Here is a 56,541-nt window from a genome sequence, read left to right as displayed (position 1 = left end):
CGCAGACGCGCGACAGGCCTTGTCTGAGCTGGACATCCCCCTGCTGGCGCTCTGGGGCGCGGAGGATTTGAATGTCGACCCCACCCGAAACCCCGAGATTTTCCATGAAACTCTCGACAACCGCCCCGACCACAGCCGCATCCCCGCCCGCATCATTGTTTTTCCCAATGCAACGCACGGGCTTTTGAAGGCCCCGGAGTATAACTGGCAATTGACCGAGGAGTGGTCACGCGTTGCGGTCGTCAGGTTTTTGCTCGAAGGCCGAAACGCCTACGCATCCGATGCGCTGAACACGATGTTCACATGGATTGAGGGGATGGTGTATCTGGGGGAAAGGTAACGAGGCGAAGTTTGGAGATGGTTTCACGCGCGTTGGGGGAGACTGGTATGCGGACGGAGCTGCCGTTTGTATAGTTCCAGACGGTGTCCGCTTTTCAAGAGACATCTGATGTAGTATTGTATTACATATGGCAAACCGCGATGATTTTAGAGCTCCCGTAATAAGAACAATTGCGCAACGTGCAGGATATCGTTGTTCAAATCAAACCTGTTTGCGTCCGACGATTGGACCGGACGGAGCCGACGAAAGCGCTAGCATTGGTGTTGCCGCACACATTACTGCCGCTGCCGAAGGCGGGCCAAGGTATGATCCCACTTTGACGCCCGAAGAACGAGCCGCCGCCGAAAATGGTATTTGGCTCTGTCAGACCTGTAGCAGGTTGGTTGACGTAGATATCACCAGTCATTCCATTGATCAGCTTAGAGAGTGGAAAACTCTCGCTGAGATGCGCGCGTATTTAGGTATTCGCGGATTTGCAATTGTAATATCTCGAAGCTTTCAGAAGCTTGAAGACAAGATGCCAAGTCTTTTAGCAGAGATGCGAGAAGATTTAACTGGCGCACCTTTTGTGCGTGAATTCATTATTGGCTCCAAGAATGGGTCATACAATAGGGACCCGCAGAACCGCATTTTCGCATACCTTTTTGAAGACCACGACAACTTGAAGCCTATGCTGAAGGTGATGCAAAATTATGATGCGATCATTGAAACTACATACAACGATGTCGACCGATTTGAGTTTACAGAAGACTTCGTAGAATATCTCCTATTACCCGTTTAACTCTGCTACTCATGGCACAGATTTGAGCCGGTTTATGTGAGCGTGATATCGTGCTTCTCAAAAGCAGACTTTAATTGCATTGCAGAAATTGAACACCTTGGCCTCGAATCAGACCTTCGCCGCAAATGACAAGAGCCTCCCCTTGCGAGCCTCCGCACAATATCCCAAACACATGCGCGACACAGGGAGACGCGCGCATGACCGACACACCACGGATCACAAGACAGAGCACAGGACGGAGCACAAGCTGGAAAGCCCCCGCGGCCTTTGCGCTGGCGACGCTGTTTTTCCTCTTCGAATTCATCTCCCGCATCGCGCCCTCCACCGCGACCACGGCGATCACGCAGGATCTTGATCTGACCAAGGCCGGTCTCGGCGTGTTTTCCTCTCTGTTTTTCTGGGTTTATGCGCCCATGCAGATCGTGGTCGGACTGTTGCTCGACCGTTGGGGGGCGCGGCGGTTTGTGGTGCCGGCCATCGCGCTTTGCGCCGGAGGGATTGCCCTCATCGGTCTCGCGCCCAATGTGGTGATCGCCTCCGTCGGGCGGTTGATGACCGGGTTTGGCGCGTCTTTCGCCTTTGTCGGCGCGCTCTATGTGGTGAACCACTGGTTCGCGCCCGCGCGCTTTGCGCTTCTGTCAGGCCTCGTCAATGCGGTCGGCATGTTGGGCACAGCGATTGGTGTCATCTGGCTCACATCCCTGACCGAGACCGCAGGCTGGCGCCCGTCTTTCATCGGCATCGGGATCACCGGCGGCGCGCTTTTCGTTCTGGCGCTGTTTTTCTACCGCGAAGCGCCGTCTGCGGGCGACACGGACACGCACACAAATCCGATCGGCCCCTTGGGTCAGGTGATCAAAAGCCCGCAGGTCTGGCTTTTGTCCCTCGTGGGCGCGCTGATCTACATGCCGATCAACGTCTATGGCGGGCTTTGGGGCAACGAAGAGCTGATCGCCGATCACGCTCTCTCTGCCGTCTCCGCCGAGACCGCCGTCTCTATGATGTTTTGGGGCATGGCGGCAGGATCGGTGCTGTGGGGCGCCGTCTCTGACGCCTTGGGCCATCGCAAATGGATCGTCTTCACGGGCGCCGTGGCGGCCACACTGTTCTGGGGCTGGGTCATTTTGGGGGGCAGCAGCAACATGGTGCTGATCTCCGCCGCGCTCTTCTTCGGCGGGCTGTTTTGCGGCGCACAGATGCTGACCTTCGCCATGGCGAAAGAGGGCCAGGACCAAAGCGCGGTCGGCACCGTCACCGCCTTCGTGAACATGATCGGGATCGGCGCGGCTTTGGTGTTTCAGCCACTGGTTGGCTGGCTTTTGGACCTCACGGGCGGCAATCACGCGCTGGCGCTCTCTGCCGTGCCGATTTGCTTGGGGTTGGCCGCGCTCTTGATCCTCGCGCTCAAGGAACCGGAACAACCGCACCTCAAAGGCGGCGGGTCCTAGGGTCAGCCGCGTGCCATGCAGCCCTCTTGCGGCATCATCATATCCGGCTGCGGCAGGTTCAACAGCGCCTCAAGCCCCGCATTGTCCGCCACCAAATCGGCCAGCGTCATATCGTCAAGCACGCCGTAAAACGCCTCCAGAGCCGCCGTCAGCGCCAAACGCAAACGACACACGGCCTGCAGCGGACAGGTGTTGTCCTGCGCCGCGAAACATTCGGCAAAGGGCACATGCGCCTCGAAATGCCGAAACACCTCGCCGATGGTGATTTCGTCAGGATTGCGCGCCAAAACGATCCCGCCCGCACGGCCGCGCGTGGTCTCGATATAGCCCTCATTCGCCAAAAGATGCACCACCTGCGCCAGATGGTTTTCCGAGGCATTGGCCGCCTTGGCAATGCCCGCACGGCGCACCATATGGCCTTCGTTCACAGCACAGGCCATGAGCACACGCATGGCGAGGTTGGTTCGGATCGTCAAACGCATGGTTGGCGGTCTCCATCTCTGGCTTGGGTTTGGACAAGGGGCGCACGCAGGTTTCAGCCACATTACTTGGCGTCAAAATACTGTGACTTTGATCTGGATCAGAAAGGTATATTTCAGATAGAGAAATGAGAGGCCTCGAAGGGCACGCGCAGAGTTTTGCCGTTTTGCCCCGCGACGATCATGGCGTGATCTTCGAAACGGATACCCGCAACACCCGTCCAACCCTCCGGCTGATCGAGCACCACCGTGGCATGGCAGAGCACATGTTTGCGCCCCTCGTCCAGCGCGAGCACGGTGCGCACGCCCTCCCGCGCCACGGCATTGTCGCCAAGCGCCGCCCTGTGCCCCTCAGCTCCCGCCGCACAGCCATCCTCGACACCCAAAACGCCGTCATGCCGCCCGTCCCAAGGCGCATAATCGCGCCCGCCGTTCGACATCCAGAGCATGGTGACGGGCATGACACGGCTGTCTTTGACGAACACCACGATGTCGCGCTCCCGGGCCCGCGACACGGCGGTCCAACCGAGCCCCTCCACGTCCTTTTCAACCAGCGTCACGAAATCCTCGTGCCCCGTCTGATGCGGATAGTGGCTCAAATCCACCCTGCCCCCATCCCGCGCGGGGAATTGCGTCAGATCGGTACTGCGCCCCGGATAGGCCAGAATATGCGCCTCCTCCAAAGGCACCCCCGAGGTCAGCGCCACGCGTTTCGGAGAGGTCGCGATGTGATCTCCGGGAGAGACGCGGATCATCGGATGATGCGCAAAGGTCAAACCGCCCTCACCGCCCGCGATCTCATGCCGCTGATAGAGCGCCGGCTGATCGGCACGGAGCGTAATCTCCTTGGTGATCTGCGCCCCCATCACCGGACGCTCCAGCGCGAGCTTCATATGGGCATGAGCGTCAGTCTCAGAGCGAGACATCAAATGCCACGCCGAATTGGCCGTCCAGCCATGGGGCGGATCTTGTACGACATCAGAACCGCCAAAGGGCGCGGCCAGAAAATCCCCCGCCAGATGCGCGTCCACCACGCTCAGAGCCTCAGCCGCCAAAGGCGTACCGACCCAATGCGCCGTGTGGAACACCTCGCGATCCTGAACGGTGTAGCTTCGGATATTGCCGACAGAGGCGTCAAACCTAAGCGCAAGCGCCCCGCAACACAGCCGCAGCTCCATCAGCCCCAAACCCTAACCACGGAACCCTGTCGCGACGACGAATTTCTCGGAGCTGTCAGAGCGCGACGAGGGCGGCTTGAAATGCTGCACCTTCTCGAACTTCTGCTTGAGCAAATGCTGCAACTCTCCCTCGGCGCCGCCGGCCAGAACCTTGGCCACAAAGGTGCCGCCCGGAGAAAGCACATCAAAGGCCAGATAGGCCGCCGCCTCGCAGAGCGCGATGATCCGCAGGTGGTCCGTCTGCTTGTGCCCCGAGGACGCCGCCGCCATGTCCGACATCACCACATCCGCCTCGCCGCCCAGCCAATCCTTCACCTTCTGGTCGGCATCGTCGGACATGAAATCGAGCTGGTGAATCTCTGTGCCGGGGATCGGTTCGACCTCCTGCAAATCGACGCCCAGAATGGTGCCGATCTTCTTGCCGGACTTCTCGCCCAAAGCGTTCACACGCTTGACCGCCACCTGACACCAGCCGCCGGGCGCACAGCCCAGATCGACCACCCGCGCGCCGGGCACGAGAAAGCGGAACTTGTCGTCGATCTCCATGATCTTGAAGGCCGCACGCCCCCGGTAGCCCTCGTCACGCGCACGTTTGACATAGGGATCGTTGAGCTGACGCTCCAACCATAGCGTCGAAGACAGCTTGCGCCCGCGCGCAGACTTCACCTTGACGCGCAAATCCCGCGCGCCGCGTCCTGAGGTTGCCCCGGTTTTCTTTTTGTCGGCCATGAGTTTCCGCGTCCTTTTGATCGAAAGGCCTTATAACAGAGCCGACGCGCTCAGGGAAAGAGCCGCATGAGTATTTAGACAGCAAAGGAAACCTCACCCCGCTCTTTTCGGGCGCTGTTTCCTTTGCTGCCGAAAATACTCACTCACAGCTCAGCCAAAAGCCTTGAGCCGCGCCATGAGGCTCGAGGTGTCCCAACGCCCGCCGCCCATGGTTTGCACATCCTTGTAAAACTGATCGACCAGCGCCGTGACCGGCAAGGGCGTGCCGGTGTCCTCGCCCGCCTCGAGACAGATCGCCAAGTCCTTGCGCATCCAGTCGACGGCAAAGCCATGCTCGTACTGTCCTGCAAGCATCGTCTTGTGGCGGTTGACCATTTGCCAGCTTCCCGCAGCGCCACCGGAGATCACATCGACCAGCGCCTCACCATCGAGGCCGGATTTTTCGGCGAGCAACAGCGCCTCGGAGAGCCCCTGCACCAGCCCCGCGATGCAGATTTGGTTGCACATCTTGGCGGTCTGGCCCATGCCGACCTCGCCCAGTCGTTTGACGATCTTGCCGTAAGCGGCCATCACCGGCTCGGCCTTGGCGTAATCCCCCTCCGCGCCGCCGCACATGACGGAGAGTACACCATTCTCGGCGCCCGCCTGCCCGCCGGACACCGGCGCGTCGACATAGCCGATCCCGGCCTCTGCGGCGTGTGCGGCCAGCTCACGGGTCACTTTAGCCGACACTGTGGTGTGATCGACAAAGATCGCGCCGGGTTTCATGCCCGCAAACGCCCCGTCGGGGCCGAGGCAGACGGAGCGAAGGTCGTCGTCATTGCCGACACAGGCCATCACAAAATCCGCGCCCTCTGCCGCCTCGCGCGGGGTTTTAGCAAAGCCGCCATCGTGCTCTTTGGCCCAGCTTTCGGCTTTCGCACTGGTGCGGTTGTAGACCGTCACCGCATGGCCTATCGCGGCGAGATGCCCCGCCATCGGGTATCCCATGACCCCAAGACCCAAAAATGCAGCGTTCACGCCCGTTTTCACCATGGCTTTTCCCTCGCGCGTCGATGTGGTTTAACGGCCGAAACCGTAGCCGCTCGCGGCGCGGCGTCAACATGCATTCGCGCACATATGACAGGACCGTCCACCTCATGGCCCGGATTTTCTCTTTGCTGCTCAAGATCGTATCAGGTCTTGTTCTTTTGACCGTTCTGGCGATCTGGCTGACCTATTGGCTCGCCGCGCGCTCCCTGCCCGACTACAACGCGGATTTTGAGGTGGCGGACATCAGCGCGCCGGTGGAGATCGCGCGCGACAACGCCAATGTGCCGCATATTTTCGGCGCCACAGATGAGGATGTCTATTACGGGCTGGGGTTTGCGCATGCGCAGGACCGCTTGTTCCAGATGATGCTTCTGCGACGCACAGCGCAGGGCCGGTTGTCGGAGATGTTCGGCGAGCGCACTTTGAAGACCGACGAGCTGATGCGGCGTCTCGGCCTTTACGAGGCCGCGCGGCAATCCGCACAGGTGCAAAGCCCCGAAGCCACCGCCGCGCTCGAGGCCTATGCGCGCGGGGTGAACGCCTGGATCAAAGAGGTGAACGAAGGCGCACTGGGACGCGGCGCGCCGGAGTTCTTTCTCTTCCCCTCGGAGATCGCCTATTGGCAACCCGCCGATTCCATCGCGATCCTGAAACTCGTGGCCGTGCAGCTTTCGGATCAAATCCCGAACGAAGTGCTGCGCGCCCGCGCCTCTCTCTTGTTGCCGCAAGAGCGCCTGCGCGATCTGATGCCGGACGCGCCGGGCACGGGGCTTGGGCTTTTGCCCTCTTACGCCGCACTTTTCCCCGAGGCGCAGCCGGGCTTGGCCCCCTCCGGCACGCAATATGCCCTCTCGCCTTTCCCGAAATCCGGCCTTGCGGGTGCCTCCAACGTCTGGGCCGCAGGACCGGGGCGTTCGGCCACCGGTGCCACGCTTTTGGCCAATGACCCGCATCTGAATTTCTCCGCCCCCGGCGCCTGGTATCTGGCGCGGCTGCAACTCAGCACCGGCGGTGTGATCGGCGCCTCCGTGCCGGGCATCCCCGCGATTGTTTCGGGCCGACATGAGAGTTTCGGCTGGGGCATCACGGCGGCCTATTTGGACGACGCCGATCTCTATATCGAAAAGCAAAACCCCGATGCGCCGGGCGAGGTTCTGACGCCTGACGGCTATAAACCGCTGCGCAGCCGCCCCTCGATTGTCCAGATCAAGGACGCCGATCCCGTCACCTTGACGCTGGAGTGGTCCGAGAATGGCCCGATCCTGCCCAGCACCGCTTTTGACGTCGATACAATCACCCCGCCGGGGCATCTGGTCTCTGTGGCCTGGACCGCGCTTGTGCCCGATGACCGGTCCATGTCGGCGGTGATTGCGCTCAACCATGCGACGACGTTGACGCAGGCCATGGTCGCCGCGCGTGACTTTGCCGCCCCCGCGCTGAACCTCGCCATGGCAGACCCCGACCGGGTGCAGATGAAGGTCATCGGCCGCGCGCCGCTGCGCGATCCGCTGCATCAATCCAAGGGCCGCATCCCCTCGCCCGGGTGGCTTGAGGCCGACCGTTGGCAGGGTTGGCGCGATTTCGACGATCTGCCGCTCTTTACCGCCGCACGCGACGGCATCATCGGCAACACCAACAACAAGACCGTCGATGCGCCCTTTCCCGATCACCTGTCCTACCATTGGGGCGACACCCAGCGCATCCAGCGTTGGCAGCGCCTGATGCAATCGCGTGAGGTCCACACCCGTGACAGTTTCATCGAGGTGCAAAACGACGTGGTTTCCCCCGCCGCGCGCAACCTCTTGCCGCTGGTCGGTGCCGATCTGTGGTTCACCGGCGAGGCCGCACCCGAAGGCACGACCGAGCGCCAACGCCAACGCGCGCTCACGCTTTTGGCCGAGTGGAATGGCGAGATGAACGAACATCTGCCGGAGCCGCTGATTTACTACGCCTGGATGCGTGCGCTTCAGGATCGTCTGATCCGCGACGAGATCGGGCCGCTGGCCCACGAGTTCACCCATGTCGATCCGATCTTTATCGAGCGCGTCTACCGCGACATCGGCGGTGCCTCGGCTTGGTGCGATGTGATCCAATCGGCGCCGGTGGAGACCTGTACCGACATCGCGCGGCAATCTCTCGACGATGCGCTGTTGTGGATTGGTGAGCACTATTCCACGAACCTTGAGAGCCTGCGCTGGGGCGACGCTCATATGGCGCAACACGATCACCCGGTGCTGGGCGATGTGCCTTTGCTGAAATGGGTGGTGAACATCCGGCAGTCGACCTCCGGCGGCGACAACACGCTGATGCGCGGCGTGACGGCGGGCGATGGGGCGGCGCCCTTTGCCAACGTCCATGGCGCGGCGTACCGTGGCGTCTATGACTTCGCCGATCCCGACAGTTCGGTCTTCATCACCGCCACCGGCCAGTCCGGCCATCCTTTGAGCCGGCACTATGACGATCTGGGCGAGCTGTGGCGGCGCGGCGAATATGTACCGATGAGCCTCGACCCGGAACTCGCGCGCGCCGCCGGCGTCGGTATCACCCATCTGGTGCCAGAGGAATGAGCTCTGAGTGGGATAAAATGCGCGCGGGCGAGTGGTATTGCTGCATGGACCCCGACATAGATGCGCGCCGGACAAAGGTCTTTGACGCCGTGCACCGCCACAACATGGCGCTGCCCTCAGAGCGCGGTGACATCCACCCTGAGCTGCGCGCTTTGCTGGGTGCCGCGCCCGAGACCGCCCGGATTGAGGGGCAGTTTCACCTCTTGTATGGCGAGAACCTGTTTCTGGGCGACGGTGCCTTTCTGAATGTCGGCTGTGTCGTGCTGGACAGCGCGCGGGTCGAGATCGGGGAGAACACGATGATCGAGCCGCGCACGCAAATCTACTGCGCCGATCACCACCGCGATCCCGTGCTGCGCGGGCAACTCATCGAACGCGCCCTGCCCGTCACGATTGGCCGGGATGTCTGGATCGGCGGCGCTGCGATCATCTTGCCGGGGGTCACGATTGGCGATGGCGCCATCGTGGGGGCTGGCTCTGTGGTGACCAAGGATGTGGCCCCGGGCACGCGGGTCGTGGGGAATCCGGCGCGGGGGATTTAAGAAGCCCTTAATGCGACGAAAATACGCGCTCGTACTCTGAACCTCGCGCAAATTCACTTTGTGCAGCCCATGCATCAAGCCCGACCTCCGGTCCAAGCCTTCCATGGATCTGTTGTTTGAACCAGTATTCCAAAACCCGCACCGAAATGGAATTCATTGTCGGTCCAGTGGGACAGCATTGAACATTTGGCGGATCGCCAAAGCGCAATGCCTGAGCTTCAATCTTTGATGCTAAAACTGGCTTTATTTCAGACGAAGACAGCGCGACGCGGAACTCCCTACAACAGGCTTGGCATCGGATCAAAAGCAACACGACTTCCTGCGCATAAATGTTGGCAACCCGGTCAGGTGAAAAGTCAGAATAGCGCGGAACCGCATTCTCGTCGAACCAAAGCACCGGCTCAAAAATGCGGCTCAAAATGTCTTCGTAAAAGACATGCATGGAAAGGCCTCACGCCTGCCCTTTGATCTCATCCTTATAGACCAAGAACGCCGCGCCCTTTTGCATGGCTTTCCGCGCCGAGGCATCGAGTGCCTTGTCTTTGAGACGCGGGCGCCCGGTGAGGTCCAGACCCTTTTTCATCTCCATGCTGGACCAGCCAGTGGCCTCAAGCGCCTTAAAGCCCTTGGCAATCGCGAGCTTTTGTTCGCCCGCCACCATGAAGACCATGATCGCGTGACGCCCGCCCAGACGCAGGCCGGTTTTGGCGCCGGCCGTGGCCTCAAACAGCATCATGAACAGATGTCTTTGAGGCTTGCCCTCGCCGGGGGCCTTGGCGTCCGGTTTGGTCTTTGTCTTGGCTGCCTGCTCTTTGCTCATCTCACATCTCCCGAAATTGCTTTTCCTGACGCGGGGTCCAAAGCACCTTGAGCTGATAGCCATCCTCGGCCATCTCCTCGCCCAAGACCACGCCCTCTTCAAAGAGCCAGGCCCGTTTCTTGCCTTCGGAATAGGGCAGGACGAGATCGCGTTCAATCTTGTCTTCTTCGAAAAACTCCGAAATCGCCGACAAAAGCTCCGGCACGCCCTCGCCCGTGACGGCGGAGATCGCGAAAATGCCCTCTTCCTGCCCCGCACGCTCCATCCGGGCGGCATGGGCCTCCGGGTCCAGAAGGTCGATCTTGTTCCAGACCTCGAACATCGGCGCGTCTTCCTTGATGCCCAGATCGGACAGGATTTTCAGCACGTCGTCTTTCTGTTCCTCGGTCTCCTCGGCGGCGATGTCGCGCACATGCAGGATGAGATCGGCGTCCAGCACCTCTTCGAGCGTCGCGCGGAAGGAGGCCACGAGTTGCGTCGGCAGGTTGGAAATAAAGCCCACCGTGTCGGACAGGATGATCTCTCGGTCGCCCCCGTGGGCGTTTTCGATCACAAGCTGGCGCATGGTCGGGTCGAGCGTCGCAAAGAGCATGTCTTTCGCAAAGACATCGGCGCCGGTGACCGTGTTGAAGAACGTCGACTTGCCAGCGTTGGTGTAGCCCACCAGCGCCACGATCGGGAACGGCACTTTCGCGCGCGAAGCCCGGTGCAGCTCGCGGGTTTTCACCACTTTCTCCAACTGCCGGCGCAGACGCACGAGCTGTTCGTCGATGGCGCGACGGTCGGCCTCGATCTGGGTCTCGCCGGGGCCGCCGACAAAGCCCAACCCGCCGCGTTGCCGCTCAAGGTGGGTCCAGGCGCGGACCAATCGCGTGCGCTGATAGCTGAGCGCGGCCATTTCGACCTGCAACACGCCCTCGCGGGTGCGCGCGCGGTCGGAGAAGATTTCGAGGATAAGGCCGGTCCGGTCGAGAAGTTTGACCTTCCATTCCTTTTCCAAATTGCGCTGCTGCACCGGGGTCACCGGGCCGTCGATCAGCACAAGCTCGACCTCGGCGGCCTTCATGCGCTGTTTCAGCTCTTCGATCTTGCCGGAGCCGAAAAGATGGCCGGGCTGAATTTTCGGCAGGCGCACAATCTCGGAGCCGACCACTTCGAGGTCAGGGAGTGCGGCGGCCAGCGCCACGGCTTCCTCCAACCCCGCCTGCGGTTCGCGGCGATTGCGGTCGGAGGTGATGTCGGGATGAAGCACCCAGGCACGGGTCTGCTTCACCTCATGTTCGTAAAGTTCGGCCAAATGCCGCTCCTTTGATAGGGTCTAAAACGTTACGCCAGAACGCGCAAAAGCACCTGTCGCCGAAACGTCAGGTGCGCGTCCTTAGGTAATCTTCGAGATGCAAACTGCAAGAGGGCCCGAAATCAGGCCTCTTCGCCGTCGTACAGATTGATCGGCTGGGCCGGCATGATCGTCGAGATCGCGTGTTTGTACACGAGCTGCGATTGGCCGTCACGGCGCAGAAGGACGCAGAAGTTGTCGAACCAGGTGATCACACCCTGAAGTTTCACGCCGTTGATCAAAAAGATCGTGACGGGCACTTTGGTCTTGCGAACGTGGTTAAGGAAGGCGTCCTGAAGGTTCTGTTTGTCGGCGGCCATGATCTTTGCCTTTTTCTTGCGCTTTATGATGCGAACTGTCCCTCGGGCGACAGCACTTGAGCACACCTCGCCGCAGATTCACCCGAATGTCAAGATAAGCGTCTGAAATTCCCCGCTCTTGTGTCGCAGCTATGGAAAAGACGACACAAATTTACGTCACTCCGGACGCTAACATTCCGGGAGGGGCGGATCACCGCCGCCAGAATTCCGGGTTCAACAGCGCGATGATCGCCAACATCTCAAGCCGCCCGAGCACCATGGTGGCCGCCAGGATCATTTTTTCCGCATCCCCAAGGCTCGCGTAGCTCAGGGGCACATCGCCCACCACATTGGCCAAAGGCCCCGTCGTCGTGAGCGCGGAAATGGTGAACACCGCCGCTTCTTGGAAATGCAGCCCGAACAGGGACAAAAGCATCATCACGGCGGCGATGGTGAAGGCGAAAACCATGAAATAGACCCAGGCCACATAGGCGCCTTCGCGCCGGATGCGCCGGGCATTGGCGCCCGCGCCGCCGACAGAGTGTGGCGAGATCAGCTTTTCGATCTCGCGCTCGCCGTGACGCACCAGCGCATAGAGCCGGAGCAGCTTGACACCGCCCGCCGTGGTCGCCACGCCGCCGCCGAAAATCGCCAGCCCCATGAGCAAGACCCCCGGCGCCTGAAGCCCGGACCAAAGCCGCGCCTCCTCCCAGCCGAGGCTCTCAAAGCCCGCGGTCGACAGGAAGGACAGCACCATGAAGGTGCCGCCCCAGAGAGACGACAGCGCGCGGGTAAAGGTCCAGTCGCCCGAGACCTCCAGCACCGACACCCAATGGCGCAGGAACAGCAAGATCGGGATCACGACGATGAGCGCCAGGCCGATCTTCATCTCCGGGTCGCGCCACAAAGGCGGCGCGTCGGTGCGGGCCTGATCTGCGGTAAAGGTCTTGCGCGACAGGGCGAGAAACAGGAAGGCAAAGACCAGAACCTCGCCGATAAATCCGGTGCCTGCCTCGGTCAGCCCGCCAACGGGCGAAATGCCAGAGGTGGCCATCACGGACATGGCGTGACAGAGCGCCACATAGGGGTTCGAGCCGATCATCGAGAGCGCAAACCACAGCGCCAAGGTCAGGCCGAGATAGATCGGGAACAGCTTGACGGTGAAGCGCGCGAGGCGCTCGGGCGCGGCGGCAACACGGGTGATCTGAGAGGCGCGCACTTCGCTTTGCCCCGCGCCGCGCGAGGAGATGACCTCGAAGCCGCCAAGGTTCAAAGGCGCCAGCACCGCCACCGCCGTGATCCAGGCAAAAAGCCCGCCAAGCCAGCCCACCAGAGCGGTCCAGAGATGCACCGGGCGCGACAGTCGCGCCGGGTCGTCAAACAGCGTCGCGCCCGTGGTGGTGAGCGCCGAGACCATCTCGAAATAGGCGTTGAAGTAGGTGGTGTCTTTCGTCGCCTCGGCGAAAGGCACGGCAAGGATCAAAGGCACGGCGGTATAGGTGCCCAAAAGGGTCAAAAGCTGATTTCGCCCCTCCCGGTCGCGGTCCATAAGGCTCTCGCGATCCTCGGTCGCCTCGGGGCGGAACCGGGCAATGGCGATGAACCCCGCGAGCGAGGAAAACAGCACCGCCGCATAGAAAAACGCCCGCGTATCGTCCCATTCGCGCAGCACCAAAGCATAGATCGCAGGGACCAGCATCGCGCCCCCGCTCACCAGCATCAGCTGGACAAAAAATGGCATGCGCGAAAAGCGGTTCATCAGAAGTAATCAATCGACACTTGCAACAGGCGCTCGACCTCGGGCACGTCGTCCCGGAGCGAGAAGATGGTGATCACATCGCCCTCGTCGATGCGCGTGGCCCCGGTCGGTTTGACGTATTTGCCGCCTTTGGAGATCGCGCCAACCAACACGCCCTCGGGGAAGTCGATGTCGCGGATCGGCTTGCCAGAAATCGGCGAGGTCGAAAGCACCTGCGCCTCGATCACCTCCGCTTCGCCATCACCCACCGAATAGACATTGCGCACCCGCCCGTGACGGATGTGGCGCAGGATCGAGGACACCGTGGTCGCCCGCGGGTTGATATAGGCATCGATGTCGAGCGCATTGAGGATCGGCACCAGAGTCGGGTCGTTCACCAGACAAATCGCCATCTTCGCGCCGCGTTGTTTCGCGCGCACGGCGGCGAGCATGTTGACCTTATCGTCATCCGTCACGCAAAGCGCGGCGTCCGCGCGGGTGATCCCCGCTTCGGCCAAAAGCTCCTGATCCAGCGCATCGCCGTTGAGCACAATGGTGCGCTCCAGACTGTCGGCGGCCTTCTCTGCAGTCTTGCGGTTCTTCTCGATGATCTTGGCGCGCACGCGTTCGGTGCGGGTTTCCAAGGCCTGCGCCACGGCGAGACCGACGTTGCCGCCGCCCAGAATGACCACACGGTCCTGTTTGGCATGGGTCTTGCCGAAAATCTCCAGCGTTCGGGTCAGGTCGTCGGAATGGGCAAAGACATAGATTTCGTCTTTGGCAAACAATTGATCGCCCGGTTCCGGCGCGAACAACCGCCCCTCGCGGCGCACGCCAACAACGATGGCCCGGAGCGTCGAGAACAGATCCGACAGCTCGCGCAGAGAGGTGTTGAGCACCGGGCAGTCCTCATCGAGCAGGATGCCCATGAGCTGTACGCCGCCCGCCAGAAACGCCTGCGTGTCAAAGGCCGCAGGCGCCGCCAAACGCCGCAACGCGGCCTCGGCCACTTCTTTTTCGGGCGAGATCACCACATCAATCGGCAGGTGATCGCGGCGGTAAAGATCGGAATAGATCGCGGTCAGGTAGCTCTGTGCCCTCAGACGCGCGATTTTGCGCGGCACGCCAAAGACCGAATGCGCCACCTGACAGGTGACCATGTTCACCTCATCGGAATAGGTCGCGGCGATCACCATATCGGCGTCCCGTGCCCCTGCCCGCTCCAACACGTCCGGGTAGGAGGCAAAGCCCTCGATGCCCTGCACGTCCAATGTGTCGGTCGCGCGGCGCACCAGCGCGGGGTTGTTGTCCACGACCGTGACGTCGTTTTTCTCGGAAGAGAGTTGTTTGGCGATCTGCCAGCCGACCTGGCCCGCGCCGCAAATGATGACTTTCATCGCATCACCTTTATTGCTTCGCCCCAGCCTTCGCACTTAACGGCGAAGGCGTCAACGTGGCTGTCACGTCATTTCGGGCCGTCAACAGCCGTCACTCCGCCTCTTCCGAGACATAGGCCACGCGACCGCCCTGTTTGTTGCCGGTCACAACGCCCAGAGATTTCAACTTGCGGTGCAGCGCCGAGCGCTCCATGCCGACGAAGGTCGCGGTGCGGGAAATATTGCCGCCAAAGCGGTTGATCTGCGTCAGAAGATACTCGCGTTCGAACAACTCACGCGCCTCGCGCAGAGGCAGCGTCGCAATCGCAGGCGACAGAACCGCCCGCCCGTCGTCTTCGCGCGCACCATCCTCGGACGGCAGCTCAGAGACCTCGATGTCGCCCGTGCTGTCACCGAGGATCAAGACGCGTTCGATGACGTTCTTGAGCTGGCGCACATTGCCCGGCCAGGTCATGGTCTGAAGCATCGCTGCGGCGTCTTCGGTCAGCGCGCGCTGCGGCAGGCCCTGTTCGCGGTTCAGTTTCTCGATGAAATACCCGGCCAGTTCCGGGATGTCCTCGCGACGTTTTTCCAGCGCAGGCACCTCAATCGGCACCACGTTCAGCCGGTGATACAATTCCTCGCGGAAGGTCCCCGCCGCGATCTCCGCCGTCAGATCGCGCGAAGTCGAGGAAATCACCCGCAGATCGACGGAGACCTGCGCCGTGCCGCCCACCCGTGTGAACCGTTGATCGACCAACACGCGCAGGATTTTCGACTGGGTGCCAAGCGGCATATCCGCCACCTCGTCGAAATAGATCACACCGCCGTTGGCCTCCTCCAACAAGCCTTTCTCAATGCCGCGCTCCGGGCTCTCACGGCCAAAGAGCACCTCTTCCATCCGGTCGGGCTCGATATTGGCGGAGGACACAGAGACGAAAGGCGCGTCGTTGCGGTCAGAACCCGCATGGATGAACCGCGCCGCCACTTCCTTGCCCACGCCCGCGCCGCCCGTCAGCATAACACGGCCGTTGGATTTGGTGACTTTTTCCAGATTGAGTTTGAGCTGTTTGAAGGCGGTGGAAACGCCGATCATCTCGACATCGCCCGACCCCGACCGTTTCAGCGTGGCGTTTTCACGACGTAGACGCGAGGTCTCCATCGCGCGGGTGATCACCACCATGAGCTGGTCGATGTTAAACGGTTTCTCGATGAAATCGTAAGCGCCCTGTTTGATCGCAGCCACCGCGATCTCGATGTTGCCGTGGCCGGAAATGATGATGATCGGCACCTCTGGGTGCTCGCGTTTGACATGTTTGAGAATGTCAATCCCGTCCATCTCGCTGTCCTTCAGCCAGATGTCGAGGATCATCAGCGCCGGCACCGCGTCACCGATCTGTTTCATGCAGTCGTCGGAATTGGCCGCCAGCCGCGTCTCAAAGCCTTCGTCCTGCAAAATATCCCCGATCAACTCGCGAATATCGCGTTCATCGTCGACGATCAGAATATCAGACATGGTTCACTCCAGACTTCATCATTACACTGCAAGCTCTTGTTTTTCATCTTTATTCACCCCCTCAACCAAGGCAAGGCGAATGGTGGCACAGGCCCCGATCCGCCCCGAGGGATCAATCGGCTCACCATCCGTGAGCGTCAGCGTTCCGCCATGTTCCTCGATGATTTTCTTGACGATCGGCAGGCCCAAACCGGTGCCTTTCTCGCGCGTCGTCACATAGGGTTCAAACAGGCGCGAACGATCTTCGGGCAGGCCGATGCCGTTGTCCGTGATCGTCACCACCGCCTCATTGTCTTCGCGCCGCATCGCCACGCGGACGGTTGGCTCATAGCCCATCTGAAACCCATTTTCCAACACGGTTTCAATGGCTTCTCCGGCGTTCTTTATCAAGTTTGTAAAGGCCTGACCGATCATCGTCGCATCCACTTCGGCCCAGGCGTGATCCGGCTCGATCTCCGCCCGCACCTTTACGTCCGGCAGCGCGTTTTGCTGCAACAGCACAGCGCCTTTCACCAGATCGACAAGATCATTCTCGCGCCGTTCCGGGCTTGGCATGCGGGCGAATTTCGAGAACTCGTCCACGATGCGCCGCAAATCGCCGGTCTGGCGCACGATGACGGAGGTGTATTGCTCAAGATCCGCCCGCGCCTCTTCGTCGAGGCCCCGCCCAAATTTGCGCAGGATGCGTTCGGCGGACAATTGAATGGGCGTCAGCGGGTTCTTGATCTCATGCGCAATGCGCCGCGCCACATCACCCCAAGCGGCCAGACGCTGCGCGCTCACCAGATCGGTCACATCGTCAAAGGCCACCACATAGCCCTCAAGCCGCCCCTCGACGTCGCGCCGCGTGGCGATGCGCACCAAAAGGCTTTCCTGCGCGCCGGAGCGAATGAGCCGCAACTCTTCTTGCGCCACCTCGCGATTGCCTGCCCGCAGCACATCGAACAAAGGCCCGAATTCCGGCACCACAACGGCCAGTGCCTCGCCCGTCACATCGCGCTCGCCAAGGCTCAAAAGCGCCTGCGCCGAGCGGTTCAAAAGCGTCACGCGCCCTTCCGCGTCCAAGCCCACGACGCCCGCCGTCACCGAAGACAACACGCTATCGAACAGGCGGCGGCGCTGGTCGATCTGTTCGTTGCGCTCCAAAAGCTCGTCGCGTTGCAGCTTCACCTGCCCGGTCATCTGGTTGAACACACGGCCCAAGGTGGCGATTTCGTCCTGGCCCTCTTCCTCAGGCACACGCACAGACAGATCGCCCTCGCCCACCTTCTGCGCCGCCCCGGCCAGCCGCCCGATGGGCCGCGCGAGGCGTTCGGCGAACCACAAGCCCAGCCAAGTCGCTGCCAGAATGAGGATGATGGCAAAGCCGATGTACAAAAGCCCGAATTCAAACAACAGCCGCCCGCGGTCGCTTTCCAACTGGTTATAAAGCGCGATGCTGTCCTGCGTTTCGTCCAAGAGATTGAGGATTTTGCCGTCCACATCGCGGGTCACATAGAGATAGCGATCCGAAAACCCGGCAAGCCGCTGAAGCGCACGGGATTCGTTTTGATCCCAGTCGTCGATCAGCACCAGTTCGCCGGTCTCGGCACGGGCCAGATCGGCCTCGGAGGGATGTTCGTAATCAAAGAGATAGGAGCGATCACCGCGCGCTTTGATGTCGCCCGCCCGGTCGATCACATAGGCTTCGCGCAGGCCGCGCTGAATGAGGCCCTGCCCCTGATTGAGCACCTGTCTGAGCGCCCCATCGGGCAGGATCGTCACCTGACGGCGGCGGTCGATGATGAAATTCGCAAGCGCGCGGGTGTCCTCGGTGAGGCCATCGTGGTGCTCGTCCTCATAGGCCTTCGCGGCCTCCAAAGAGGAGCCCACCACATTGCGCACCCGATCAGAAAACCAACCTTCGAGGCCGAAATTCACCGTCACCACGGCGAAGATCGCCACCATGACGGTCGGGATGAGCGCCAAAAGCACGAAGGCGCCGGAGAGCCGAAGGTGGAGCCGCGAGCCTTCGGAATGCGCGCGCCGGGCGGCGATAACCCGTGCGATGCGTTGCGCCACCAGCCCCGCAACCAGAATGACATAGACCACATCGGCCAAAAGCACCGAGCGCAGCACGGTCGAGGCCGGGCCATGATCCAAAGGCCCCAAGACGAGGAAGGTCATGATCGCCAGAACCGGGCCGAGAATGAACACCGCGAGGGTCGCGACATTTTGCAAACGGCGCTGACGCCTGAGCCGCGTCAACCGCTGCCAGCTTTGCCGTCCGATCCGTTGTGCCAGGGCCTTATCTGCCCGTGTTTTGGCCACGCTGCGCCTCGTCTTTATCCTGCTCCTGGTCCTGCCCTCTTGCGCGGGTTGGACCAAAATCATGACCAAGACGCAAAGCACGGACATCCGTTGCAATCTGGTCGCAGCTGCGCGCTTTCCGCATCACTGCGCCCAAATCACCACGGATGTGGCCTTTTTACATCAACTTGCGGCGGCGTGTCACCTGAATATCGAGATCATTGATCTTTTTACGCAAGGTATTGCGGTTGATGCCAAGCAGATCGGCACATTTGGCCTGATTTCCGCCCACCGCATCGAGCGCGATTTCGATCAAAGGCCCTTCGACTTCCTTCAAAATCCGCTGATACAGCCCCGGCGGCGGCAGCACACCGCCATGCAGGTCGAAATAGCGGCGCAGGTGTTTTGCCACGGAAGAGGACAGTTTTTCCCCCTCGGAGCCGCCTTGTAGCGGCTCCATCGCGGGCTGATTGCCCAACACCGTCTCGACCTCGATCCGGGTGATTTCCTCTTCGGGAGAGGTGACGATCAACCGGCGAATGGTGTTTTCCAACTGACGCACGTTGCCCGGCCAACTGTAGGCCCGGACAAGCTCCATCGCCTCATGCGAGAAGCGGCGCGCGGACAGGCCATCGCGCTCGGCTTTCGACAGGAAGAACTCCGCCAGAAGCGGGATGTCATCGACGCGTTCCCGCAGCGATGGCACGGAAATCGTCACGCCGCCCAGACGGTAGAACAGATCCTGACGGAAAGCGCCGCTTTCCATTTTCGCGGCCAGATTGGCCTGAGAACTGGCCATGATGCGCGGGCCGTTGTCGGTGAAACTGTCGAGCATGCGCACGATGCGAGCCTGCGCCTCCTCATCGAGATCGCCCACTTCGTCAAACAGGATCGAACCATTCTTGGCCTTGGAAATCACCGCAGCCGGGCCTTCCATCGTCGCCAGATCGGCGGCCGAAACCACCACGAAGGGCAATGTGCGCCGGTCCGAGAAATCATGAATCGCACGAGCGATCAGCGACTTACCCGTGCCGCTCTCGCCGGTGATCAGCACCGGCAGATCGGTGTTCATCACGCGGGCGACAAGGCGGTAAAGCGTCTGCATCGCGGGCGTGCGTCCCACCAGCGGCAGGTCTTCTTTCGGCCCCTCGGAGGGCGCTTTGGCATTGGACGGCGCCGGATTGGCGCGGCGTTTGACCTCTAACGCCTTCGCGGCACGCTTCATCAAATCGGGCAGATCGAAAGGTTTCGGTAGGTAGTCGAAGGCCTCGGCCTCTGCCGCCTGAATCGCCGTCATGATGGTGTTCTGCGCCGAGATCACGATGACCGGCAGACCGGGGCGCAGCTCGGCGATTTTCGGCAGCGCTTCCAAGCCATTGCCATCGGGCATCATCACATCGGAGATGACCAGATCGCCCTTCCCCTCCTCGACCCATCGCATCAGGGTGACCAAAGATGAGGTCGCATGGACCTTACATCCGGCGCGGGTCAGCGCCTGGGTCAGAACGGTGCGGATCGTGCGGTCGTCATCAGCGACGAGGATCGTGCCATCCATGTTTTTCTCTCCTTGTCAGTTTCGCGCCAGAGCTGAAAACGGAACCAAAGCCGTCCCCTGCCCGCCGCGCATCCCCTTTTTAACGGGGTTCTTCACAGTTTTATTACACATCATGCCCAGATCATCGCCTTCACGTCGAGGATGTTGCATCGCGTGGAGCAACCGGCAGAGAAATTCGGAACACGGTTTTGCCCGGCGTCGAGTCGACCGAAATCCAACCCTCGTGATCCGAGATGATCTTGGACACCAAAGCAAGGCCAAGCCCGGTGCCGTTCTCGCGGCCCGACACGAAGGGTTCGAAAATATCCGAGGCGATCTCCGGCGGAAGACCGGGGCCGTCGTCGATGATCTCGACCTGAAGCGGCAACGCGCCGCCGGTGCCATCCTTGCGCCTGAGGCGCAAAGACAGGTCGTAAAAGGTGCGCAGACGGATCACACCGCCCTCTTTGCCAGCCGCCTCGGAGGCGTTCTTGATCAGATTCAAAAAGACCTGCAACAGCTGATCACCATCGACAAAAGTGGGCGGCAGAGAGGGGTCGAATTCCTCGACAAACTTCATATTCGCGCCGTAGGAGAGCTCGGCCGATTTGCGCGCACGGTCCAAAAGGTCGTGAATGTTGATCGCGCGTTTCGCAGGCGGGCGCAGGTTGCCGAATTGCTCGACCTGCTCCAAAAGCGCCACGATCCGGCGGCTTTCGGCGACGATCAGATCGGTCAGTTCGAGATCCTCGGGGCTGAGGCTCATCGAGAGCAATTGCGCAGCCCCGGTGATGCCCGCAAGCGGGTTCTTGATCTCATGCGCCAGCATTTCCGCCATGCCGATCGCCGAGCGTGCAGAGGTTTTCACCTGATGCGCGCGCCCCAGCCGGTCGGCGATCTGGCGCGGCTCCATCAACAGGACCAGCCAGTCGTCCATGCCCTGCAAAGGCGCGATCTGGATATTGCATTGCACGGGTGCGGCATTGCCGCCCGAGACATCCACATTGTTGATAAACAAAGGCGAATTGTCGCGACGCACGCGGGCGAAAGCCTCTTCGAGCGGCGCATCGATGGCCAGTTTGTCAAACACCGGCACGCCCATCAGGGTCCGCGCGGAGGCATTCAAAAACAGTTCCGCCGAGGAATTCACCTCATTGATCAGATTCGTCGCGTCGATCATGACCGCAGGCACCGGCAGCGAAGGCCAGAGCATATCGAACCGCGCATCTGTCATGCGGCATATCCTTCCGTATCGGTAAAATCTCCGCTGAGCGCATCCGGCAAAAGCGCCAGCACGCCTTCGGGCGTCTTTTCGGTCAAAACACGTTTGCGCAGCGCCGCGGGCGTGCCTGCGGTCTCCATGTACCAGCCCAGATGTTTGCGCATCACGCGCCCGCCCAGGTCCCTGCCATAAAAGGCGACACCAGCCTCATAATGTCCGGCGACCATATCGGCGAACTCCTTGCCCTCGGGTCGCACGGGTTCAGGCAGGCCAGTGAGGTTCGCCGCCACCTGCGCCAGAACCCAAGGCTGACCCTGCGCGCCGCGCCCGATCATCACACCATCCGCGCCCGATTGGCTCAATGCCTCCTGCGCGGCCTCGGGCGAGGTGATGTCGCCATTGGCGATCACCGGGATCGACACCGCCTCTTTCACCGCCCGGATCGCCGACCAATCGGCACGGCCTTTGTAGAACTGGCACCGGGTGCGACCATGGATGGTGATCATCTGGATGCCCGCGTCTTCGGCGCGTTTCGCAAGCTCCGGCGCGTTCAACAGCGCATCGTCCCAGCCCAGCCGGGTTTTCAGCGTCACCGGCACATCGACCGCCGCCACCACCGCCTCAATGAGCGTCAAGGCATGGTCGAGATCGCGCATCAGCGCCGAACCGGAATAGCCGGAGACCACCTTTTTCGCAGGACAGCCCATGTTGATGTCGATGATCTGCGCACCGCTGTCTTCGGCGATCTTCGCGGCCAAGCCCATCGGCTCTGCCTCGCGCCCCGCAAGCTGCACGGCAGTGTTTTCGACACCAAAGCCCAGCTCCGCCTTTTCGCGAGTGCCGGGACGCGCGTTGATCATGTCATGCGAGGCCACCATCTCGGACACCACAAGCCCCGCCCCAAAGCTGGAGACCAGCGTGCGGAACGGCAGATCGGTGATCCCGGCCATAGGGGCCAGAAACACGGGAGGGTCCAGTGTGAGTTGCGCCAAACGAACGGGCAAGCGATTAATCCTTAAGCATTTCGACCAGAGGTAGCGTCCAGAGATGCGAGTCGCAAAGGGTCGCGCGGGGCTTTCGAGGAAAAAAGGGGCGAAAAACGACGTTTGCACAAAATTTAATCTATCAGACAGTCAAAAACAGCGCATTGCAAGGGCGCGCGCCAGCGCTTATCCCAAGTCGCATGACAAAAACTGCCGTCATCATCGTTGCCGCCGGACGCGGCACCCGCGCGGGCGGGACGCTGCCGAAGCAATGGCAGGTGCTCAAGGGCGCGGCTGCGTCCATGCGCGTGATCGACCATAGCATCGCGCGGTTTCGGGCGCAGGCTGACAACATCGTCGTGGTGCATCACCCGGACGATCTCGACCTCGCGCAAAGCCTTGAAAATGTGACACTTGTCTGCGGCGGCGCGACGCGTGCGGAGTCGGTGCGGGCGGGGCTTGAGGCGCTCGTCGGGCTGGGCATCGACCGGGTTCTGATCCATGACGCGGCGCGCGCTTTGGTCCCCGATGCCGTGATCGAAGGCGTGAAGAGCGCCCTCACCCACCACCAAGGCGCCGCCCCCGCGCTTGCTGTGACGGATGCGCTTTGGCGGGGGGGCCTCTCGCAGGATGCCACGGAAACAGGCAGTTTCGTGGACGGTACGCAGGATCGCAGCGGATTGTTTCGCGCCCAGACACCGCAGGGCTTCGCGTTCGAGGCGATTCTGGCCGCCCACAGAGCGTATCAGGGCGAGGCCGCCGACGATGTCGAAGTGGCCCGCGCGGCTGGCATCAAAGTCACGATCACGCGCGGTGCGGAAGAGAATTTCAAAATCACCCACCCGGAGGATTTCGCCCGGGCGGAGGCGCTTTTGCGCCAGCAGGAACAGGAGACGACACAGATGGATATACGTCTTGGAAATGGCTACGACGTGCATCGGTTCGGCGAAGGCGATCACGTCTGGCTCTGCGGCGTCAAAGTTCCGCATGAACGCAGCCTTCAGGGCCATTCCGACGCCGATGTCGGCATGCATGCTTTAACGGATGCGATCTACGGCGCTCTGGCGCGCGGCGACATCGGCCAGCATTTTCCGCCCTCCGATCCGCAATGGAAAGGCGCCGAGAGCCCTATCTTCCTGCGTCATGCGATCGGATTGGCGCGCGAAATGGGCTATGAGCTGATGAATTGCGACGTGACACTGGTCTGCGAGCGCCCCAAGGTGGGGCCGCATGCTCAGGCCATGCGTGCCGCTCTGGCCGAGATCATGGATGTCGATGTCGAAAAAGTCTCGGTCAAGGCAACCACCTCTGAGCGGCTGGGCTTTACCGGGCGCGAGGAAGGCATCGCGTCCCTAGCCACCGCCGCCCTGATGCGCCGCTAACCTGACCCCGAAGGAGAGAGACATGAACCCTTTCGCCGAACTCATCGCGACCATGGCCCGGATCGGCTATATGCGCCCCGGCCCCGGCACCTGGGGCTCGGCGGCCGCTGTGCCTTTGTTCTGGATTCTGCATGAAACTCTGGGCGTTCCGGGCGTGTTGATCGGCACCGCCGTGATGTTCGTCGCGGGGCTTTGGGCCACGGGCGAAATGACGCGCGGCTCCGACAATCACGACCCCTCCGAGATTGTCATCGACGAGTTGGTCGGCATGTGGATCGCGCTCATTCCGGTCTCCATCGGCTCTGCGATGGCCGGTGCGCCCTCGACCGCGCTTTGGCCCGCCTGGCCCACGGCGTTCATCGCATTCCGCCTCTTCGACATCTGGAAACCCGGACCTGTCGGCTGGGCCGACCGGCGCGGCGATGCTTTGGGCGTGATGCTGGACGATGTGATCGCCGGTGTGTTTGCCGCGCTGGTCGTGGTGATCATGGCGGGGATTTACCATAAGGTGATCATGTGACGACCGAAATTCCCTATGAGCTGGCCGAGGCGACACTTGCGGCGGCGCGCGCGAAAGGCGTGATGATCGCCACCGCAGAAAGCTGCACCGGTGGCATGATCATCGGCAGCCTGACCGAAGTGGCGGGCTCGTCGGACGTGGTGGAGCGCGGCTTCATCACCTATTCCAACACCGCCAAGCGTGAAATGTTGGGCGTCTCGCCGGTGACCTTGGCGCAATATGGCGCGGTCGCCGAACAGGTGGCGCGTGAGATGGCGGAAGGCGCCGTGAGCCGCTCTCAGGCCCAGATCGCCGTCGCGGTCACAGGCATCGCAGGCCCCGGCGGGTCGGAGCACAAACCAGAAGGCCGGGTCTGTTTCGGGTTGGCCTATGAGGGGCACGACACGATCGTGAAAACGGTGGAGTTCGGCCCCATTGGCCGCGCCAATGTGCGCAGTGCGACCGTGATCACGGCGCTGGAAATGCTCTGCGAGAGTCTTCATAGCGACCGGATTTGACCTCTCTCTCCGATGAATCGCCCTCTGGTGCGACAAAGATTCAATTCCGGCTAGATTTTGCACTCAAGCCGGAATTTTAGGTCATTTTATATGCAATTCCAAAAATGATGCATTTTTGGCCTCATTTCCCACTGTCTTGCCTCTTTTAAATCATCATCAGTGCCGCTTTACGCAGCACAACGCGCAAATCATGCGCAGATTTTGACCAAGGAGGGGACAATGGTCGAAGGAACAATGGTCGGAGCGGATACCGCCTGGATACTGGTGGCCACAGCACTGGTGCTCTTCATGTCATTGCCAGGGCTCGCCCTGTTTTACGGCGGGCTTGTGCGGGCCCGGAACGTGCTTTCGGTCTTTATGCATGTCTATGCCATCGCCTGTTTGATGAGCGTCTTGTGGCTGGCCTTTGGCTATTCCATTGCCTTTGGTGAAGGCAGCGGGGTCTGGGGCGCGATCTGGGGCGGTCCGGGTAAGATGTTCCTCGCGGGCATCGACGCCGAGAGCCTGTCGGGCACCCTGCCAGAAGTGCTGTTCTTTGCCTTTCAGATGACCTTTGCCATCATCACCCCGGCGCTGATCGTCGGCGCCTATGTCGAACGCGTGACCTTCGGCTTTGTGCTTTTGTTTTCCGCGCTCTGGATGCTTTTGTGCTACGCGCCGGTGACCCATTGGATCTGGGGCGGCGGCTTTATGGCCGATGGCGGTATTTTCGGCGAAACCGGAACGCGCGATTTTGCGGGCGGCATCGTGGTGCATGAAACCGCAGGGCTTGCCGCGCTGATCATCGCGGTCATGCTCGGGCGGCGCAAAGTGGACAACAAACCGCCGCACAACCCCGGCTATGTGATGATCGGCGCCTCGATGCTCTGGGTCGGCTGGTTCGGGTTCAACGGCGGCTCACAGCTTGCCGCCGACGGGGGCGCCGCCATGGCGATCACCGTGACACATCTGTCGGCGGCCGCCGCCTCGCTCACCTGGGCGCTGTGGGAGCGGATCAAATATGGCAAAGCCTCACTTGTCGGGCTTGTGACCGGCACCATCGCCGGGCTTGCGTCGATCACCCCGGCCTCGGGCTTTGTCGGCCCGATTGAAGCGCTGATCATTGGTGCCGTGGCCGGTATTCTGTGTCAGGAAATGGTCGGTTTGATCCGCAACAAACTGCGGATCGACGACACGCTTGACGTCTTTGCCGTTCATGGTGTGGGCGGTATTTTCGGCACGATCATGATTGCGGCCTTCGGTCAGGGCACATGGCTGGCCCAGCTTGGGGCTTTGGCCATCGTGGGGGTGTTCACCTTTGTCGTCACCGTCGTGCTGGTGCTGGTGACGAAGGCGCTCGTGGGGATGCGCGTCGATTTGGAAAGCGAACATCAGGGGCTCGATCTTTCGGCCCATGGCGAAAGCGCCTACGATCACAATTCGTAATCGACCTGCGACAGAAAATCTCATAAGAAAGCGGGCCTGCGGGTCCGCTTTTTTTTCGGGCCCGCTCAGGGGGAGGACGTAAGGGGAGGAAAAATGCTCGAAATGATCGTGATCCTCATCGCCGGGCTCGCCGGCGGTGCGCTCAATGCCGTCGCGGGGGGCGGGACATTTCTGACCCTGCCCGCCTTGATCTTTGCCGGTGTGCCGCCGGTTTCGGCCAATGCCACCGCCACACTCACCGCCCTGCCCGGCTATGTCTCAAGCGTCTGGGCCTACCGGCGCGACCTGCACGCCACCGCCACCATGCCCGCCGCACGGATGATCGTGATTTCGGCGCTGGGCGGGGTGATGGGCGCGCTGCTTTTGCTGATCACGCCCAATGACACCTTCCTCGTGGTGGTGCCTGCGCTGATGGCTCTGGCGACCGTGCTGTTCGCCGGGGGACCGCAGATGATCAAACGGCTGTTTGCACGCGAGATGTTGGGACCTGCGAGCGCCGCTGTCGCGCTCTTCGCGGTCTCCGTCTACGGCGGTTATTTCAACGGCGGGCTGGGGATCATGCTTTTGGCCGTTCTGGGCCTCATCGGGTTCACCGATCTGCATGCGATGAACGGGCTAAAAAACGCCTTGTCGGTGCTTTTGTCGCTGGTCTCCGCCGTGACCTATGTTTTGGCCGGTGTGATCGCCTGGGACTATGCCGCCCTGCTGGCCGCCGCGATGATTGCGGGCGGTTTCCTGGGCGCGCATTACGCGCGGCGGATCAAGAACACCGCACGGCTCAAGCATTTCATCGTCTTGGTCGGCGTGGTGATGACGGCGATCTTTACGGTCAGGTTGTTCTGAGCCTTACCCGTAAAGCTCCGCCGCCCGGCGCTCAAACGCCCGCACGATGCGTTGCATCGCGTCGTTGAAGACCATGCCGATCACGCCTTGCAGGATGGCGTTCTTGAACTCGAAATCGACGAAAAACTCGACATCACAGCCGCCATCTTCGGCGGGGGTGAATTGCCACCAGCTTTTCATATAACGAAACGGGCCGTCGAGATATTCGGTGTCGATCCGGCGCTCTTCGGCAAACAGTTTCACACGCGAACCGAATTTTTCGCGAAACACCTTAAAGGAAATCACCAGATCGGCGAGCATCAGCTCGTGGTCGCCCATATCGCTGCGCGAGCGGATGCGCGCGGCGGCATTCCACGGCAGGAATTTCGGGTAGCTTTCGACATCGGCCACCAGCGCGTACATCTGATCGGCGCTGAACGGCATGTGCTTTGTTTCCTGGTGCGTCGGCATGGTCTCTGGTCTATGTTTTCCTTGCCTGATACATCTATGGCTGAGCCCAAAATTGCAAGGGTCCAAAACGGGACCAAAAGGGAACAGGATGACGCAGCGACCCTATCACATCGATGTCATGATCTCGGCCAAGGCGATCGCCGCCCGCATCGAGGACCTCGCGAAAGAGATCCGGCGCGATTACAAGGACACCGACAAATTGGTGGTCGTGGGCCTGTTGCGCGGCTCATTCGTCTTTATTGCCGATCTCGTGCGCGAGCTGGAGATGAATGTCGAGGTCGATTTTCTCGAGGCCTCCTCCTACGGCAACGCCACCGAGTCGTCGCGTGAGGTGAAAATCCTCAAAGACCTGCGCGGCCCCATCGAAGGCCGCGATGTTTTGGTGGTCGAGGACATTGTCGACACCGGGCATACGCTGTCCGCCGTCATGAAGCTTTTGCACTCACGCAACCCGCGCAAGATCGAAACCATCGCGCTTTTGGACAAACCGGCACGGCGCGAGGTCGATCTCAAGGCGACCTGGACCGGCTTTGAAATCCCCGACGCTTTTGTGGTCGGCTATGGCATCGACTTTGCCCAAGCCAACCGCAACCTGCCCTTCATCGGTTCGGTGGTGTTTGACGACGACGACGCAGGCAAAAGCGCGTGAACCAGATGCGCTGGATGCTGCGCGCCAAACGCTGGGCGCAACACCCGCCCTCTGCGAAGCGGGTGAAGTTCACCTTCGCGATCATTGCCGCCTGCATCGCGCTCTACGCGGTCGAGAAAACCATCGGACTGCCCGACTGGATGCAGGTCGAGCGGCCCGCAAAGGTCAGGCTTCAGTAAACGCCGAGACAGGTTTCGTACGTTCGAGCCCCATCAACAGATCCTCTTCGGCCTCCAAAGCCATGGCGATCCGCGATCGCGCCTGACGCAGACGCGGCGCGTCCGCCAGATCGACATGCGAGGCCACAAAGACCGGCACCGGCGGCACATCGAGCACCGGCGTGATCCGCTGCAAACTCTTGGAGGCATTGCCCAAAAACACCGGCAACATCACCCGGCCCATGCCCTCTTCGGCCAAGGCACGGAGCGTCAGGAAACTGTCGGAAGCGGCCATGAAATGCACGCGCCGCCGCTCAAGTTCCTCGCGCAGCTTTTGCCCCGCATGAGACCGCCCGATGCCGCCCGTCAGGCCCAGCCAGTGATCTTCGGGCACCGCGTCGGAGGCGGCGTAAAAGCCAAAGGCCATCTGCGTTGCCATATCGCCGAACAGATCGTCAGGCAGCTTATAGGTCGGGCGCACGGTCACATCGGCATGAAGCCGCGCCAGATCGAGGTGGCCGTTGGAGGACAAAAGTTCGAAGGACAGGTCTTGCGCATGTTCCGAGAGCCGCACCAAAAGCCTGGGCAGAACCGCCTGACAGAATGTATCCGTCGAGGTGACACGAATGACGCCCGCCAAGGGCGCCTCCCCCACCTGCGCCAGCCGCTCGACGGCGCCGACAGCGGCCTCGACCTCGCGCGCAGCTTCGATCAGCCGCAGCTTTTCGGGCGCGATGTCGTAGCCGCGCACGGATTTTTCGAACAGTTCAACGCCCAGACGTTTCTCGATGGCCGCCACGCGACGCAAAACGGTGGCATGGTTGACCCCCAACTCGCGCGCAGCCCCCGAGACAGACCCGGAGCGGGCCACGGCGAGCACGAACCGATAATCGTCCCAATTTGGTCTGTGCATCATATCAGTCTCTCCCTTGATATATGCGAAATATAGCATGGGAGTCGTGCACTCTGCCTTGAGAGAGATCACATGAAGGGCGATTTTTGCACAGGCTTTGCGGTCGTGACTCGGCCGTGTGGTTGACGCTCAGGGCAAAGCCGCTGTCTGGAACAGCGTGACCTTCAAACCGCCATGCGCCACCGGCGCGCCGGTCGGCAGCCAGGGCAGACCCGTCGCATTGGCCAGCTGCGCATCCGAGGTGATCATACCGACACGCCAGCCGGAAAACCGCGCGCGCATCACCTCTCCAAAGGCACCGTAAAGCGCATAGAGGTCTTTCTTTTTGCCAATCCGCGCGCCGTAAGGCGGGTTGACGATCACCAGACCCGGCGCGCCTTCGGGGCGCTCGATTTCCGAGACGGAGACGGGTTTGAACTGGCACAGATCGGCGACGCCCGCACGTTCGGCATTGTCGTTCGCCATGCGAATAACGTTCACATTGCGATCAGAGCCGTAAAACTGCACATCCGTATCCCATTTGGGGGCTTGGTCTTTGAAATTTTGCAGAGGCTTGGGGTCAAAGCCCACCAGATGTTCAAAGGCAAAGGAGCGCGCACGGCCGGGCAAAAGCCCCCGCGCCATTTCCGCCGCCTCGATCACGAAGGTCCCGGAGCCGCACATCGGGTCGAGTACCGGCTCGGCGCCGTTAAAGCCACAAGCGCGCAGGAAAGAGGCCGCCATGGTTTCGCGCATCGGGGCCTTGCCCACACCGGCCTTGAACCCGCGTTTGTGCAGCGCTTCGCCGGAGGTGTCGACGGAGAGGATGACCATATCGTCCTCGATCCGCACCTTCAGGACCACCTCGGCCTCGGCCGAGACAGGCGCGCCCAGTTCCTCAGTGATGGCACGTTCAATGCGTTCCTGCGCGGCGCCCGCATGGTAGATTTTGTTGCGCTTGCCGGTGACAACCTCGACCCGGAAAGGCACGTCTTTGCGCAACACATCGCCCCAAGGGAACTTGCGCGCGCGTTTGTCGAGCTGCGCCAGATGCAGCGCCCGGAAATTGCCGATCCGCGCCAGCACGCGCGCCGCACAGCGCAGGGTCAGGTTGGCGCGCCAGACGTCTTCCCACGTGCCTTCAAAGGTCACACCACCGCCGACGGCGACCGGCGACGGGAAGCCGGCCTCTTCGGCCTCAGCGAGAAGAAAGGGCTCAAGCCCCGGCTGGGTGCCGAGGAAAATTTCAAATGTGTCTGACACTTAGGCCTGCCCGAATTTTGCCAGACGGTTTTCCCGCAGACGGGCGAAATCGTCGCCGGCATGGTAGGACGAGCGCGTCAGCGGCGTGGCGGAGACCATCAAAAAGCCTTTGTTGATCGCGGCTTTCTCGTAGCTTTTGAACGCGTCGGGGGTGATAAATTCGGCGACGCGGTGATGTTTCGGCGTCGGCTGCAAATATTGCCCGATGGTCATGAAATCAATGTCGGCGGCGCGCATATCGTCCATGACTTGCAGCACCTCGGGGCGTTTTTCGCCCAGCCCCACCATGATGCCGGATTTGGTGAACATGGTCGGATCAAGCTCTTTCACACGCTGCAACAGGCGCAGAGAGTGGAAGTAGCGCGCACCGGGGCGCACCTCCTGATAGAGGCCCGGCACGGTCTCGAGGTTGTGGTTGAACACGTCCGGCTTGGCCGCGACCACGGTTTCCAACGCTGACGGGGCGCATTTCAGAAAGTCCGGCGTGAGGATTTCAATGGTGGTCTCGGGCGAGCGCTTGCGAATGGCGCGGATGGTCATGGCGAAATGCTCAGCCCCGCCGTCTTCGAGGTCATCGCGGTCCACAGAGGTGATCACAACGTGTTTGAGGCCCAGTTTCTGAACCGCATCGGCGACGCGGCCCGGCTCGAACACATCGAGCTCATCGGGGCGCCCGGTCGCGACGTTACAGAAGGTGCAGCCACGGGTACAAATCTCGCCCATGATCATCATGGTGGCGTGGCCCTGCGACCAGCATTCGCCCGCGTTCGGACAGCCCGCCTCTTCGCACACCGTCACCAATTTATGCTCACGCATGATCTTATGCGTGTCCATATAGCCCTTGGACGTTGGGGCCTTGACCCGGATCCAATCCGGTTTCTTCGGCTGGGCGTTGTCGGGGCGATGTGCCTTTTCGGGGTGGCGTTGGTCGGGGATCTTGAGATCACGCATGGCAGGATGCTTTTCCGTTTGGGCTTTTCCGTATGGATCACGATATAGGCAACCTGCCCGCAAATGTCTCGTGAAATCCGCAGATTTCCGGGGCGGGGCCGGTTTCGCTGCAAGTGCATTGATACGTGCTTTAGAATCGCTCTAAAAGGTCCGCGACAGAATGAAGCGCCCCTTCGTGATCCGGGCGCGCGATCCAAGGAGCAAGATGATGAAAGCCGGTTACAAACTCCCCGAAGTGACCTTCCACACCCGCGTGCGTGACGAGAGCATCGGTGGCCCGAACCCGTTCACATGGGAAGACAAAACCACCTCCGATTACTTCGCAGGCAAGCGCGTTGTGCTGTTCTCCCTGCCGGGCGCCTTCACCCCCACCTGCTCCACCTACCAGCTGCCGGGCTTTGAAAAAGGCTTTGCAGATTTCAAAGCCGAAGGCATCGACGCGATCTACTGCATGTCCGTCAACGACAGCTTTGTCATGAACAAATGGGCGCAATCTCAAGAGCTTGAGAACGTTGGCGTGATCCCGGACGGCTCCGGCGAATTCACCCGCCGCGTTGGCATGTTGGTGCGCAAGGACAACCTCGGCTTCGGCCTGCGCTCCTGGCGCTACGCCGCCGTCGTCAACAACGGCGTTGTCGAAGCCTGGTTCGAAGAGCCGGGTCTGTGCGACAACCACGGCGAAGACCCCTATGGCGTTTCCTCCCCGGAAAACGTGCTCAAGTGGCTCAAAGGCGAAGAGGCCGAAGCCGTCGCGTAAGACGCCCGCCTCTCCGATGATACGAAAGGCCCGCGGGGAAACCTCGCGGGCCTTTTTGCATCTGCGGCATTCTGAGATTTCAGAGTACCGTCGCATACCGGGAATGCCGGAGACGCATGGCTCAAATCAAAACCGAAGACCTCCCCCCACCCCCAACTCCCGCAAGATGAGCGCAGCAATCGCCATGATCAGGATCAGCCAAAACGCCCAGCCCATCGCACGGATCGAACCGATGAACCCTCGGTATCGCTCCGCATAAGCAAACATCTCCCGGTCATCTTCATCCAGCCTTTTGACCCCCATCATGTCCATTTGAAGTGCCTCAGGGTCTGGTTTATCCCCATTCAAATGGCGCATGTTGTGGATCTGCACGGCAAAGCCTTTGTACCCGTTGCCCTTGCGCACCTTCATCATCAGGACTGTGTAAAAATAAACCGTCAGCGGATAGAAAAACGCCGGGGGTCTTCCGGCATCAAACTCATATGTTCTTAGCAATGTCTTGAACCGCACGTGACCATTTTGGATGTCCACGGCGGGTCGCCGCATCAGGCCGGGTAAAATCAAACCACCAGCAACCACCAGGATGCCCACAAACAGAAACAGCCCCCAGAAAGGCTGTATCGCAATCAATCCCAGCACGCCTTTCAGATCGACCCAGATCAAAACAGCCCCGCACAGCATACGCGGCACGCTTCGTTTGTGTCTGAGATGAAGTTCAAAGGACAAATCCGCCGGCTGCGCACGTCCAGACGTCGAACGAGATCGTTGCCGACGAGATTTCTTTTTATAAGACATTTTTGTTCAACGGGCTGAGTGGTTTATTGGGAGACAAATTTAGGCGCGAACACGTGCCTCGCAAAGCAATTCTTCACCCGCATCTTTCAACAGCGCGGCCAATTCCGTGAACCATTCTTTCACCTCCGTCGAGTGCCGCCGCACCAGCGCCACGGTGCGTTCGGGTTGCGGATCGGGAAAACGCCGCACGGCCATATCGGGGCTCGCTGCCATTTCGGAACAGAGCGCGATCTCCGGCAAAAAAGTCAGCCCAAAGCCCTGCGCCACCAACCCGCAAAGCGTGGCCAAGGACGAGGCGCCGAGGTCCACTGTCTGGCGGGTGCGTTTGAGACCGCAGACATCGAGCGCCTGATCGGCCAGACAATGGCCCTCATCGAGCAACAAAAGCGTATCTGGGGATAGATCGGTTGGGCGCGGGGCGCTTTGCGCTGTGAGCGCCTCGATCCGCGCTTGCGACCCGGCGAGCAAGAAACGATCCGTGAACAACGGCTCCGCCATCAGCCCCAGCGTGTCATAGGGCAACGCGATCACCGCCGCGTCGAGTTGCCCCGCCGCCACCATGGCGATCAGCTCCGCCGTCTGTGCTTCGCGCACCCGCATGTCGAGATCCAATGCCGCCGCCTTGATCCGTGTCAGCGCGCGCGGCAAGAGATAGGGGGCGATGGTCGGGATGACACCAAGGGTCAGCCGCCCGGTGAGGCCTTTGGACAGGCGAATCTCGGCCTCGAGATTGCGGGTCAGGGCCAGAATTTCGTGACAACGCTCGAGCACCACCTGTCCCGCGCGGGTCAGCCGAATGTCACGCGGGAGACGCTCAACGAGCTGCGTCCCCAACGAGGCCTCCATCTCCTTGATTTGCTGGGACAAAGCGGGCTGCGTGACATGCACGGCCTCAGCCGCCGCCGAAAAGCTGCGCCGCTCGGCCAGAGCCACGAAATAGGTCATTTGTCGGAGTGTAAGCATGGGAGATGCCCTCGTTTGATTAGTTTATCTAATCAAACGAGGGCCGCGTGACAACTTATTGCAATAACGCGGATGCTCTTAACTCGGCCTGCCCCGCGCTCATCCGGGGCTGTGCCCAGGACCGGATTTCACCCAATCAGATTGCTATACCCCGCCTCATCGTAGTGCTTTTTCAACCGCTGCAACGCGATCCGCAGCACGATCTTGCCGGAGCGCGCCGACCAGCCCATGCGTTTCTCGGCCTGCTCCATGCCTTCAAGATAGCAACAGCAGCGCAGCGCCACATCGCCCAGACCCGGCCCGAGGTCCAAAAGTGCCGCGCCGACGCGCGCCCGCGCCGCATCGGGGCCAAAGCCGTTGACGTTGCCCGCGACATCCTTTTGCGCCCCCGCCGTCAGGTAGAGGTCCCAATTCTGCTCCTTGCCCGCCCCCATCTGAGCCAGCTCGAAATCCTCGCGCAGACGCTCCGCAGCCCCCACGAGTTCCGGGGAAAGAAAGGCTTCGCCCTCTTTGTCGCGACGGCGCGCCAGCACCATGACCGGGCTTTCCGCCGTGTTGTAACGAATGCGCTTGTTGCGGCTCTCGCCCTGATCGAACTCAGCCCGGAAATCATAGTCCGGGTCCATCTCGCCAAAGCGTGCCGGGGCCTCAGCAAACCCTGCACGGGCGGATTCGTCTTCGGCCAGAAACCGGCGCAGCGCGGCGCGGCCCGCGGAGGTGATCGTATAGCGCGTGATCTTGCCCTTGGCGTTCGCGGTGATCCAATCCTTGAGCGCCATCGCCTGGGCAATCGGACGGTCGAGCACGGCAGTGCGCGTGGTGCGCCCGTCTGGCAGATCACGCACCACGACGGCCTTTTCCATATCCTTCGCCACCGCCAGACAAGCCCCCGGTTCGGACAGGCGGCGCAAGATGCGGCGCGCTTCGCGATTGATCGTCGCGTCATCCGGCGGGGTGGACCCCATGGGGTCGTCGAACGGGCTATTGTCTGTCATCGTGTCCATGTCCTTGGCTTTGGGCAGCGCGCTGAGGGGGGGCTGGGGATCGGCATCTTTCGGGGCCAGACGACTGAGCGAGGCCAGCGCTTCGTCGATCAGTGGATCGTCACGCTTTTGCTCGAGTTTACGGACCTGTCGCATCACCGTGGAGGGCGCACAGCCCCCCTGTCGCGCCAGCTCCCGGATCGTGTCTCCGCTTTCCGTATGCGCAAGATAACGTTTGGCTTCCTGAGGCACCCATTTCGGCAGGCACCCCCCTCGTGCACTCCCTTGGTTCATCGTCGGCTTCCCTGATTCCAGCATCTTTCCCCCGGCAGTTCTGTTAATTGTTTCCATTAGTGATACGGTTAAGACTTGGGGCAGACGTTTTGGCGGGTCAGCAAATTATCCACCGTTTTTCCACGCTTTATCCCCAAATTTATCCCGAATCTTGCCTCAACCATGGGTTGTATTGGTTACCCAAAGGTTAATTATGACCTCGTTCATCCAGTATTGTTTCCTATTTCTAAACACTTGAGGAAAGGACCGTTCGCATTTCGGAAACAATGCGCAACACACGCTAAGGTTGTGCAAATGTGTCATCAATGCGTCGTCATCGTGACGACACACCACAACAGGAGATAAAACTCATGAATGATGTCACGACCCTGCTCAACGCCCTGCGTCGCCCCCGTCTCTTGATCCGGGCCGCGCGCTTTGGCCTGAACGACTACAACCGCAATCGTGACCTCAAGCGCGTGATGCGCACCAGCACCGCCCCCTCGCCCAGCCGCGCCCTCTCCGCGCTGATCGAGGAAGAGGCCAAGATCGAGGAGACCCGCCGCGCGGGTGACGCGACCTATAGCGTGAAACGCCATGTGGAGCTTTTGATCGCCCTGATGGGCGAGGCGCGCCTGCTCCCAAGCGAACAACACGCCGCCTGACCCCAAAGCATTCTCCCACGCCCCCGGCGCCCCTTCAAAAAGGCGGCCCCGGGGACTTTTTCATGCCTTTTTGTGCGCCAAACCCCGCAACAGCGAAAGCGAGGCGGGAATCCATCTTGCCTCAAGGCCCGCGCGCGCATAAAGGCAAGTCATGACCCAGACATCCCATGACCGCCTCCTCATCATCGACTTCGGCTCTCAGGTGACGCAGCTCATCGCGCGGCGTCTGCGCGAGTTGAATGTCTATTGCGAAATCCACCCCTATCAGAACGTCACCGACGCAAGCCTGAAAGAGTTCGATCCGAAAGCGATCATCTTTTCCGGCGGCCCGGATTCGGTGATGCGCGAGGGTAGCCCCCGTCCGCCGAAAGCGGCCTATGAAATGGGCGTGCCGATTCTTGGCATCTGCTATGGCCAGCAGGTGATGATGCACGATCTGGGCGGTCGTGTTGAAGCGGGCGAACATGCCACCGCCGAATTCGGTCGCGCCTATGTGACGCCGACCGACAAAAGCACCGATTTCTTCAACGGCTGGTTCTTGGACGCCTCCGGCCGCGAACAGGTTTGGATGTCCCACGGCGACCACGTCGCCGAGATTGCGCCGGGCTTTGATGTTTACGGCACCTCGCCGGGCGCGCCTTTTGCGATGACCGCCGACATCGAGCGTCGCTTCTACGCAGTGCAATTCCACCCCGAAGTGCACCACACGCCGAATGGTGCGACGCTTTATGAGAACTTCGTGAAAATCGCAGGCTTCAAAGGCGACTGGACCATGGGCGCCTACCGCGAAGAGATGATCGCAAAAATCCGCGAACAGGTTGGCGACAAAAAGGTCATCTGTGCCCTGTCCGGCGGCGTCGACAGTTCCGTGACCGGCATCCTGTTGCACGAAGCCATCGGCGACCAGCTGACCTGTGTCTTCGTGGACCACGGGTTGTTGCGCCTCAACGAGGCCGAACAGGTCGTCTCGATGTTCCGTGACAACTACAACCTGAACCTCATCCACGCGGATGAGAGCGAGTTGTTCCTCGGCGCGCTCGAAGGTGTGTCTGACCCGGAGGTCAAACGCAAAACCATCGGCAAGCTGTTCATCGACGTGTTCCAGAAATACGCCGACCAGATCGAAGGCGCAGAATTCCTCGCCCAAGGCACGCTGTACCCGGACGTGATCGAGAGCGTGTCCTTCTCCGGCGGCCCCTCGGTGACGATCAAATCGCACCACAACGTCGGTGGCCTGCCCGAGAAAATGGGTCTCAAACTCGTGGAGCCGCTGCGCGAGCTGTTCAAAGACGAAGTGCGGGCACTCGGTCATGAGCTGGGCCTGCCGGCGTCCTTCATCGGTCGCCACCCCTTCCCCGGACCGGGTCTCGCGATCCGCTGCCCCGGCGAGATCACCCGCGACAAACTTGAGATTCTGCGCAAGGCCGACGCCGTCTACATCGACCAGATTCGCAAACACGGCCTCTACGACGAGATTTGGCAGGCCTTCGCGGCCATCCTGCCGATGCGCACGGTGGGCGTGATGGGCGACGGACGCACCTATGACTATGCGCTGGCGCTGCGCGCCGTGACCTCGGTCGATGGCATGACTGCGGACTATTACCCGTTCAGCCATGAGTTCCTCGGTGAAACCTCCACCCGGATCATCAACGAGGTCAAAGGCGTGAACCGAGTGTTCTACGACTGCACCTCGAAGCCGCCGGGAACGATCGAGCTGGAATAACGCAGATCCCGAAACACAACACATGCCCCTTCTGGGGCATGTCGTCTTGAAAGCACCCCATATTTCATGGCTCACAACGCGCATTTTTCCTACGTTTTCAACGCAGGCTACACCTTTCCGACGCTTGTTTCGCTCTCGTCCCTTCTGCGTCAGAGCCGCGGGGCCTGCGAGGTTCTGCTCCTGACCGACCGGGCCCTTCCTGCATTTCATCTGGCGCTCGACCACCTGAAACAGCGCCACCCCGACGCCCGGATCACACTGGTCGAAAACCCGGACCTGCCCGGGACGGATCACCCTTGGGCGCACAAAGCTCCCATTCAGAACTTCTGGCAATTGTATCTCTACGACATCCTGCCGCGCAAAAGCCTTGTGATCGACGGGGACACTTTGGTCGTGGATGACGCCGCTCAGGCCTATGACACGCCCTTAGGCGATCATGCCATAGCAGCCGCGCCGGATTATGATTATCACTGGCTCTACTACAAGCTTCAGTTCTACCAGCGCTTTCCTCTGATCTGGAAAAAGAAATGTGAAAAGATCAACGCTTTTCTTCATGCAACGAAACGGGACATTCCTATTTCGGGCTACGTCAATTCCGGCATAACTTTGATCGACATGCCCAAACTGCACGCGCAGGGCAAAGCGGAGCGCCTCTGCGATCTTGAGGCCTGTCTCAAAACCAAAGCGGAAAAAAACTGGCCCATGAATGATCAGGACTGGTTCAATTTTCTGTTCGCCGGTCAAATCGCCCCCTTGCCGATCCGCTGGAACCTGCAACACCTTTTGATTGCAGATCGCAGGATACAGAGACAGTATGTGCCGCGCCGCATACGTGCCGAATACCGTGAGGCCTTTGCACATCCCGGCATCCTTCATTTCGCATCCCATAAAAAGCCATGGCGCGAGCCTGAAGACGCCCAGGCCATGACCGAATTTCAACGTCAGGCCCATATGCATTGGCGCAAGGAGGCTGCGCAGCTTTCCGACGAAACAGGGATGGACATCCTGACGCTTTGCAACGACCCTCTCGCGGGATGAGGCAGGGGGGCGGCCGTAAAGCTCCGACACCGAGCTCTGGGAGGAGAACCGAATGGCTGGAAAAGTGCTATTGACCGGCACGATGACCTGCGCGCCCGATGAGGTGGATCACGTTTTGGCGCTTTTGCCCGAGCACATCCGCCTGTCGCGCGCCGAACCCGGATGTCTGCAATTCGATCTCTGGCAGGATGAGGTGCGCCCCACTGAGTTTCACCTCACCGAAGTGTTCCGCGACGCCCGCGCCTTCGAGGCGCATCAGGACCGCACGCAAAGCTCCGACTGGTGGCGCGTCACCCATCATATGGCGCGCAATTTCAAAAAAAGCGCCGCATGAGTTCCTTTAAATGAGTATGCAAAGTCAGCCGATCAAAGCCGCACTCTGGATGAGCGGCGCGCTTTTGGGATTTTCCTCCATGGCCGTGGCCGGGCGCCAGCTCGCCGGCCATCTCGACACCTTTGAAATTCTGGGCTACCGCTCCCTGATCGGCCTCGTGATCGTCTTGACCATCGCCGTCACCCAAGGCCGCCTGCGCGAGTGCCGCCCCTCCGCCATGCCTTTGCATGTCGGGCGCAACCTCGGCCATTTCGCAGGCCAGAACCTCTGGCTCTATGCCCTCACCCTGATCCCGATGGCACAGCTGTTCGCGCTCGAATTCTCCTACCCGATCCTTGTGGGTCTCGGCGCCACGATTTTTTTGGGCGAAAAGATGACGCCCACCCGCGCGTTCACCTCCTTAATGGGCTTCGCAGGCATCCTGATCGTCGCGCGGCCCTTTGGCGCTGATGGCCTGTCCATCGGCATCTTTGCCGCCATGGCCTGTGCCCTCGGGTTTGCCGCCTCAGCTCTGTTCACCAAGCGGCTGACGCTCACAGCCCATGTCACAATTCTGGGCATCATGTTCTGGATGGTCACGCTTCAGCTCGGCTTTGGTCTCGTCTGCGCGCTGGCCGACGGCGACATGGCCCTACCCCGCTTGATCGATCTACCCTGGGTCACCGTGGTGGCCGTCTCTGGCCTCGGTGCGCATTTCTGCCTGACCACGGCACTGTCTCTGGCGCCCGCCTCCATCGTCACGCCGATCGACTTCCTGCGCCTGCCGATCATTGCCGTCATCGGCATGATGTTCTACGGCGAAGGCCTCGATGCTCTGGTGTTTCTGGGCGCTGCGATCATCTTTTCCGCCAATTACATCAACATCTTGGCCGAGAACCGTCGAATTTCGGCCCACTCCACCCCAAGTTGATGCACAAAAACCATGATCACCCCGTTTTCATCATGACGTGGCGTCAGAATTGCTTGAAATTTTGTCGCAGCTTAGGCTGAGTGAACAATAAGAGCGGAAAGTCGCTCAACACGAACAACTTAGATCGAAGCGAGCCTCGGTGCTCGTCAGGGATGGAGATCATGAAAACAACAACACTTCTGGCCGCTTCACTCGCGGTCGGCTCAACGGGTGCATTCGCAGGCGGCATGGACCGTTCCGGTCAATCCATTGCACCGATTTTCGAGACAGGCACCTATGTCGAACTGAGCTTTGGGTCCATCAGCCCGGATGTCACCGGCACCTCGCCCGTCTACGGCTATTCGGGCGATATGGCCCCGTCCTACACCCAGCTGTCCGGCGCCTACAAACGCGATCTGACAGACGCGCTCTCCATGGCCATCATCATCGACCAGCCCTATGGCGCCGATGTGGATTATGGCGATGCCGAAGCAGGCTACTTGCTGGAAAACTCCACGGCCACTGTCGATACGGTCGGTGTGACAGCCATCCTGCGCTACAAACTTGGCAACGGCTTCTCCGTTCATGGCGGTGTGCGCAACCTGTCCTCTTCCGGCGAAGTGTCGCTGCCGTTCCTGACCTACAGCATGGAAACCTCGGACGAGAACGATTGGTCTTGGCTTGCGGGTGTGGCCTATGAGATTCCGGACATCGCGCTTCGGGCCTCTTTGACCTACCACTCAGAAACGACCATCGACTTCGATGTGACGGAAAGCTCTATCCCGCTTGGCACGAATGTCTCGCAGATGGAGGTCGTGATGCCGAAATCTGTGAACTTCGACTTCCAGACCGGGATTGCCGCCGACACGCTGTTGATGTTCTCCGCGCGTTGGGCGGAATGGACCGAAACCGTGATCGACCCGAACGACTACAACGCCCTGACCGGTGGCGGTATTCTCGTCGATCACAACGGCGACACCACCTCCTACAGCCTCGGCATCGGGCGTCGTTTCAACGACAAATGGTCCGGCTCTGTTGCGATCGGCTATGAAGATGGCACCGGTGGCCTCTCCGGCAACCTGTCGCCGCGCGATGGCTATACCTCTCTGACGGTCGGTGCGAAGTACCAGATCACCGAACAAACCGCGATTTCCGGCGGTGTCTCCTATGTCTGGCTCGGCGATGCATCGACCTCGATCCTCTCCGAATTCGAAGACAACACCGCCATCGGTGTCGGCCTGAAACTGTCGCATCATTTCTGATCCGACCGGATACGCATTTGAAAGGCCTCGCATCTCGCGGGGCCTTTTTTCCTGCCAAAGACGTTCATCAGAAACCGTGATGGGCTTTTGCACAATTTCCGGTTTGCCACCTGTGCCGATGCACGCGACCTTGTCCCAAAAGACAAAAGGACCCACCCGCATGGCGCCACAAAAAACCATCCCCCCCGCCGCCTGGGCCGGGCTCTTCGCCATGGGCGGTCTTTGGGGCTGTTCCTTTCTCTCGGTCGCCATCCTGATCCGCGAACTTCCGGTGCTCTGGATCGTCGCGGGCCGCGTTTCCATCGCCGCGCTGGTGCTGTGGGCCTATGTGCTGATCAAAGGTTTCCCCCTCCCCGCCTTCTCCCGCTACCTCTGGCGTTTCATCCTTGTTGGCTGCCTGACCTCCGCCGTGCCTTTCCTGTTGATTTCATGGGCGCAGCATCACATCCCCTCAGGCCTCGCGGGCATCCTGAATGCCTCCACCGCCATTTTCGGCGTCTTGTTCGCCGCACTCATCTTTGCCGATGAAAAGCTGGGCCTGCGCAAGGGCACCGGCGTGCTCTTGGGCGTCATGGGCATCGTGACCATCATCGGCGTCGAGGCACTTGGGTCCTTTGACCTCACCTCTTTGGGCCAACTGGCAATGATCGGGGCGACCATGTGTTACGGGCTGTCGAACTGCGTCGGGCGCATCATGCTGTCCGATCTGCGCCCCGAAGTTGCCGCCGCCGGTATGCTCACGGGGGCGGCGCTCTTTGCCCTGCCCGCAGCCTTCCTGATCTCTGGCCTGCCCCCGGTCACACTTCGCCCCGAGACATGGGGCGCGCTATTCTATCTCTCGATCCTCGCCACCAGCCTGCCCTACATCATCTATTACAAGGTGATCCAACTCGCGGGCGCCGGGAACACCTCGCTCACGACGCTCATCGTCGCCCCGGTCTCCATCGCCTTGGGCGCGCTCGTGCTGGGGGAAAGCCTCTCGCTTCAGGCCTATTTGGGCTTTGGCCTCATCGCTTTGGGGCTTTTGGTCATCGACGGCCGGGTTTTGACGCGTCTGAGACGCCAAAACCCCGCATAACACTTGCGAGGCCGCGCGCGGCATGGCACCACCGCGACCGACAGGGCGAGACCAACAGGAACAGACAGATGCATTACGACACAGCGGCAGAGTGGCAGGGCGCGGCTCACAAACGCCTCATCCTTTTCGGCATGTCGGGTCTCGGAAAAACCGTGATCTCCAACATGCTGCGCGACACGGGCGCGTGGTATCACTACTCCATCGACTACCGCATCGGCACGCGGTATCTGGGCGAAGCCATTGACGACAATCTGAAAAAAGTCGCCATGCGCGAGCCGTTCCTGCGCGAACAATTCCTGTCGGACAGCATCTATATCAAGTCGAACATCACCTTCGACAACCTCGCGCCTGTTTCCTATTTCCTCGGCAAACCCGGATCAGAGGCGCAGGGCGGCATCCCAATCGCAGAGTTCCAGCGCCGTCAGAGCCTGTTCGAAGAGGCTGAAAGAGCCGCTCTGATGGACACCAGCCATTTCATCACCCGCGCCCAGACGCTCTATGACTACCCGCATTTCGTCTGCGACACCGGGGGCTCGATTTGTGAATGGGTCGATCCCGAGGACGCCAATGACCCGATCCTGAGCGCGCTCTCTCAAAACGCGCTTCTCGTGTGGCTCAAAGGCTCAGAGGCCCACACAGAAGAGCTGATCCGCCGCTTTGACAAGGCGCCGAAACCGATGGCCTATCAGCCCGAATTCCTGAGCGCGATCTGGGCGGAATATCTCTCGGAAAAAGGCCTCACAGAGGATCAGGTCAACCCCGACGATTTCATCCGCTACACCTACGCCCGCGCCCTCAACCACCGCCAGCCGCGTTACGAGGCGATGGCGAAAAACTGGGGCATCACGCTCGATTACGAAGACGTCAAACGCATCACCGGCCCCGACGACTTCTCTGCCCTCATCGCCACCGCACTTGAAAAACGTGCGCTTGATAAACGCGCGGCCCAAGCCTAAATTACCTTCCTGCCCTTAAAAGGATATCCTGAAATGCCCATCACCTTGCCCGAAAACCTTCCCGCCTATGACGTGCTCTCCGCCGAGGGCGTCATGGTCATGGGCGAAGGCCGGGCAAAGTCGCAGGAAATCCGACCACTCCGCATCGCTCTGCTCAATCTGATGCCGAAGAAAATCCAGACGGAGAACCAATTCGCCCGTCTGATCGGCGCGACGCCCTTGCAGATCGACTTTCAGCTGATCCGCATGAGCGAGCACCAGACCAAAAACACCGCCGCCGAGCATATGGAGCAATTCTACCGGCCGTTTTCCGAGGTCAAAGCCTCCGGCGAGAAATTCGACGGGTTGATCATCACCGGCGCCCCGATCGAGCACCTGCCTTTTGAGGCGGTCACCTATTGGGAAGAGCTCAAAGAGGTGTTTGAGTGGACCCAGAGCCATGTGTTTTCCACCTTCGGCGTCTGCTGGGGTGGGATGGCGATGATCAACTATTTCCACGGCGTGAAGAAATACGATCTGGACCATAAGGCCTTCGGTCTGTTCCAACAGGAAAACCTGGCCCCCAGCTCGCCCTATCTGCGCGGCTTCTCTGACCTGTGCTACATCCCCGTGAGCCGCTGGACAGAGATGCGCCAATCCGAAATCGACGCCGTGCCGGGTCTTGTGCCGCTCTTGGGGTCGGATGAAACCGGCCCCTGTCTGGTGCAGGACCCTGAGCATCGCGCGCTCTATATCTTCAACCATTTCGAATATGACACGGGCACTTTGTTCGAGGAATATCAAAGGGATGTGGATGCGGGCAAAGAGATCATCCTGCCGAAACACTATTTCCCGGATGACAACCCGTCGCTGCGCCCGATGAACCGCTGGCGCAGCCACGCGCATCTGCTCTACGGCAACTGGATCAACGCGATCTATCAGGACACGCCCTATCGTCTGGAAGACATCGGGGGCTGATCGGTGGCACCGCGACCGGCTGGAGACCTCTTTGGGATGCCTGCGCGGCGCGGCCCTCTGCGCGCCATCAAGACACGACGCCGGGGCGATTTGGTGAACAACAGCTCCGGCGCAGTGATCCATGTCGAGACCTATGGCGAGACCGTCGCCCCGCCCGTGGTTCTGATCCACGGCGCGTCTGGCTCGACCTATGACATGAGTTTCCGCCTCGCGCCCGCTCTGGCGCAAGAATTTTGTGTCTATGTCGTCGACCGCCCCGGCTTTGGCCACAGCCCCCGGATGAAAGACGAAAGCCTCGCCGCCCAAGCCCGCGTCCTGCGCGACGCGATCCAGACCCTCGATAGCCGCAACGCAATCGTCTTAGGTCAATCCTACGGCGGTGCTGTGGCGCTTGAATGGGCGCTGCAATCCGACGATCTGGCGGCTTTGGTTCTGATCTCTTCGCCGTCCCATGACTGGGAGGCCGGCCACCCGCTGTTGCACCGGACGCTTGCCGAACCTGTCCTCGGCTGGTGGGCCTCCGAGCTGATCCATGCGCTGACGCCGCAGTGGCTCATCGCCAAACAATTGGCTGAGGTTTTCGCGCCTCAGGACGTCCCCGAGGGCTACGCCGACCATTTCCAGCCCCGCAATTCGATCCACCCGCCGCGTCACCGTCAGAACGCCCGCCAACGCATTGCCTTGAAGGCCGAAATGGCCGCCATGGTGCCGCGCTACGCGGGGCTAACCCTGCCGATTGAAAGCCTGCATGGCACGGCGGATGTCATCGTCCCCGACCACATCCACGCCCTGCCCTTTGACGCCAAAGTGGCCTCCAATGTGCTCACGCGGCTGGACGGCATCGGCCATATGCCGCATCACGTTGCGACGGAGGCTGTGGTCGAGGCTGTGAGACGCGCCAGGTCTCGCGCCACATCCGTCGGCGGTGCACATTGCAACCCGGCCTGAAAAACCCCATAGTGTTAAGGTGATTAACACGGAAAAAGCGATGCGCCATGACCGATAAATCCTCAAACCTGCCTTTTGACGGCGCCATCTCTCGCTATTTCGAAAAAGACGCGCCGAAATCCATCCGCAAAGCGGTCGAAGACGGCGGCAAGAAAGAGATCCTGTCGCCCTCCTTCCCCTATGACGCATGGATGAAAAAGTCCGACTATGAGGATGAAATCAAGCTGTTGCAGCGCGAGCTGGTCAAGATGCTCGCCGATGTGCGCGAGACCGGCAAGCGCATCGTTGTCGTGTTCGAGGGCCGTGATGCGGCGGGCAAAGGCGGCACGATCAAACGGTTCCGCGAAAACCTGAACCCGCGCTCCGCCCGCGTTGTGGCGCTGTCGAAACCGACCGAGCGTGAGGCCGGGCAATGGTATTTCCAGCGCTACATCGACCACCTGCCGACCAAAGGCGAAATCGTGCTCTTCGACCGATCCTGGTACAACCGGGGCGTGGTGGAAAAGGTCTTTGGCTTTTGCTCCGACAAGGACCGCGAAAAATTCTTTCACCAGCTGCCTGAGTTCGAGGACATGCTGGTCTCCGAGGGCATTCAGCTTTTCAAAATCTGGCTCAACGTCGGTCGCGCGGAACAGCTCAAACGCTTTCTGGCCCGCGAACAGGATGTGCTGAAACAGTGGAAACTCTCCTCCATCGATGTCGAGGGGCTCAAACGCTGGGACGATTACACGGCGGCGATCTCCGAGACCATGGAGCGCAGCCATTCCAAAGATGCGCCCTGGACCGTGATCCGCTCGGACGACAAATATCGCGCGCGGCTCAATGCCATTCGCTCGGTGCTCTGTCAGATCGACTATAAGGGCAAAAACGCGGACAACATCGGCGAGATCGACGACAAGATTGTCGATGGGCCGAGCCTGTTGATCACCGGCGACGAGGATGAGTAAGCCGGAATGAGCAAGCGCGGCTATCATCACGGCAATCTGCGGCAGGCGCTGATCGAGGCGGCTTTGCAGCTGATCGAGGAAAAGGGCCCGACGGGCTTTACCCTTTCCGAGGCCGCCAAAACCGCAGGCGTCACCCCCGCCGCCGTGTACCGCCATTTCGAAGGCCGCGAGGACCTGATCGCCGAGATCGCCCGGCAAGGCTTTGAGGTCTTCGCCGATCTTCTCGACTATGCCTATGACACCGGCCAGCCCTCGGCGCTGGCGTCCTTTGAGGCGGTGGGCCGCGCCTATCTGGCCTTTGCCCGCCGCTACCCCGGCCATTACATCGCCATGTTCGAAAGCGGCATCTCGATGCAGCGCTCGCCCGAGCTTTTCGCCGTGGCCGAGCGTGCCTTGGGCGTGTTGGAACGCGCCGCGACGCAATTGTCGGAACAAATTCCGGAGGGCAAACGCCCCCCGCCCCAGATGTTCGCGGCGCATGTCTGGGCCATGGCGCATGGCGTGGTCGAACTGTTCGCCCGTGGCACACCCGGCGCGCGGGTGCCTTTCCCGCCCGAAGACCTTTTGGAAACCGGAATCGGCATATACTTGCGCGGATTGGGGTTGATCCCTCAAGACAAATGAGGAGAGCAGATGACACGTCAAATGCCCATGTCCCGCCGCACCCTTCTTTTGAGCGCTCTCGCCGCGGCCTGCCCTCTGCCTGCCTTGGCCGCAGGAAAGCCTGAGACCCAGAACTACGGCGCAGAGGATTTGGACATCTACCGCGCCGCGAGCCCACGCGGAGCGGTGATCTATGTCCGTGGCGGATCGTGGCGCAGAGGCTCGCGCAAGGCGGTGGACGCGAAACCCGATTGGGTCAATTCCATGAGCCTCGATTTCGTCTCCATCGACTACCCGACGCTGCCGAAAACCCCTGTCACCGGCCAGATCAAAGCCGTGCGGCAAGCGATGGACTGGTGTTTTGCCAATGTCGCCAAGCCCGACCGCACGGTCGTCATGGGCCATTCCGCTGGCGCGCATCTTGTGGCCATGGCGGCGCTCACGGGCTGGCGACCGCAGCCGGCGGGCGTCATCGTCAATGACAGCGGGGCGGTCGATCTGATCACGCTGGCGCGCGCCCATCAGGGCCACCTGCCCTTTGGCACCGCGAGTGTGTTCAAGGACCGCAATCAATGGGGCGCCTTGTCGCCGACCTACAATCTCGCCCAAAATCTACCGCCCATTCTGGCGATCACCTCAGGGGCTCACGGGCACGCCACGGCGATGTCGAATTTCGTCACAAATGCCCGGTCGAAGGGCGCGGATGCGGCCCTGTTTGATGGCTCAAACTATCGCCACGCCGAGGTGAACCGCACGCTCGGCACCGGCAAAATCCCCGATCTGGAGCGGGCTGTAGCGGGCTTCGTGACGAAGGCGTTGCAGCGCTGAGCCATCCCCCCAGCCTTACCGCCGGACCGGGCAGACGCGCCTTTGATACCCCGCCAAACGCTGGCCAAAGGCCATCAAGTCGTCTTGGGTTTTGAATTGCAGATCAAGTTTCGGGAAAACCGTGACCTGCCCCGACAACAACCGCGTGGGGTCTTCGGTTTTCGACAGATAGTTCCGCATCACAAGCGTGGAGACCGGCGGGTCGAGGGTGAGAACAGACCTCGCGAACCGATCAAAATCCGGCGCATCCGGTTGAATTTCCGGCTCGCTCCCCTCACTTGGAATGAGAACGAACCTGTTGAGCCAAAAGGTCAAAGTCTGATCCGGTTTGGCCAGCAGCTCTCGTACAGTTTCAAGGCTGAAAGCCTCTGGGCTCTCCGCCTCAATCGTGTCTTGCACCTCACGCGCACCATTTTCGCCCAAGAGGGTCAGCGTCGTCTCTTTGCTGGAAAAACTATCGGGCAAAAGCGCGACCACGCGCATGGCCTCCCGCGCCATGTCCGGCGTGGCCCGACGCGGCGAAGCGCTATAGATCGCGCTTCCATCGGTGAGGCTTTGAATGCGCACATTCTTGAGGTCGTATTGCGACAGATCGAGGAGGCTCCGAATGATCCTGACACTGTTGCGATCCTCGTCCACGCTCTCGTGCGAGAGCGTCAAGGTGCAGGATTCAAGCTCAATCTCATACCCCTCAAGCGCCGGGACATTCCGCAGCTGACGCGTGATTTGAAAGGTATCGCTCAGCGGCGTTTTGAACCAAAGGGTGCCTGCTGCACCTGCAATCATCGCCAATACAGCCAATAGGCCGAAAGCCCGCCACATCCTGAAATCCCTTTTGAATGAAATCCTTATCAACGACACTTATATCGCTGACAACATCCATTGGGTCAACATGATCGTCCGACGGCGGCGGGCCTCACGCGCTCTGATCAAACACCACCAACGCGCCCGGGGACCAGCTGACGCGGACCTTCGTGCCAACGCCCAGAACATCGCGACCAAAGATGTTGCGCATCGAAATGCGTACCGGCTTTTCGACACCCTCGAACCGCACGTCGTAATAGGTCATGTCGCCGTAATAGACGACCTCATCGACCACGGCGGGGGCTTCGCGGTGGGTGGCGCTTTGGCCCTCATAAAGCAGCGTTAGGGTCTCGGGGCGGAAGCCCACTGTGGCCTCGCCAACAGGAACACCGCCCGGGCATTGCGCCTCGGTGATCTCGGTTTCGCCCAGCCCGGCAATCGTGGCGAGGTAGGTCTCGCCCTCTTTGCGCACCGTCGCGGGCAGGAAATTCATCACCCCGATAAAATCCGCCACGCGTTTCGAATTGGGCTTGCGATACAGCACCTCCGGGTCGTCACATTGTGCGATCTCACCCTCGAACATCACCGCGATCCGGTCGGACATCACAAGCGCCTCTTCCTGATCGTGGGTCACGAGAATAAAGGTGATGCCCACCTCGCGTTGCAGCTTGATCAGCTCCACCTGCATCTGTTCGCGCATCTTGCGGTCGAGCGCGGAGAGCGGCTCGTCCAAGAGCAAAACCTTGGGCTTCAGCACCAGTGCACGGGCCAAGGCGACCCGCTGGCGCTGCCCGCCGGACAGGGCATGCGCGGCGCGGTGGCCATAGCCTTTGAGGCCGACCATCTCCAAAGCGGCCTCGGCGGCCAGCGTCTTGTCGGTCTTCGACATCTTCGATTTGCGCAGGCCGAAGGCGACGTTTTCGATGACGGAGAGATGCGGGAAAATCGCGTAAGACTGGAACACCATATTGGTCGGACGCTTGTTCGCGGGCACGCCGCGCATGTCGCGCCCGGTGATCATCACAGACCCGGTGTCGTAATCCTCAAAGCCCGCAATCGTGCGCAACAATGTGGTCTTGCCACAGCCCGATGGCCCCAAAAGCGAGAAAAACTCGCCCTGACGGATGTCGAGATTGATGCCCCTCAGCGCATGGTAATCGCCATAGTGCTTGTTGACGTTTTGCAGAGAGATCAGAGGTTTATCAGCAGTCATGTCAGCCATAGTCAAAGAAAGCCCCCGGTGTCATTGCCCGTGCGCTTGGCGCCCCGGCGGCGGAAAAATTCGGCGATTGTGATCAGGAGGATGGAGAGGACGACGAGGATCGTGCCCAAAGCCATCACCGCAGGCAGCAGTTTCGGGAACCGCAGCATGGAGAAGAGATAGACCGGCAAAGTCGGCTCGGCGCCGGTCAGGAAGAAGGCAATGATGAACTCGTCCATCGAGATGGTGAAGGAAATCAACAGCGCCGAAATGATCCCTGGCATGACCAAAGGCAAGGTCACGAGGCGGAAGGTCGAGGCGGGCGTTTCGCCCAGATCGTAGGCCGCCTCTTCGAGCGAGGGGTCCAGAGCGGCGAAGGCCGATTGCAGGATCGCGATGGCAAAGGGCGTGCAAATCAGCGTGTGCCCCGCGATCACCGACCAGGCGCCCGTGTCCAACCCCATGCGCAAGATGACGATGAGCAAGGACACCGCGACGATGATCTCCGGCAGCACCAGAGGCAGCATGATGAACCCCATGATGCCCTTTTGGCCCGGAAAGCTATAGCGCGACACGGCCATGGCGGCGAAAATGCCCAAAGTGGTCGCCAAAACGGCGGAGGTGACGGCGATCTTGAGCGAATTGAGCAAAGCGCCATGCATCTCGGAAAGGGTCAAAAGCTGGGTGAACCACTCGGTCGTGAAGCTCTCCAACGGAAAGGCGATGATCGTCGAGCTGTTGAAGGCGAAGAGCGGCAACAGAAAGATCGGCGCGTAGAGAAAGATCAGATAGAGGATCGCATAGGTCTTGAGCGATTTCATTTGCGCGCTCCTTTCTTGCCACCTGCAGCCCGGTTGCCAAGGAGCAGGAAGGCAATGGCAATCACCGCGACGATCAGCATCGCGAGCACCGCCAAAGTGGCCCCCAAAGGCGCGTTGTTGAGGCGCAGGAATTGGGTCTGGATCATATTGGCGATCATGAGGCCCCCCGGCCCGCCAACAAGGCGCGGCGTGACATAGTCGCCGATGGTCGGGATGAAGACGATCAACACGGCGGCGACCACGCCGGGCGCGGCCAGTGGCAGGGTCACCCGCAGGAAAGTCATCGTCCGGCTCTCGCCCAGATCGCGGGAGGCTTCCAAGAGAGAGCGGTCGATTTTCTCCAAAGCGACAAAGATCGGCAGGATCGCGAAAGGCGCATAGGCATGGGCCAGCGTGATAATCACCGCGTTCACGTTGTAGAGGATGAAGGACAGAGGTTCATCAATGATCCCAACGGCTTGCAAGCCGGAATTGAGAACCCCGTTATAGCCAAGGATCACCTTCCAGAGGAACACGCGGATCAGATAAGAGGTCCAGAACGGAATGGTGATCAGGAAAATCCAGAGCGATTTATGCTCCGGCTTCACCCCGAAGGACACGAAATAGGCAATCGGAAAAGCCAGCACCACGGTGATCAGAGTCACCAGCCCCGACACCATGAGAGAGCGCAGCATGAGCTGGCGATAGAGCGGATCGGTCAGCGCTTCTTTGTAATTCGCGAGCGTAAAGGCGGTGTCGAAATCGCGCACGCCGGTCTGGGTCCAGAACGAAATCACGAAAATCGCGATCAAGGGCACGGCCAAAAGCAACAGCGCATAGAGCGCCGTCGGGGACACCAAAAGCATCCCGATCCCCTGCTCTGTTCGGAAAAAACGACGTATCCTGTCGCTCGCGGCCATGCTGGCTCCCTTCCCAATGTCCGGGCCGGTCCCGGCCCTATCCCCTGTCTCTTCGATCCTGAAAAGATTTTGATCAAATGTGCAAGAGGTTTCCCAAGGACACCCGAACACGACGATCAATTTCATGGCATGTGCCAAATCTTCGATCACCAAACAGGCAGCGCCTCAACCGCCTGTCAACCGCCAGTGGTCTCCAATCCATGCGCGGTCAAAAACACCTCCATCACCCCCTCGACCATCTCGGGCCGGACCGAACGCAGGTTCGCCGCAAAAGCCGCCTCGGGTGCTGCCCAAGTGGTGACGATCTCATAGGAGGGAAAATAGTCCACCGTCGCGTATGCCTCCGCCAAATCCCCCGCCACCGCGCGCAGAACCGATTTCGAATAACTCGTCGCCGCCAAAACATGCTGGTCGGAGGCCGTCCCGGTCAAAGGCACCGGCGAGACGGTCAGCAGGAGCTGCACATTGGGATTGATGCCGCGCAAAAGTTTCCGGATTTCAACGAGATCGGCGTAAATTTCGTCATAGGTAAAATTGTGGAACACATAACGTTCCGGGTCGTAATCGCCCGCAATCACGCCGGGCGCCATGGCCAGCACGCGCCCCGTTTCACGGTCGATCCAGCCTTCGGTCAGACCCAGTGTGAAGATGAACACCTCCATCTCCTGCGCCAATTCCACCACCTGCAAAAGATGCGCCCGCCGGGCCTCCACCGCCGCCTCCAAAGTGGCAAAACCGTCCGGCTCCACACCGGGGCGCAGCGCATCGAACCATGCTCCGTCGCGGGTCAGAAAATGGCGGTCTTCCACATAGATTTCAAAGGCATCCTCCAACAACTCGCGCAGCTGGCGTGCCGTATAGATATTGCCGTAGCGCGCCGAATAGAGGCCATAGCCACGCGCTTTGGCCGCCTCATCGCTCATGCCCTCAGGACGAGGCTCCACATCCAGAACATTGACGCCCGCGTCCCGCAAAAACCGGCCAATGTGCTGCGCAAAACAGCTCCCGGCGGTGGCGACGGCCGTCTCGGCCCGGATCGGAAAGGCCGGCGTGTAAATCTCAGGCCAGCGCCGCCGGTCGGTCTCCACAACACCACTGCGCCAGAACGCTTTTGCCGGGCTCGTTTCATAGGGATGGCTCACAGCGTTTCCAGCTCCCGCGCCACATGTTTCAACATCCGTGCCCCATAGCGGGCATTGCCATGACGAAAATCCACAGGGCGCCCGTTCTTTTTCCAAAACGGCGGGCGCAGGGTGCCCATCATATAGGAGGTGTCCGTGAACATCCCCCCGTCGATGGTTCCCGGCGGCTGCGGCACATAATGCGCCGCGATCCCGGCGCAAAGCTCCTGCGCGAGGCGCTCATAGGTCTTCGACACAAAGTCCCCCTCACCGCGCTCTTCGGCGTTGCAAAAGGTCTCGAACCTTGTGCCTTCGACCAAGACCTGCCGCGTCGGGCGCGGTTGGGCCAGCACAAGGATCGGCGCATCCGTTGCGGCCCGGATGTCCCGCGCGATCTGCATCATCAGACTGCCCGACAGACGTTCCGCGATCAGCCGGTGCAACAAAGCCTCGGAGACCAGCGTCACGCCGTTTTCCGCCGCCGTCGCATAATCGCGGGAGCTGTCCATCGTCACAAGACCCAGATCACGGAACACACGGATCACCTGAAAGATCGAGAACCTGAGACCGGTCAGCAGCACCACATCGTAATCCTTCAGCACCGCGCGCACCTCCGAGCCGGGAAACGGCCCCTTGCCCTTGCGCCCGGTCACCTTCGGATCAAGGATGTTGCCGCAGAACACGCCGTCTTCAATGGTGTAGCGCTCAAGACCGTCGCCAAAGGCCGCGATGCAATCGAGGTCCAAAGCGACCTCCCCCTCCGCATGTTTCAGCGCATTGAGGTAAGGGCCGACATGCGAGTTTCCGATCAACAAGGCGCGGGTCATTTTTGCAGGGCCTCGATCAGGATTTCCTCGCAGACCAGATCGTCGTCATGGCCTTCGAGATATTCGGCATCGTCATGAATCTTTGCGGGCTCCGCCTGATCCGCCGCGCCGGTTTTGCGCAGCCCGTAAGCGTCGAGAAACACCGCCATCACATGGGCGACGACCTCAGGCCGGATGCTGCGCTGGTTCGCCTCATAGGCCGGGTTTTCCCGCGCCCAGGTGGTGACAATTTCATAGCCGGGAAAATAGTCGACATCCTTGAATTTCATCGCCATTTCGCCCGCCACAGAGCGCAGCGTGGATTTCGTATAGGTGCTGGCGTTCAACGCGTGATCGCCCGACGCCGTCGCCGTGATCGGCACGGGAGAGGTGGTCAGGATGATCTTCACCCCCTTGCGAATATCGCGAAGAAGAACGCGGATCGCCTTGAGATCCTTGAGCAATTCCGAATGGGTGAAATTGTGGAACCGGTAGAGTTTGGGATCATACTCCCCCGCGATCACCCCCGGCGCGACCGGCAGACAGCGCCCGGTCGGCGCGTGAATCCACGCTTCCGTCAGGCCCAGCGTGAAGACAAAGACATCGACCGTCTCAAACAATTCGCGCAGACGTGCCAGATGCTGCTTTCGCAGCTCGAGCACCTCTTTCACCGAGGCACAGCCATCGGGTTCGACATTCGGGCGCAGCATGTCGACATAGCGCCCGTCCCGCTCCCAGATCAGCGCCTTGTGCACCGCGTCCTTTTGCATGTCCTGCAACAGCTCCAAAAGCTGACGCGGCGTGTAAATATTGCCGTAGCGCGCGGAATGCAGCCCGTACCCGAACTCCCGCGCCAGATCGCCCTCTACCGCCGCAGGCGCGGGTTCGACGTCGAGGATCGGCATCTCCTCATCGGCCAGTGCCTGTCGGATGCGCTGCGCGAAACAACTGCCGGCGGTGGCGACGGCGCTGTTGGCGGAGATGGTGAATTTCGGCACGAAAAGCTCGGGCCAGTGGACCTTGTCCGTCTGAACGACGCCGGTTTTCCAAAAGGCTTTCGGCGGCAGGTCGGAATAGGGATTTTTCAAAAGACAGGCCTTTTCTGTTTCTAAAATTATGAAACAGCATGGCAACACTGCCAAGGGCGAAAACGGGCGCAAAAAAGAGAAAACCGCCAGCGGAGTGCTCCGTGGCGGTTTCCAAATCTTGGGTCCAGTAAGCGATTAACGCTTGGAGAACTGGAAGGAACGGCGGGCTTTGCGCTTACCGAATTTCTTACGCTCGACGACGCGGCTGTCGCGGGTCAAGAAGCCAGCGGCTTTCAGAGCGGCACGCAGTTCCGGGTTGTAGAGCTGCAGAGCTTTGGAGATGCCGTGTTTCACAGCACCGGCCTGACCGGAGAGACCGCCGCCTTTGACGGTGGCAACCACGTCGAATTCACCTTCGACGCCAGCGATTTGAGCCGGTTGTTTCACGATCAGCTGAAGCACCGGACGGGCAAAGTAGACAGACATGTCTTTGCCGTTGACGGTGACTTTGCCGGAGCCCGGTTTGATCCAAACGCGCGCGACAGCGTCTTTACGCTTGCCGGTGGCGTAGGAACGGCCCAGTTCGTCACGAACCGGTTCACGCGGAGCTGCAACTTCGACGACGGTTTCGCCACCGGCGACGGCGTTCAGCTCGTCGAGGGATTTGATTTCATCAGCCATGATTATGCGCTCCGGGTGTTTTTCTTGTTCATGGACTTCACGTCCAGAACTTCGGGGTTCTGAGCTTCATGCGGGTGCTCGGCACCGGCGTAGACGCGCAGGTTGGTCATTTGCTGACGGGACAGTTTGCCGCCCGGCAGCATACGCTGCACGGCTTTGGTCACGACGCGCTCGGGGTATTTGCCCTCAAGCAGCTCGCCCATGGAGCGGGATTTGATGCCGCCCGGGTGGCCGGTGTGCCAGTAGAAACGCTCGTCGGTGCGTTTTTTGCCGGTCAGTTGCACTTTGTCGGCGTTGATCACGATGACATTGTCACCCATGTCCATGGACGGGGTGAAGGTGGCTTTGTGCTTGCCACGCAGACGCATAGCGACAATAGACGCGAGACGGCCCAGCACCACGCCTTCGGCGTCGATGATGATCCATTTCTTGTCGATGTCCGCCGGTGTTGCGGAAAAGGTTTTCATAGGTTCAGCCCTTATGGGATAGGAATTCGATTGAGCGTGTTCTAAGCATTTCGCGCGCCACGTCAAGCGGCTCTTATTTCGATTTACAAAGCAAAAACAATACCTTAAAAAATAGGTATCATTTTACCCCAACAAAATCACCCTCCCCGAGCGCAAAACCTCCGTTCCCGTCGAAAATCTGGCATCAATCGGGGCTTTCGCCTAAGCTCTCGCACAAACAAACACGAGAGCCCAGCATGTTTGCAAGGTCCCCCCTCACCGATCACCTAAAACAGATCGTCTATGGCGGCAATGACGGCATCGTCACCACCTTCGCCATCGTCGCGGGCTTTGCCGGCGCCAATGCCGAGGGCACAGGCGAAATCGCCGCTCTGGCGGTCTTGGTGTTCGGACTGGCCAATCTTTTTGCGGATGCGACCTCGATGGGCTTGGGCGAATTCCTCTCGGCCCGCGCCGCCCGCGACATGACGAAGCTGAGACACAGGCAGTTGAGGCAAAACCCATCGGCACAGATCGACGCCCTCACCCGGCACCTGCAAAGCCACGGACTCTCGACGCTCGACGCCACGACCATGGCGGCGCTGGCGGCGAAATCGCCGGGGCTGATGGCGGAGATGACGCTCTCGCAAGTCGAAGGGCTGGAAGATCCCGGACAGGGGTTGTTGTGGCCCCGCGCCCTGATCACATTCTTGTCCTTCGTGGCCTTCGGCGTGATCCCGATCCTGCCTTATATTTTGGGCCTGCCTCTGGGCATCCGGTTCGGCTCCGCCGTGGCCGCCACCGCCACCGCGCTCACATTGTTGGGCGTCTTGCGCCATGTCGCCACCCGCGCCGGACTTATGCGAGCGGTGAGCGAGACGGTTCTGGTCGGCGGCGTCTGTGCGCTTGTGGCCTATGGCGTCGGTTTGGTGGTCGCAGGGTAACGCGGCGCGACGCCGCATAAACAAAAGGCCCGTCCGAAAAGGACAGGCCAACACTCGTTAAGACAGTTTACACCTCAGAACCGGAACGTCGCCCCGAGGGTAAAGGTGCGCCCGCGCCCACCGATGCCGCCATTGAGACTGGTGTCACCGGAATTCGCTTCGACGTAATATTTGTCGAAGACATTCTCCACGCTGGCGAAAAGCTCGGCATTGTCGCTGACCTGATAGGAACCGTAGAGGTCAAAGAGCGTGTAAGACGGTTTGTCGATCATCGTCGCCGTCATGTCGCTAAAGCTCGTGTAGCGCGCCACGACGCTGTCGCCGACATAGCGCATCCGCGCGCCGATACGACCGTCGTCGCCCTGGAATTTCGCACCGAGATCGAGCGTCAGATACTCATTCGGCAGCTCGCCATATTGGTCATGCCCGCCACCGGCCTGCTGCGCTGCGGGCTGGTCCGTGTCGGAAAGCGTCACAGAGAGAGAGCCAAAGAACCGCTCCGTCTCAAAGCCACCCGCAAGTTCGACCCCGCGCAGCTTAGTCTCGCCCGGA

The 56,541-nt window shown here is 60.6% G+C and carries 59 protein-coding genes (2 of these 59 cut by a window edge); 27 read left to right on the top strand and 32 right to left on the bottom strand.

The window, feature by feature from the left end:
* From LC094_RS05510 to LC094_RS05500, 3 genes are all read left to right on the top strand, one after another.
* Positions 1–340 carry the final stretch of an alpha/beta hydrolase gene (locus tag LC094_RS05510; protein ID WP_226550755.1) on the top strand. Its footprint begins 653 nt before the window's first position, so 340 of the gene's 993 nt are visible here — the last part of the coding sequence; its start codon lies beyond the left edge, outside the window; it ends in the stop codon at positions 338–340.
* Between the two features lie 127 nt (positions 341–467).
* Complete coding sequence (locus LC094_RS05505; RefSeq protein ID WP_226550754.1) at positions 468–1,121, top strand: hypothetical protein; 654 nt, start codon at positions 468–470, stop codon at positions 1,119–1,121.
* Between the two features lie 197 nt (positions 1,122–1,318).
* Positions 1,319–2,569, top strand: coding sequence for an MFS transporter (locus LC094_RS05500; RefSeq protein ID WP_226550753.1), 1,251 nt, complete (start codon positions 1,319–1,321; stop codon positions 2,567–2,569).
* A 2-nt stretch (positions 2,570–2,571) separates the two neighbouring features.
* On the opposite strand, the gene LC094_RS05495 is transcribed toward LC094_RS05500, so the two are convergent.
* From LC094_RS05495 to LC094_RS05480, 4 genes are all read right to left on the bottom strand, one after another.
* Positions 2,572–3,051, bottom strand: coding sequence for an RrF2 family transcriptional regulator (locus LC094_RS05495; RefSeq protein ID WP_226550752.1), 480 nt, complete (start codon positions 3,049–3,051; stop codon positions 2,572–2,574).
* Positions 3,052–3,164: 113 nt separating this feature from the next.
* Complete coding sequence (locus LC094_RS05490; protein ID WP_226550751.1) at positions 3,165–4,226, bottom strand: hypothetical protein; 1,062 nt, start codon at positions 4,224–4,226, stop codon at positions 3,165–3,167.
* 12 nt (positions 4,227–4,238) lie between these two features.
* The gene (locus tag LC094_RS05485; RefSeq protein ID WP_226550750.1) at positions 4,239–4,955 is read right to left on the bottom strand and encodes an RlmE family RNA methyltransferase; all 717 of its coding nucleotides are present in this window, start codon (positions 4,953–4,955) and stop codon (positions 4,239–4,241) included.
* Between the two features lie 150 nt (positions 4,956–5,105).
* Complete coding sequence (locus tag LC094_RS05480; protein WP_226550748.1) at positions 5,106–5,990, bottom strand: NAD(P)-dependent oxidoreductase; 885 nt, start codon at positions 5,988–5,990, stop codon at positions 5,106–5,108.
* A gap of 104 nt (positions 5,991–6,094) precedes the next feature.
* Between LC094_RS05480 and LC094_RS05475 the strand changes: the two genes are divergently transcribed.
* Together LC094_RS05475 and LC094_RS05470 are read left to right on the top strand one after the other, a co-directional pair.
* Complete coding sequence (locus tag LC094_RS05475) at positions 6,095–8,554, top strand: penicillin acylase family protein (RefSeq protein ID WP_226550747.1); 2,460 nt, start codon at positions 6,095–6,097, stop codon at positions 8,552–8,554.
* The gene (locus LC094_RS05470) at positions 8,551–9,096 is read left to right on the top strand and encodes a sugar O-acetyltransferase (protein ID WP_226550746.1); all 546 of its coding nucleotides are present in this window, start codon (positions 8,551–8,553) and stop codon (positions 9,094–9,096) included. Before LC094_RS05475 ends, LC094_RS05470 begins: the two co-directional genes overlap by 4 nt.
* A gap of 7 nt (positions 9,097–9,103) precedes the next feature.
* Here LC094_RS05470 and LC094_RS05465 read toward each other — a convergent pair whose 3' ends face one another.
* The 11 genes from LC094_RS05465 to dusB all read right to left on the bottom strand — a co-directional run bounded on the left by LC094_RS05465 (position 9,104) and on the right by dusB (position 22,230).
* Positions 9,104–9,538 (bottom strand): hypothetical protein, encoded by a 435-nt coding sequence (locus LC094_RS05465; protein WP_226550745.1) that lies wholly within the window; start codon positions 9,536–9,538, stop codon positions 9,104–9,106.
* A gap of 9 nt (positions 9,539–9,547) precedes the next feature.
* Complete coding sequence (locus tag LC094_RS05460) at positions 9,548–9,916, bottom strand: hypothetical protein (RefSeq protein WP_226550744.1); 369 nt, start codon at positions 9,914–9,916, stop codon at positions 9,548–9,550.
* A gap of 1 nt (position 9,917) precedes the next feature.
* A complete protein-coding gene (gene hflX, locus LC094_RS05455) occupies positions 9,918–11,213 on the bottom strand; it encodes a GTPase HflX (protein WP_226550743.1) in 1,296 nt (431 codons plus the stop codon).
* 122 nt (positions 11,214–11,335) lie between these two features.
* Positions 11,336–11,572, bottom strand: coding sequence for an RNA chaperone Hfq (hfq, locus tag LC094_RS05450; protein WP_066603845.1), 237 nt, complete (start codon positions 11,570–11,572; stop codon positions 11,336–11,338).
* A 190-nt stretch (positions 11,573–11,762) separates the two neighbouring features.
* Complete coding sequence (locus LC094_RS05445) at positions 11,763–13,310, bottom strand: TrkH family potassium uptake protein (RefSeq protein ID WP_226550742.1); 1,548 nt, start codon at positions 13,308–13,310, stop codon at positions 11,763–11,765.
* Positions 13,310–14,686 carry a Trk system potassium transporter TrkA gene (gene trkA / locus LC094_RS05440; protein WP_226550741.1) on the bottom strand — a complete coding sequence of 459 codons (1,377 nt, stop codon included), beginning with the start codon at positions 14,684–14,686 and terminating at the stop codon, positions 13,310–13,312. The genes LC094_RS05445 and trkA overlap by 1 nt, the downstream gene beginning before the upstream one ends.
* Positions 14,687–14,777: 91 nt before the next feature.
* A complete protein-coding gene (gene ntrX / locus LC094_RS05435; RefSeq protein WP_226550739.1) occupies positions 14,778–16,181 on the bottom strand; it encodes a nitrogen assimilation response regulator NtrX in 1,404 nt (467 codons plus the stop codon).
* A 21-nt stretch (positions 16,182–16,202) separates the two neighbouring features.
* The gene (locus LC094_RS05430) at positions 16,203–18,464 is read right to left on the bottom strand and encodes a sensor histidine kinase NtrY-like (RefSeq protein WP_404814973.1); all 2,262 of its coding nucleotides are present in this window, start codon (positions 18,462–18,464) and stop codon (positions 16,203–16,205) included.
* 184 nt (positions 18,465–18,648) lie between these two features.
* Positions 18,649–20,025: a response regulator gene (locus LC094_RS05425; protein WP_167600579.1), complete on the bottom strand. Its 1,377-nt coding sequence runs from the start codon at positions 20,023–20,025 to the stop codon at positions 18,649–18,651.
* A gap of 130 nt (positions 20,026–20,155) precedes the next feature.
* Complete coding sequence (locus LC094_RS05420; RefSeq protein WP_226550737.1) at positions 20,156–21,238, bottom strand: two-component system sensor histidine kinase NtrB; 1,083 nt, start codon at positions 21,236–21,238, stop codon at positions 20,156–20,158.
* Positions 21,235–22,230, bottom strand: a complete 996-nt coding sequence (gene dusB / locus LC094_RS05415) for a tRNA dihydrouridine synthase DusB (protein ID WP_226550735.1) — start codon at positions 22,228–22,230, stop codon at positions 21,235–21,237. Before dusB ends, LC094_RS05420 begins: the two co-directional genes overlap by 4 nt.
* Before the next feature lie 179 nt (positions 22,231–22,409).
* Between dusB and LC094_RS05410 the strand changes: the two genes are divergently transcribed.
* The 5 genes from LC094_RS05410 to LC094_RS05390 all read left to right on the top strand — a co-directional run bounded on the left by LC094_RS05410 (position 22,410) and on the right by LC094_RS05390 (position 26,876).
* Positions 22,410–23,591, top strand: coding sequence for a bifunctional 2-C-methyl-D-erythritol 4-phosphate cytidylyltransferase/2-C-methyl-D-erythritol 2,4-cyclodiphosphate synthase (locus LC094_RS05410; RefSeq protein ID WP_226550733.1), 1,182 nt, complete (start codon positions 22,410–22,412; stop codon positions 23,589–23,591).
* Positions 23,592–23,613: 22 nt separating this feature from the next.
* Positions 23,614–24,111, top strand: a complete 498-nt coding sequence (locus LC094_RS05405; protein ID WP_226550732.1) for a phosphatidylglycerophosphatase A family protein — start codon at positions 23,614–23,616, stop codon at positions 24,109–24,111.
* Complete coding sequence (locus LC094_RS05400) at positions 24,108–24,608, top strand: CinA family protein (RefSeq protein WP_226550731.1); 501 nt, start codon at positions 24,108–24,110, stop codon at positions 24,606–24,608. Before LC094_RS05405 ends, LC094_RS05400 begins: the two co-directional genes overlap by 4 nt.
* Positions 24,609–24,842: 234 nt before the next feature.
* Positions 24,843–26,033 (top strand): ammonium transporter, encoded by a 1,191-nt coding sequence (locus LC094_RS05395; RefSeq protein WP_226551002.1) that lies wholly within the window; start codon positions 24,843–24,845, stop codon positions 26,031–26,033.
* A gap of 93 nt (positions 26,034–26,126) precedes the next feature.
* Positions 26,127–26,876 (top strand): sulfite exporter TauE/SafE family protein, encoded by a 750-nt coding sequence (locus LC094_RS05390; protein WP_226550730.1) that lies wholly within the window; start codon positions 26,127–26,129, stop codon positions 26,874–26,876.
* 3 nt (positions 26,877–26,879) lie between these two features.
* Here LC094_RS05390 and LC094_RS05385 read toward each other — a convergent pair whose 3' ends face one another.
* Positions 26,880–27,326: a type II toxin-antitoxin system RatA family toxin gene (locus tag LC094_RS05385; RefSeq protein ID WP_226550729.1), complete on the bottom strand. Its 447-nt coding sequence runs from the start codon at positions 27,324–27,326 to the stop codon at positions 26,880–26,882.
* A gap of 88 nt (positions 27,327–27,414) precedes the next feature.
* Here LC094_RS05385 and hpt point away from each other — a divergent pair, with 88 nt between their 5' ends.
* Together hpt and LC094_RS05375 are read left to right on the top strand one after the other, a co-directional pair.
* Complete coding sequence (hpt, locus tag LC094_RS05380; protein ID WP_226550728.1) at positions 27,415–27,975, top strand: hypoxanthine phosphoribosyltransferase; 561 nt, start codon at positions 27,415–27,417, stop codon at positions 27,973–27,975.
* Complete coding sequence (locus LC094_RS05375; RefSeq protein WP_226551016.1) at positions 27,972–28,154, top strand: hypothetical protein; 183 nt, start codon at positions 27,972–27,974, stop codon at positions 28,152–28,154. The genes hpt and LC094_RS05375 overlap by 4 nt, the downstream gene beginning before the upstream one ends.
* Here the strand turns inward: LC094_RS05375 and LC094_RS05370 are convergent.
* From LC094_RS05370 to lipA, 3 genes are all read right to left on the bottom strand, one after another.
* Positions 28,141–29,049, bottom strand: coding sequence for a LysR family transcriptional regulator (locus tag LC094_RS05370; RefSeq protein ID WP_226550727.1), 909 nt, complete (start codon positions 29,047–29,049; stop codon positions 28,141–28,143). The genes LC094_RS05375 and LC094_RS05370 overlap by 14 nt on opposite strands.
* A 126-nt stretch (positions 29,050–29,175) precedes the next feature.
* On the bottom strand, positions 29,176–30,288 hold the full coding sequence (locus tag LC094_RS05365) for a THUMP domain-containing class I SAM-dependent RNA methyltransferase (protein ID WP_226550726.1): 1,113 nt from the start codon (positions 30,286–30,288) through the stop codon (positions 29,176–29,178).
* Positions 30,289–31,239, bottom strand: coding sequence for a lipoyl synthase (lipA, locus tag LC094_RS05360; RefSeq protein WP_226550724.1), 951 nt, complete (start codon positions 31,237–31,239; stop codon positions 30,289–30,291).
* 208 nt (positions 31,240–31,447) lie between these two features.
* On the opposite strand from lipA, the gene LC094_RS05355 reads away from it, so the two are divergent.
* Positions 31,448–31,996, top strand: a complete 549-nt coding sequence (locus tag LC094_RS05355) for a peroxiredoxin (protein WP_226551000.1) — start codon at positions 31,448–31,450, stop codon at positions 31,994–31,996.
* A 126-nt stretch (positions 31,997–32,122) separates the two neighbouring features.
* On the opposite strand, the gene LC094_RS05350 is transcribed toward LC094_RS05355, so the two are convergent.
* The 3 genes from LC094_RS05350 to LC094_RS05340 all read right to left on the bottom strand — a co-directional run bounded on the left by LC094_RS05350 (position 32,123) and on the right by LC094_RS05340 (position 35,031).
* On the bottom strand, positions 32,123–32,791 hold the full coding sequence (locus LC094_RS05350) for a hypothetical protein (RefSeq protein WP_226550723.1): 669 nt from the start codon (positions 32,789–32,791) through the stop codon (positions 32,123–32,125).
* A gap of 39 nt (positions 32,792–32,830) precedes the next feature.
* Positions 32,831–33,754 (bottom strand): hydrogen peroxide-inducible genes activator, encoded by a 924-nt coding sequence (locus tag LC094_RS05345; RefSeq protein WP_226550722.1) that lies wholly within the window; start codon positions 33,752–33,754, stop codon positions 32,831–32,833.
* Between the two features lie 128 nt (positions 33,755–33,882).
* The gene (locus LC094_RS05340; protein WP_226550721.1) at positions 33,883–35,031 is read right to left on the bottom strand and encodes a DUF6456 domain-containing protein; all 1,149 of its coding nucleotides are present in this window, start codon (positions 35,029–35,031) and stop codon (positions 33,883–33,885) included.
* Between the two features lie 350 nt (positions 35,032–35,381).
* Between LC094_RS05340 and LC094_RS05335 the strand changes: the two genes are divergently transcribed.
* From LC094_RS05335 to LC094_RS05275, 13 genes are all read left to right on the top strand, one after another.
* Positions 35,382–35,675, top strand: a complete 294-nt coding sequence (locus LC094_RS05335) for a DUF6477 family protein (protein ID WP_226550720.1) — start codon at positions 35,382–35,384, stop codon at positions 35,673–35,675.
* A gap of 151 nt (positions 35,676–35,826) precedes the next feature.
* Positions 35,827–37,398: a glutamine-hydrolyzing GMP synthase gene (gene guaA, locus LC094_RS05330; protein ID WP_226550719.1), complete on the top strand. Its 1,572-nt coding sequence runs from the start codon at positions 35,827–35,829 to the stop codon at positions 37,396–37,398.
* 66 nt (positions 37,399–37,464) lie between these two features.
* Positions 37,465–38,436 (top strand): glycosyltransferase family 8 protein, encoded by a 972-nt coding sequence (locus LC094_RS05325; RefSeq protein ID WP_226550718.1) that lies wholly within the window; start codon positions 37,465–37,467, stop codon positions 38,434–38,436.
* 52 nt (positions 38,437–38,488) lie between these two features.
* The gene (locus LC094_RS05320) at positions 38,489–38,770 is read left to right on the top strand and encodes a putative quinol monooxygenase (protein ID WP_226550717.1); all 282 of its coding nucleotides are present in this window, start codon (positions 38,489–38,491) and stop codon (positions 38,768–38,770) included.
* 10 nt (positions 38,771–38,780) lie between these two features.
* Entirely contained in the window at positions 38,781–39,680 is a 900-nt protein-coding gene (locus LC094_RS05315) for a DMT family transporter (RefSeq protein ID WP_226550715.1), read from the top strand.
* 161 nt (positions 39,681–39,841) lie between these two features.
* A complete protein-coding gene (locus LC094_RS05310) occupies positions 39,842–40,921 on the top strand; it encodes an OmpP1/FadL family transporter (RefSeq protein ID WP_226550714.1) in 1,080 nt (359 codons plus the stop codon).
* 160 nt (positions 40,922–41,081) lie between these two features.
* On the top strand, positions 41,082–41,999 hold the full coding sequence (locus LC094_RS05305; protein WP_226550713.1) for a DMT family transporter: 918 nt from the start codon (positions 41,082–41,084) through the stop codon (positions 41,997–41,999).
* A gap of 68 nt (positions 42,000–42,067) precedes the next feature.
* Positions 42,068–42,955: an ATPase gene (locus LC094_RS05300; protein WP_226550712.1), complete on the top strand. Its 888-nt coding sequence runs from the start codon at positions 42,068–42,070 to the stop codon at positions 42,953–42,955.
* A gap of 33 nt (positions 42,956–42,988) precedes the next feature.
* Positions 42,989–43,912 (top strand): homoserine O-succinyltransferase, encoded by a 924-nt coding sequence (locus tag LC094_RS05295; protein ID WP_226550711.1) that lies wholly within the window; start codon positions 42,989–42,991, stop codon positions 43,910–43,912.
* Between the two features lie 36 nt (positions 43,913–43,948).
* Entirely contained in the window at positions 43,949–44,860 is a 912-nt protein-coding gene (locus LC094_RS05290; protein ID WP_226550710.1) for an alpha/beta fold hydrolase, read from the top strand.
* 47 nt (positions 44,861–44,907) lie between these two features.
* Positions 44,908–45,807, top strand: coding sequence for a polyphosphate kinase 2 (gene ppk2 / locus LC094_RS05285; protein WP_226550709.1), 900 nt, complete (start codon positions 44,908–44,910; stop codon positions 45,805–45,807).
* 6 nt (positions 45,808–45,813) lie between these two features.
* A complete protein-coding gene (locus LC094_RS05280) occupies positions 45,814–46,431 on the top strand; it encodes a TetR/AcrR family transcriptional regulator (RefSeq protein ID WP_226550708.1) in 618 nt (205 codons plus the stop codon).
* 9 nt (positions 46,432–46,440) lie between these two features.
* Entirely contained in the window at positions 46,441–47,238 is a 798-nt protein-coding gene (locus tag LC094_RS05275; RefSeq protein ID WP_226550707.1) for an alpha/beta hydrolase, read from the top strand.
* 15 nt (positions 47,239–47,253) lie between these two features.
* Here LC094_RS05275 and LC094_RS05270 read toward each other — a convergent pair whose 3' ends face one another.
* The 9 genes from LC094_RS05270 to rplM all read right to left on the bottom strand — a co-directional run bounded on the left by LC094_RS05270 (position 47,254) and on the right by rplM (position 55,066).
* A complete protein-coding gene (locus tag LC094_RS05270; RefSeq protein ID WP_226550705.1) occupies positions 47,254–48,060 on the bottom strand; it encodes a hypothetical protein in 807 nt (268 codons plus the stop codon).
* Positions 48,061–48,154: 94 nt separating this feature from the next.
* Positions 48,155–49,264 carry an ABC transporter ATP-binding protein gene (locus LC094_RS05265; RefSeq protein ID WP_404814966.1) on the bottom strand — a complete coding sequence of 370 codons (1,110 nt, stop codon included), beginning with the start codon at positions 49,262–49,264 and terminating at the stop codon, positions 48,155–48,157.
* 2 nt (positions 49,265–49,266) lie between these two features.
* Entirely contained in the window at positions 49,267–50,064 is a 798-nt protein-coding gene (locus tag LC094_RS05260; protein ID WP_226550704.1) for an ABC transporter permease, read from the bottom strand.
* The gene (locus tag LC094_RS05255) at positions 50,061–50,963 is read right to left on the bottom strand and encodes an ABC transporter permease (protein ID WP_226550702.1); all 903 of its coding nucleotides are present in this window, start codon (positions 50,961–50,963) and stop codon (positions 50,061–50,063) included. Before LC094_RS05255 ends, LC094_RS05260 begins: the two co-directional genes overlap by 4 nt.
* 176 nt (positions 50,964–51,139) lie before the next feature.
* Positions 51,140–52,105: a GSCFA domain-containing protein gene (locus tag LC094_RS05250; RefSeq protein ID WP_226550701.1), complete on the bottom strand. Its 966-nt coding sequence runs from the start codon at positions 52,103–52,105 to the stop codon at positions 51,140–51,142.
* Complete coding sequence (locus tag LC094_RS05245) at positions 52,102–52,911, bottom strand: hypothetical protein (RefSeq protein WP_226550700.1); 810 nt, start codon at positions 52,909–52,911, stop codon at positions 52,102–52,104. The genes LC094_RS05250 and LC094_RS05245 overlap by 4 nt, the downstream gene beginning before the upstream one ends.
* Complete coding sequence (locus tag LC094_RS05240) at positions 52,908–53,978, bottom strand: GSCFA domain-containing protein (protein ID WP_226550699.1); 1,071 nt, start codon at positions 53,976–53,978, stop codon at positions 52,908–52,910. Before LC094_RS05240 ends, LC094_RS05245 begins: the two co-directional genes overlap by 4 nt.
* 135 nt (positions 53,979–54,113) lie before the next feature.
* Positions 54,114–54,599 (bottom strand): 30S ribosomal protein S9, encoded by a 486-nt coding sequence (gene rpsI, locus LC094_RS05235; RefSeq protein WP_167600609.1) that lies wholly within the window; start codon positions 54,597–54,599, stop codon positions 54,114–54,116.
* A 2-nt stretch (positions 54,600–54,601) separates the two neighbouring features.
* Entirely contained in the window at positions 54,602–55,066 is a 465-nt protein-coding gene (rplM, locus tag LC094_RS05230; RefSeq protein ID WP_167600610.1) for a 50S ribosomal protein L13, read from the bottom strand.
* Positions 55,067–55,302: 236 nt separating this feature from the next.
* Here rplM and LC094_RS05225 point away from each other — a divergent pair, with 236 nt between their 5' ends.
* Positions 55,303–55,989 carry a VIT1/CCC1 transporter family protein gene (locus LC094_RS05225; RefSeq protein WP_226550698.1) on the top strand — a complete coding sequence of 229 codons (687 nt, stop codon included), beginning with the start codon at positions 55,303–55,305 and terminating at the stop codon, positions 55,987–55,989.
* A gap of 74 nt (positions 55,990–56,063) precedes the next feature.
* Here the strand turns inward: LC094_RS05225 and LC094_RS05220 are convergent, their stop codons facing one another.
* A protein-coding gene (locus LC094_RS05220; RefSeq protein WP_226550697.1) for a TonB-dependent receptor domain-containing protein crosses the window boundary here: on the bottom strand, positions 56,064–56,541 show its 3' portion. The gene runs 1,616 nt beyond the window's last position; only the last 478 of its 2,094 coding nucleotides appear in the window; the start codon falls outside the window, past its right edge; it ends in the stop codon at positions 56,064–56,066.

The organism is Celeribacter naphthalenivorans, from assembly GCF_020524585.1.
Lineage (GTDB): Bacteria > Pseudomonadota > Alphaproteobacteria > Rhodobacterales > Rhodobacteraceae > Celeribacter > Celeribacter naphthalenivorans.
This window is presented reverse-complemented; position numbering and strand designations above follow the sequence as displayed.

Bases quoted from the DNA above. Each gene is read 5' to 3' on its own strand.
- LC094_RS05490 (WP_226550751.1), bottom strand. From the start codon at position 4,226: ATGGAGCTGCGGCTGTGTTGCGGGGCGCTTGCGCTTAGGTTTGACGCC.
- LC094_RS05505 (WP_226550754.1), top strand. From the start codon at position 468: ATGGCAAACCGCGATGATTTTAGAGCTCCCGTAATAAGAACAATTGCG.
- LC094_RS05395 (WP_226551002.1), top strand. From the start codon at position 24,843: ATGGTCGGAGCGGATACCGCCTGGATACTGGTGGCCACAGCACTGGTG.
- LC094_RS05280 (WP_226550708.1), top strand. From the start codon at position 45,814: ATGAGCAAGCGCGGCTATCATCACGGCAATCTGCGGCAGGCGCTGATC.
- LC094_RS05405 (WP_226550732.1), top strand. From the start codon at position 23,614: ATGAACCCTTTCGCCGAACTCATCGCGACCATGGCCCGGATCGGCTAT.
- LC094_RS05390 (WP_226550730.1), top strand. From the start codon at position 26,127: ATGCTCGAAATGATCGTGATCCTCATCGCCGGGCTCGCCGGCGGTGCG.
- LC094_RS05495 (WP_226550752.1), bottom strand. From the start codon at position 3,051: ATGCGTTTGACGATCCGAACCAACCTCGCCATGCGTGTGCTCATGGCC.
- LC094_RS05275 (WP_226550707.1), top strand. From the start codon at position 46,441: ATGACACGTCAAATGCCCATGTCCCGCCGCACCCTTCTTTTGAGCGCT.
- trkA (WP_226550741.1), bottom strand. From the start codon at position 14,686: ATGAAAGTCATCATTTGCGGCGCGGGCCAGGTCGGCTGGCAGATCGCC.
- LC094_RS05295 (WP_226550711.1), top strand. From the start codon at position 42,989: ATGCCCATCACCTTGCCCGAAAACCTTCCCGCCTATGACGTGCTCTCC.
- LC094_RS05245 (WP_226550700.1), bottom strand. From the start codon at position 52,911: ATGACCCGCGCCTTGTTGATCGGAAACTCGCATGTCGGCCCTTACCTC.
- LC094_RS05300 (WP_226550712.1), top strand. From the start codon at position 42,068: ATGCATTACGACACAGCGGCAGAGTGGCAGGGCGCGGCTCACAAACGC.
- LC094_RS05255 (WP_226550702.1), bottom strand. From the start codon at position 50,963: ATGGCCGCGAGCGACAGGATACGTCGTTTTTTCCGAACAGAGCAGGGG.
- LC094_RS05500 (WP_226550753.1), top strand. From the start codon at position 1,319: ATGACCGACACACCACGGATCACAAGACAGAGCACAGGACGGAGCACA.
- LC094_RS05445 (WP_226550742.1), bottom strand. From the start codon at position 13,310: ATGAACCGCTTTTCGCGCATGCCATTTTTTGTCCAGCTGATGCTGGTG.
- LC094_RS05410 (WP_226550733.1), top strand. From the start codon at position 22,410: ATGACAAAAACTGCCGTCATCATCGTTGCCGCCGGACGCGGCACCCGC.
- LC094_RS05485 (WP_226550750.1), bottom strand. From the start codon at position 4,955: ATGGCCGACAAAAAGAAAACCGGGGCAACCTCAGGACGCGGCGCGCGG.
- LC094_RS05335 (WP_226550720.1), top strand. From the start codon at position 35,382: ATGAATGATGTCACGACCCTGCTCAACGCCCTGCGTCGCCCCCGTCTC.
- LC094_RS05465 (WP_226550745.1), bottom strand. From the start codon at position 9,538: ATGCATGTCTTTTACGAAGACATTTTGAGCCGCATTTTTGAGCCGGTG.
- LC094_RS05370 (WP_226550727.1), bottom strand. From the start codon at position 29,049: ATGATGCACAGACCAAATTGGGACGATTATCGGTTCGTGCTCGCCGTG.
- LC094_RS05265 (WP_404814966.1), bottom strand. From the start codon at position 49,264: ATGGCTGACATGACTGCTGATAAACCTCTGATCTCTCTGCAAAACGTC.
- LC094_RS05425 (WP_167600579.1), bottom strand. From the start codon at position 20,025: ATGGATGGCACGATCCTCGTCGCTGATGACGACCGCACGATCCGCACC.
- LC094_RS05310 (WP_226550714.1), top strand. From the start codon at position 39,842: ATGAAAACAACAACACTTCTGGCCGCTTCACTCGCGGTCGGCTCAACG.
- LC094_RS05315 (WP_226550715.1), top strand. From the start codon at position 38,781: ATGAGTATGCAAAGTCAGCCGATCAAAGCCGCACTCTGGATGAGCGGC.
- rplM (WP_167600610.1), bottom strand. From the start codon at position 55,066: ATGAAAACCTTTTCCGCAACACCGGCGGACATCGACAAGAAATGGATC.
- LC094_RS05270 (WP_226550705.1), bottom strand. From the start codon at position 48,060: ATGTGGCGGGCTTTCGGCCTATTGGCTGTATTGGCGATGATTGCAGGT.
- LC094_RS05340 (WP_226550721.1), bottom strand. From the start codon at position 35,031: ATGAACCAAGGGAGTGCACGAGGGGGGTGCCTGCCGAAATGGGTGCCT.
- LC094_RS05350 (WP_226550723.1), bottom strand. From the start codon at position 32,791: ATGTCTTATAAAAAGAAATCTCGTCGGCAACGATCTCGTTCGACGTCT.
- hfq (WP_066603845.1), bottom strand. From the start codon at position 11,572: ATGGCCGCCGACAAACAGAACCTTCAGGACGCCTTCCTTAACCACGTT.
- LC094_RS05480 (WP_226550748.1), bottom strand. From the start codon at position 5,990: ATGGTGAAAACGGGCGTGAACGCTGCATTTTTGGGTCTTGGGGTCATG.
- guaA (WP_226550719.1), top strand. From the start codon at position 35,827: ATGACCCAGACATCCCATGACCGCCTCCTCATCATCGACTTCGGCTCT.
- lipA (WP_226550724.1), bottom strand. From the start codon at position 31,239: ATGCGTGATCTCAAGATCCCCGACCAACGCCACCCCGAAAAGGCACAT.
- LC094_RS05290 (WP_226550710.1), top strand. From the start codon at position 43,949: ATGCCTGCGCGGCGCGGCCCTCTGCGCGCCATCAAGACACGACGCCGG.
- LC094_RS05325 (WP_226550718.1), top strand. From the start codon at position 37,465: ATGGCTCACAACGCGCATTTTTCCTACGTTTTCAACGCAGGCTACACC.
- ntrX (WP_226550739.1), bottom strand. From the start codon at position 16,181: ATGTCTGATATTCTGATCGTCGACGATGAACGCGATATTCGCGAGTTG.
- LC094_RS05225 (WP_226550698.1), top strand. From the start codon at position 55,303: ATGTTTGCAAGGTCCCCCCTCACCGATCACCTAAAACAGATCGTCTAT.
- rpsI (WP_167600609.1), bottom strand. From the start codon at position 54,599: ATGGCTGATGAAATCAAATCCCTCGACGAGCTGAACGCCGTCGCCGGT.
- hpt (WP_226550728.1), top strand. From the start codon at position 27,415: ATGACGCAGCGACCCTATCACATCGATGTCATGATCTCGGCCAAGGCG.
- ppk2 (WP_226550709.1), top strand. From the start codon at position 44,908: ATGACCGATAAATCCTCAAACCTGCCTTTTGACGGCGCCATCTCTCGC.
- LC094_RS05475 (WP_226550747.1), top strand. From the start codon at position 6,095: ATGGCCCGGATTTTCTCTTTGCTGCTCAAGATCGTATCAGGTCTTGTT.
- LC094_RS05355 (WP_226551000.1), top strand. From the start codon at position 31,448: ATGAAAGCCGGTTACAAACTCCCCGAAGTGACCTTCCACACCCGCGTG.
- LC094_RS05420 (WP_226550737.1), bottom strand. From the start codon at position 21,238: ATGACAGATGCGCGGTTCGATATGCTCTGGCCTTCGCTGCCGGTGCCT.
- LC094_RS05345 (WP_226550722.1), bottom strand. From the start codon at position 33,754: ATGCTTACACTCCGACAAATGACCTATTTCGTGGCTCTGGCCGAGCGG.
- LC094_RS05385 (WP_226550729.1), bottom strand. From the start codon at position 27,326: ATGCCGACGCACCAGGAAACAAAGCACATGCCGTTCAGCGCCGATCAG.
- LC094_RS05460 (WP_226550744.1), bottom strand. From the start codon at position 9,916: ATGAGCAAAGAGCAGGCAGCCAAGACAAAGACCAAACCGGACGCCAAG.
- LC094_RS05260 (WP_226550704.1), bottom strand. From the start codon at position 50,064: ATGAAATCGCTCAAGACCTATGCGATCCTCTATCTGATCTTTCTCTAC.
- LC094_RS05470 (WP_226550746.1), top strand. From the start codon at position 8,551: ATGAGCTCTGAGTGGGATAAAATGCGCGCGGGCGAGTGGTATTGCTGC.
- LC094_RS05320 (WP_226550717.1), top strand. From the start codon at position 38,489: ATGGCTGGAAAAGTGCTATTGACCGGCACGATGACCTGCGCGCCCGAT.
- LC094_RS05305 (WP_226550713.1), top strand. From the start codon at position 41,082: ATGGCGCCACAAAAAACCATCCCCCCCGCCGCCTGGGCCGGGCTCTTC.